This window comes from Shewanella sp. 2_MG-2023, from assembly GCF_030548905.1.
Taxonomy (GTDB): Bacteria; Pseudomonadota; Gammaproteobacteria; order Enterobacterales; family Shewanellaceae; genus Shewanella; species Shewanella electrodiphila.
The window spans coordinates 57,672-108,784 of sequence record NZ_JAUOSO010000017.1; the positions used below are offsets into that span (position 1 = coordinate 57,672).

49 protein-coding genes and 1 pseudogene (1 of these 50 only partly in view) are annotated in these 51,113 nt (G+C 42.5%); 36 read left to right on the forward strand and 14 right to left on the reverse strand.

Annotation, left to right across the window (positions count from 1 at the left end; genetic code table 11):
* On the forward strand, positions 1 to 417 hold the 3' portion of the coding sequence (locus tag Q4600_RS16550; protein ID WP_303517220.1) for a mechanosensitive ion channel family protein. The gene continues 444 nt to the left of window position 1, outside the view; the window shows 417 of its 861 coding nt (coding positions 445–861); its start codon lies off the left edge, out of view; the stop codon is at positions 415 to 417.
* 153 nt (positions 418 to 570) lie between these two features.
* Here the strand turns inward: Q4600_RS16550 and yjjG are convergent, their stop codons facing one another.
* The 3 genes from yjjG to Q4600_RS16565 form a co-directional block, all read right to left on the reverse strand.
* Positions 571 to 1,251, reverse strand: coding sequence for a pyrimidine 5'-nucleotidase (gene yjjG / locus Q4600_RS16555; RefSeq protein ID WP_303517219.1), 681 nt, complete (start codon positions 1,249 to 1,251; stop codon positions 571 to 573).
* A 114-nt stretch (positions 1,252 to 1,365) separates the two neighbouring features.
* Positions 1,366 to 2,433: a phosphotransferase enzyme family protein gene (locus Q4600_RS16560; protein WP_102526871.1), complete on the reverse strand. Its 1,068-nt coding sequence runs from the start codon at positions 2,431 to 2,433 to the stop codon at positions 1,366 to 1,368.
* Between the two features lie 127 nt (positions 2,434 to 2,560).
* Positions 2,561 to 3,799: a hypothetical protein gene (locus tag Q4600_RS16565; RefSeq protein WP_303517218.1), complete on the reverse strand. Its 1,239-nt coding sequence runs from the start codon at positions 3,797 to 3,799 to the stop codon at positions 2,561 to 2,563.
* Between the two features lie 341 nt (positions 3,800 to 4,140).
* Here Q4600_RS16565 and gmk point away from each other — a divergent pair, with 341 nt between their 5' ends.
* The 31 genes from gmk to Q4600_RS16720 all read left to right on the forward strand — a co-directional run bounded on the left by gmk (position 4,141) and on the right by Q4600_RS16720 (position 36,228).
* Entirely contained in the window at positions 4,141 to 4,764 is a 624-nt protein-coding gene (gene gmk / locus Q4600_RS16570) for a guanylate kinase (protein ID WP_153912365.1), read from the forward strand.
* Positions 4,765 to 4,824: 60 nt separating this feature from the next.
* A complete protein-coding gene (gene rpoZ / locus Q4600_RS16575; RefSeq protein ID WP_055025248.1) occupies positions 4,825 to 5,103 on the forward strand; it encodes a DNA-directed RNA polymerase subunit omega in 279 nt (92 codons plus the stop codon).
* Positions 5,104 to 5,116: 13 nt separating this feature from the next.
* Entirely contained in the window at positions 5,117 to 7,231 is a 2,115-nt protein-coding gene (gene spoT, locus Q4600_RS16580) for a bifunctional GTP diphosphokinase/guanosine-3',5'-bis pyrophosphate 3'-pyrophosphohydrolase (RefSeq protein WP_102526808.1), read from the forward strand.
* 93 nt (positions 7,232 to 7,324) lie between these two features.
* Complete coding sequence (locus tag Q4600_RS16585) at positions 7,325 to 7,708, forward strand: RidA family protein (protein WP_102526870.1); 384 nt, start codon at positions 7,325 to 7,327, stop codon at positions 7,706 to 7,708.
* Positions 7,709 to 8,104: 396 nt separating this feature from the next.
* Complete coding sequence (locus Q4600_RS16590; protein ID WP_229370457.1) at positions 8,105 to 9,760, forward strand: AMP-binding protein; 1,656 nt, start codon at positions 8,105 to 8,107, stop codon at positions 9,758 to 9,760.
* A gap of 176 nt (positions 9,761 to 9,936) precedes the next feature.
* The gene (locus Q4600_RS16595) at positions 9,937 to 10,863 is read left to right on the forward strand and encodes a calcium/sodium antiporter (protein ID WP_303517217.1); all 927 of its coding nucleotides are present in this window, start codon (positions 9,937 to 9,939) and stop codon (positions 10,861 to 10,863) included.
* A 244-nt stretch (positions 10,864 to 11,107) separates the two neighbouring features.
* Complete coding sequence (locus Q4600_RS16600; RefSeq protein ID WP_303517216.1) at positions 11,108 to 11,794, forward strand: M48 family metallopeptidase; 687 nt, start codon at positions 11,108 to 11,110, stop codon at positions 11,792 to 11,794.
* Between the two features lie 135 nt (positions 11,795 to 11,929).
* Positions 11,930 to 13,102, forward strand: a complete 1,173-nt coding sequence (locus Q4600_RS16605; protein WP_368501612.1) for a sensor histidine kinase — start codon at positions 11,930 to 11,932, stop codon at positions 13,100 to 13,102.
* Positions 13,099 to 13,722, forward strand: a complete 624-nt coding sequence (locus tag Q4600_RS16610) for a DNA-binding response regulator (protein WP_102526804.1) — start codon at positions 13,099 to 13,101, stop codon at positions 13,720 to 13,722. Before Q4600_RS16605 ends, Q4600_RS16610 begins: the two co-directional genes overlap by 4 nt.
* Positions 13,723 to 13,944: 222 nt before the next feature.
* Positions 13,945 to 16,020: an ATP-dependent DNA helicase RecG gene (gene recG, locus Q4600_RS16615; protein ID WP_303517215.1), complete on the forward strand. Its 2,076-nt coding sequence runs from the start codon at positions 13,945 to 13,947 to the stop codon at positions 16,018 to 16,020.
* A 152-nt stretch (positions 16,021 to 16,172) separates the two neighbouring features.
* Positions 16,173 to 17,039: a DUF3014 domain-containing protein gene (locus Q4600_RS16620; RefSeq protein WP_102526802.1), complete on the forward strand. Its 867-nt coding sequence runs from the start codon at positions 16,173 to 16,175 to the stop codon at positions 17,037 to 17,039.
* Between the two features lie 279 nt (positions 17,040 to 17,318).
* A complete protein-coding gene (locus tag Q4600_RS16625; protein ID WP_303517214.1) occupies positions 17,319 to 18,086 on the forward strand; it encodes a beta-ketoacyl synthase chain length factor in 768 nt (255 codons plus the stop codon).
* A 3-nt stretch (positions 18,087 to 18,089) separates the two neighbouring features.
* Positions 18,090 to 18,941, forward strand: a complete 852-nt coding sequence (locus tag Q4600_RS16630; protein WP_102526800.1) for a 1-acyl-sn-glycerol-3-phosphate acyltransferase — start codon at positions 18,090 to 18,092, stop codon at positions 18,939 to 18,941.
* A 28-nt stretch (positions 18,942 to 18,969) separates the two neighbouring features.
* Positions 18,970 to 19,224: a phosphopantetheine-binding protein gene (locus Q4600_RS16635; RefSeq protein WP_102526799.1), complete on the forward strand. Its 255-nt coding sequence runs from the start codon at positions 18,970 to 18,972 to the stop codon at positions 19,222 to 19,224.
* Positions 19,225 to 19,232: 8 nt separating this feature from the next.
* Positions 19,233 to 19,481, forward strand: coding sequence for an acyl carrier protein (locus Q4600_RS16640; RefSeq protein ID WP_102526798.1), 249 nt, complete (start codon positions 19,233 to 19,235; stop codon positions 19,479 to 19,481).
* Positions 19,481 to 20,032: a hypothetical protein gene (locus Q4600_RS16645; RefSeq protein WP_303517213.1), complete on the forward strand. Its 552-nt coding sequence runs from the start codon at positions 19,481 to 19,483 to the stop codon at positions 20,030 to 20,032. The genes Q4600_RS16640 and Q4600_RS16645 overlap by 1 nt, the downstream gene beginning before the upstream one ends.
* A complete protein-coding gene (locus Q4600_RS16650) occupies positions 20,025 to 21,392 on the forward strand; it encodes an AMP-binding protein (protein ID WP_102526796.1) in 1,368 nt (455 codons plus the stop codon). The genes Q4600_RS16645 and Q4600_RS16650 overlap by 8 nt, the downstream gene beginning before the upstream one ends.
* Positions 21,385 to 21,774 (forward strand): thioester dehydrase, encoded by a 390-nt coding sequence (locus Q4600_RS16655; RefSeq protein WP_102526868.1) that lies wholly within the window; start codon positions 21,385 to 21,387, stop codon positions 21,772 to 21,774. Before Q4600_RS16650 ends, Q4600_RS16655 begins: the two co-directional genes overlap by 8 nt.
* The gene (locus tag Q4600_RS16660; protein WP_303517212.1) at positions 21,771 to 23,579 is read left to right on the forward strand and encodes a glycosyltransferase; all 1,809 of its coding nucleotides are present in this window, start codon (positions 21,771 to 21,773) and stop codon (positions 23,577 to 23,579) included. The genes Q4600_RS16655 and Q4600_RS16660 overlap by 4 nt, the downstream gene beginning before the upstream one ends.
* A 4-nt stretch (positions 23,580 to 23,583) precedes the next feature.
* Entirely contained in the window at positions 23,584 to 25,149 is a 1,566-nt protein-coding gene (gene hutH / locus Q4600_RS16665) for a histidine ammonia-lyase (protein ID WP_303517211.1), read from the forward strand.
* A gap of 1 nt (position 25,150) precedes the next feature.
* Positions 25,151 to 25,675 (forward strand): thioesterase family protein, encoded by a 525-nt coding sequence (locus tag Q4600_RS16670; RefSeq protein WP_303517210.1) that lies wholly within the window; start codon positions 25,151 to 25,153, stop codon positions 25,673 to 25,675.
* The gene (locus tag Q4600_RS16675; protein ID WP_303517209.1) at positions 25,675 to 26,484 is read left to right on the forward strand and encodes an outer membrane lipoprotein carrier protein LolA; all 810 of its coding nucleotides are present in this window, start codon (positions 25,675 to 25,677) and stop codon (positions 26,482 to 26,484) included. The genes Q4600_RS16670 and Q4600_RS16675 overlap by 1 nt, the downstream gene beginning before the upstream one ends.
* A complete protein-coding gene (locus tag Q4600_RS16680; protein ID WP_303517208.1) occupies positions 26,484 to 29,018 on the forward strand; it encodes an MMPL family transporter in 2,535 nt (844 codons plus the stop codon). Before Q4600_RS16675 ends, Q4600_RS16680 begins: the two co-directional genes overlap by 1 nt.
* 16 nt (positions 29,019 to 29,034) lie before the next feature.
* Complete coding sequence (locus tag Q4600_RS16685; protein ID WP_102526790.1) at positions 29,035 to 30,309, forward strand: NAD(P)/FAD-dependent oxidoreductase; 1,275 nt, start codon at positions 29,035 to 29,037, stop codon at positions 30,307 to 30,309.
* A gap of 2 nt (positions 30,310 to 30,311) precedes the next feature.
* Positions 30,312 to 30,893: a DUF3261 domain-containing protein gene (locus Q4600_RS16690; RefSeq protein WP_303517207.1), complete on the forward strand. Its 582-nt coding sequence runs from the start codon at positions 30,312 to 30,314 to the stop codon at positions 30,891 to 30,893.
* A gap of 91 nt (positions 30,894 to 30,984) precedes the next feature.
* Positions 30,985 to 32,259 (forward strand): beta-ketoacyl-[acyl-carrier-protein] synthase family protein, encoded by a 1,275-nt coding sequence (locus Q4600_RS16695; RefSeq protein WP_303517206.1) that lies wholly within the window; start codon positions 30,985 to 30,987, stop codon positions 32,257 to 32,259.
* Positions 32,252 to 32,737 (forward strand): hotdog family protein, encoded by a 486-nt coding sequence (locus Q4600_RS16700; protein ID WP_102526788.1) that lies wholly within the window; start codon positions 32,252 to 32,254, stop codon positions 32,735 to 32,737. Before Q4600_RS16695 ends, Q4600_RS16700 begins: the two co-directional genes overlap by 8 nt.
* A 62-nt stretch (positions 32,738 to 32,799) precedes the next feature.
* A complete protein-coding gene (locus Q4600_RS16705; protein ID WP_102526787.1) occupies positions 32,800 to 33,534 on the forward strand; it encodes a 3-ketoacyl-ACP reductase FabG2 in 735 nt (244 codons plus the stop codon).
* Positions 33,531 to 34,763: a beta-ketoacyl-ACP synthase gene (locus Q4600_RS16710; RefSeq protein WP_303517205.1), complete on the forward strand. Its 1,233-nt coding sequence runs from the start codon at positions 33,531 to 33,533 to the stop codon at positions 34,761 to 34,763. The genes Q4600_RS16705 and Q4600_RS16710 overlap by 4 nt, the downstream gene beginning before the upstream one ends.
* A gap of 40 nt (positions 34,764 to 34,803) precedes the next feature.
* Complete coding sequence (locus Q4600_RS16715; RefSeq protein WP_303517204.1) at positions 34,804 to 35,559, forward strand: hypothetical protein; 756 nt, start codon at positions 34,804 to 34,806, stop codon at positions 35,557 to 35,559.
* 306 nt (positions 35,560 to 35,865) lie between these two features.
* Positions 35,866 to 36,228 carry a rhodanese-like domain-containing protein gene (locus Q4600_RS16720; RefSeq protein ID WP_303517203.1) on the forward strand — a complete coding sequence of 121 codons (363 nt, stop codon included), beginning with the start codon at positions 35,866 to 35,868 and terminating at the stop codon, positions 36,226 to 36,228.
* Here the strand turns inward: Q4600_RS16720 and Q4600_RS16725 are convergent.
* From Q4600_RS16725 to Q4600_RS16740, 4 genes are all read right to left on the reverse strand, one after another.
* Positions 36,218 to 36,670, reverse strand: a complete 453-nt coding sequence (locus tag Q4600_RS16725; protein ID WP_303517202.1) for a thioesterase domain-containing protein — start codon at positions 36,668 to 36,670, stop codon at positions 36,218 to 36,220. The two genes, Q4600_RS16720 and Q4600_RS16725, sit on opposite strands and share 11 nt — an antisense overlap.
* Positions 36,671 to 36,682: 12 nt before the next feature.
* Positions 36,683 to 37,147, reverse strand: coding sequence for a D-aminoacyl-tRNA deacylase (gene dtd, locus Q4600_RS16730; RefSeq protein WP_102526783.1), 465 nt, complete (start codon positions 37,145 to 37,147; stop codon positions 36,683 to 36,685).
* A gap of 44 nt (positions 37,148 to 37,191) precedes the next feature.
* Positions 37,192 to 37,761 (reverse strand): hypothetical protein, encoded by a 570-nt coding sequence (locus Q4600_RS16735; protein WP_102526782.1) that lies wholly within the window; start codon positions 37,759 to 37,761, stop codon positions 37,192 to 37,194.
* A gap of 153 nt (positions 37,762 to 37,914) precedes the next feature.
* Positions 37,915 to 38,919, reverse strand: coding sequence for a virulence factor BrkB family protein (locus Q4600_RS16740; protein ID WP_102526865.1), 1,005 nt, complete (start codon positions 38,917 to 38,919; stop codon positions 37,915 to 37,917).
* An 87-nt stretch (positions 38,920 to 39,006) separates the two neighbouring features.
* On the opposite strand from Q4600_RS16740, the gene Q4600_RS16745 reads away from it, so the two are divergent.
* From Q4600_RS16745 to Q4600_RS16755, 3 genes are all read left to right on the forward strand, one after another.
* Complete coding sequence (locus Q4600_RS16745; protein WP_102526781.1) at positions 39,007 to 39,228, forward strand: hypothetical protein; 222 nt, start codon at positions 39,007 to 39,009, stop codon at positions 39,226 to 39,228.
* 29 nt (positions 39,229 to 39,257) lie between these two features.
* Positions 39,258 to 39,905, forward strand: coding sequence for a DUF2959 domain-containing protein (locus Q4600_RS16750; protein WP_102526780.1), 648 nt, complete (start codon positions 39,258 to 39,260; stop codon positions 39,903 to 39,905).
* Between the two features lie 365 nt (positions 39,906 to 40,270).
* Positions 40,271 to 41,461: a diguanylate cyclase gene (locus Q4600_RS16755; RefSeq protein ID WP_303517201.1), complete on the forward strand. Its 1,191-nt coding sequence runs from the start codon at positions 40,271 to 40,273 to the stop codon at positions 41,459 to 41,461.
* Between the two features lie 145 nt (positions 41,462 to 41,606).
* Here the strand turns inward: Q4600_RS16755 and Q4600_RS16760 are convergent, their stop codons facing one another.
* The 5 genes from Q4600_RS16760 to Q4600_RS16780 form a co-directional block, all read right to left on the reverse strand.
* Positions 41,607 to 42,500 (reverse strand): hypothetical protein, encoded by an 894-nt coding sequence (locus Q4600_RS16760; RefSeq protein WP_102526778.1) that lies wholly within the window; start codon positions 42,498 to 42,500, stop codon positions 41,607 to 41,609.
* Positions 42,501 to 42,727: 227 nt separating this feature from the next.
* Positions 42,728 to 43,249, reverse strand: a complete 522-nt coding sequence (locus tag Q4600_RS16765) for a prepilin-type N-terminal cleavage/methylation domain-containing protein (RefSeq protein ID WP_303517200.1) — start codon at positions 43,247 to 43,249, stop codon at positions 42,728 to 42,730.
* A gap of 51 nt (positions 43,250 to 43,300) precedes the next feature.
* Positions 43,301 to 44,881, reverse strand: a complete 1,581-nt coding sequence (locus tag Q4600_RS16770; protein WP_303517199.1) for a sensor domain-containing diguanylate cyclase — start codon at positions 44,879 to 44,881, stop codon at positions 43,301 to 43,303.
* Between the two features lie 316 nt (positions 44,882 to 45,197).
* Positions 45,198 to 46,415, reverse strand: coding sequence for a dicarboxylate/amino acid:cation symporter (locus tag Q4600_RS16775; RefSeq protein WP_303517198.1), 1,218 nt, complete (start codon positions 46,413 to 46,415; stop codon positions 45,198 to 45,200).
* A 100-nt stretch (positions 46,416 to 46,515) separates the two neighbouring features.
* Entirely contained in the window at positions 46,516 to 48,738 is a 2,223-nt protein-coding gene (locus tag Q4600_RS16780; protein WP_303517197.1) for a carbohydrate-binding family V/XII, read from the reverse strand.
* A 298-nt stretch (positions 48,739 to 49,036) separates the two neighbouring features.
* Between Q4600_RS16780 and Q4600_RS16785 the strand changes: the two genes are divergently transcribed.
* On the forward strand, positions 49,037 to 49,960 hold the full coding sequence (locus Q4600_RS16785) for a LysR family transcriptional regulator (protein ID WP_303517196.1): 924 nt from the start codon (positions 49,037 to 49,039) through the stop codon (positions 49,958 to 49,960).
* A gap of 80 nt (positions 49,961 to 50,040) precedes the next feature.
* Here the strand turns inward: Q4600_RS16785 and Q4600_RS16790 are convergent, their stop codons facing one another.
* A complete protein-coding gene (locus Q4600_RS16790) occupies positions 50,041 to 50,715 on the reverse strand; it encodes a hypothetical protein (RefSeq protein WP_303517195.1) in 675 nt (224 codons plus the stop codon).
* A gap of 66 nt (positions 50,716 to 50,781) precedes the next feature.
* Positions 50,782 to 51,113 (reverse strand): annotated as a pseudogene (locus Q4600_RS16795) (hypothetical protein); the annotation flags it as partial.

The window sequence follows — 51,113 nt, forward strand, 5'->3', positions numbered from 1 at the left end:
TACACGGGTAAAACAGTCACCTTCCCTAACAGCATGTTTTTTAGCTATGCGGTTAAGAACTTAAACTTTATGAAACGCTATGTTTACCATAGCTTTACGATTACTGTAGTTGAGTTTGTAAATCTGTACCCGTTGTTTCCAGCGTTAACCAGCAAGATTGAAGCGCATTGTGAAGACTTTTTAGAAGTGGCAACCCGCTATAACAATATTATCGAAAGACATGCTGGCGTTGACTTACCAGGACCTGAGCCACACATTCATATCCATAGTGGACCTGCGGGTGAACAAATGGTGCATATTATGATTTTTTGCCCAACAGAGCGCGCAACCCATTTAGAACAACACATTAGAGAAGACTTTATGATTGCTTATCATGAAGCATTTCCTAAAGCGGCTGACACTAATGCTACGAGCTGATGCTTGAACTAGTGCATTACACTAATATCTAGGGCTAATGTTCTGGGTCAATGTTCTCGGTTAATGCTCAGGGCTAATGCTTCGAGCTAACGATTTGCCAAAAAGAAGCCACTCAATCGAGTGGCTTCTTTTTATGCTAAACAGACGAGCAGCCTACTTCACAGCATGCAACTCATCATGCAGTTGCTGCAAATCTTTCACTTCAAAAGTAGGAGTAATACCATCAACGGTCTCTTTACCGTGATGATTAAGCCAGCAAGTATCTATACCAGCATTCACGCCACCTAAAATATCGGAATGTAAGTTATCACCCACCATCAAAACGGTATTTTTATCTGGGTTACCCATGAGCTCAAAGGTATGCTCGAAAATGCTCACATCGGGCTTCGCTTTGCCAAATTGCTCTGAAATCACCACATGTTCAAATGAAGATTTAAAGCCTGTGCGCTCTAGGCGTACATTTTGCAATTCAGTCAAACCATTAGTGATAATGCCCAGATTTGCTTTACCTTCTAAGCTTGATACCAGTTTTTTTGCACCTGGTAAGGGCTGACAAATGTCTGCCATGGCAGCTAAAAAGTCACTGTTCAAGCGCTTAGTGGTAACCCCAAGTTTTTCAGACCAATGTAAAAAACGCGTATGTTGTAATTGCGCTGCATCAATCAAGCCTTGTTGATAATCGACCCAGAGCTGTTTGTTTACCGACTGATAAAAAGCAAAATCATTGTTATCAAAGTCGATATCAAAACGGGAAAACATGAGTTTTAAGCCAGCAAAAATATCGAAATCAAACAAGGTTTCGTCTGCGTCAAACAATATCCATTGGTACTTCATTGCTTACTCTTTATGTTTTAAATAAGGAAGATTTAAATAATCGAAATCGCCAATTTAATCAAGATTTTTTGACCAACAAGACCTTTATGAAATCAGGTACTTATTCAAAAAGTCTTATTCAAAAAATGCCTTAAGTGACGACTCTTGTGCGACTAAACTTTTGAATACAGTAAGCTGGTTAGCTGCGCGATCTAGGTTATGACCTTCGCGATGAATACCAAAGTACACGTCACCATTTAAATGGTCGGCTAAAAAGCGAGAACCCAACATGAGTGCCATCACTTTAATGCCTAACCAAAGGCTGCGCTTTTCAAGCGGGGTGAGAATATCTGCCAATTGCTCGGTATAGGCTTCACAAGCCGCTTTGATAATTTCTGGTCGTGCAATGACTTTATCAAGCGCTGTTGAGTCTTCTTCCTCTGGCGAGCAAAACGCGCGCACCATGTCACCAAAGTCATACATTAAGTAGCCTTTCATGCAGGTGTCGATATCGATGACTGCCATGCTCGACATATCACGCTTATCAAACAGCATATTGTTGATTTTGGTGTCGTTATGGCAAATACGAAGTGGCAGCTGACTTTCCACGTGCTTAAGCTCATCAAACAAGCTTTGCTGCGACAAGACAAGCTCTGCCCATTCGCGGCAATCAACCAATCGTGCTGACTTATCATCTGCTATTGCTTGTTTAAGCTGAGTAATACGCTGCGGGAGATTTAAAAAATTAGGAATAACATCATTTAGGCTATTAGCATCTAAATCACTTAATGCATGGGCGAAATGCCCAAAGGCACTAGCGGCCATTTTGGCTTCTGCTTGATTAGTTACGACTTCAATAGTGTGGCTGTTAGCTAAATAGCTGATGGCGCGCCAAAATCCTTTATCGCCTAAATCGGCAGATAAGCGACCGTCTTTTAGCACTACCGGAGAAATCACATCGAGCTGATACTCACCATTGTTGGCTTTTTGAATGAGGTGATGGCTGACTTTAGCGGCATTTTCGATTAACACTTCAGGCTCAGTAAACACTGTAGTATTAATTTTTTGTAGCACTATCTGGCCTGTTGCCCATCTTACTAAGTAAGTTTGGTTAATATGGCCATTGCCTAACGGCGAAATACTCGCATGTTCATCATTAATTCCATACAAAGGCAAAATCGTTTGCCTAATAAACTCAACCACCCAACTCTCCATATCTTTTCATTGCGAGCGAGACAGTTTAATACGATTGATATAAACCACAACACTTACTTACAAAGACATTTACTCGCGAATTAACACCGTTTAGTGTAATTCGCGATGTTTTCTATCATAAACCTTTAATGTATTTCTCAAAGGCAGGTTGACTTGATAGCGTGGCTTGGCTGCCTTTCAAGCTAAAGTTATAGCCACATAATTTAAAGCTGCCGCGCATGGCGACATTATTAATAATGCGGCTATTATCTAATGGTGAGAATCTGGCTTCTGTGCCACTGTCAGCCATTAAATCGACCTGCATTGGTCTAAACTTGCTGCCATCATTAAAGGTCATTTCAGCACAGCGCTTATCACCTTCTGCGGTATCAAGTCGCCAAATAGATTGTGCGTCGCCTTCGTCGCCTAACCAGCGAAGTACTAATACTTCATCTTCAAGAATTAACCAAAAACCATCGGGTAATTTAACCCTTGTGGTGTCGTTAATGGTAACGGGCTCTTCAATCGGGGCTGTTTCTAATGGTGCTTGCTCTACTTCTTCGCCGGTAAATAGCAAACTGATCAAATAGATAATAATGCTTATTGCTAGGACAACGCCTAAGCCTTTAGCGACCATTATCAACATTTTTTGATTGCCCTGTGCCCAAATCAGCCAAGATTTAAGTAATTCAGACAATGAACCAGACTCTAGTGCACCGCGATCAACCCGATAACTTGGTTTGTCATCTGCGCCGTATTGGGATTCACTATCTTCAGGTATCTCACTATGGTTTGCTGCTGTTGGCGTTTCTTTATATACGGTTTCTTGTTGGTAACCAGGCTCATATCCATGCTCTTCATCGTAAAAGCTGGCGTCACTTCCACTGTCAACGTCCTCAGTAGTAAAGCTACTTTGGTTTTGCTCACCAATGGTTGGCTCTCTTCTTCGGCGTGCGTGCCCATGGCCTGCATCATCTTTGTTATGCGGGCCGTTATAGCCTTGCACATAGACTGTTTTACGTTGATTCGTTTTAGAATCAGCAAACCAACCAAACCCAGCAGCCACCGCTACGCCAAGTATAAACAGCACACTGGATACAACTGCGGGAAAACTAAGGCTTAGCGATAAACTAAAGAGTATTAATAAAGTCACAGGCAAAGCGACAAGAGAGCTAGGTTTAGCGGCGTCTCGTAAACGGCGTAAACAGCTTAGGGCACAAACAGGTATCGCAATGACAGCTGCGATTAGGGTCACAACGGTATTGGCAAATAATAGCGAGATGAGTAATACCAACACTAAACAACTTATTTGAATAGCGATAGCTCTTAGGCCGTTGTCTCGACCTTGACGACAAAATAAGGATGCGAATGACACAAGAAATCCTAATATCTAAAAAATGATCTGTTGGCAGACTAAACAATTTCACCGCCAAAGTCAGTGAAACCACCAAAAAATGGCTTAAAAAATTCTAAAAATGTCAATTTGAACTTAAATCGGCTCGAAAGCTTAATCAGTCTGCTTTTTAATTAAGGTTAATTTCAGTCTATCTGGGGGTTAAGCGCATGCCACAAAGGCCTTAGCAAACAATGGCGCTGCATTAAATCTGTTTTTTCAAAGCTCAGATTTGTGCACTTTTATCCTTCACGTATCTCGCAAATTTTATCGCTTTGAGTATAATACTCGCCCTGATAAATAATCTGGTTGGAAATTGCACTATGAGCGCTCGTGGAAATCTATTTATTGTGTCTGCCCCAAGTGGCGCCGGTAAGTCTTCACTTATCTCTGCATTACTAAAAGATAAGCCAAGCGACATGCAAGTGTCTGTGTCTCACACCACCCGTCAACCACGCCCAGGTGAAGTGAATGGTCAACATTATCACTTTGTCTCGGTAGAAGAATTTAAGGCATTAATTGCTGAAGAGGCTTTCTTTGAATGGGCGGAAGTGTTTGGCAACTATTACGGCACATCCCGCACGGTTATTGAACAAACATTAGCGAACGGTATTGATGTATTTTTAGATATTGATTGGCAAGGCGCCGAGCAAGTTAAAAAACTGATGCCTGAAGCAATTGGGGTATTTATTTTACCTCCTTCGAGAGCTGAGCTTGAACGCCGCCTAACTGGTCGTGGTCAAGACAGCCAAGACGTGATTGATGGACGTATGGCTGAGGCCGTATCAGAAATGTCACACTATAAAGATGCAGATTATATTATAGTAAATGATGATTTTGACGTCGCTTTAGGCGATCTTTGCGCGATCATTCGCAGTCAAAGATCAACCTGTGCTAGTCAGATCCATACTCACAATGATATGATAAACGATCTGTTGGCAGATTAATTGTCATAGTGTACAATTTTGCGTCATTTTTTCCCATATATAACACTGGAGTTTCACCACATGGCTCGCGTAACTGTAGAAGACGCCGTAGAACAAATCGGCAACCGTTTTGATATGATCCTGGTTGCAGCGCGTCGTGCACGCCAAATCGCTGTGCAAGGTAAAGACCCAATGGTAGAAGAGATGAATGATAAGCCAACGGTTATCGCTTTACGCGAAATCGAATTAGGCTTAGTCACCTCTAACACTTTAGACGCTGATGAGCGTCAAACTGTTCGCGAACGTGAAGCCGCTGAAATTGCTGCAGTAGCTGCAATTGCTGAAGGCCGTACGCTTTAAGGAGTAGCGCCACTTGTATCTGTTTGAAGGTCTAAAGGAGTCTGCGTCAGGTTATTTAGAACCCGCGCAAGTAGAGTTACTCAAGCAGGCGTACATTGTTGCGCGTGATGCCCATGAAGGGCAAATGCGCACAAGTGGCGAGCCTTATATTACCCATCCCGTTGCGGTTGCCCGCATCGTGGCTGACATGCGTCTTGATCACGAGACATTAATGGCAGCCCTGCTCCATGACACCATCGAAGACACCCCAGTTACCAAAGAAGAACTCACTGAGTTATTCGGCGTTACTGTGGCTGAACTTGTCGAAGGCGTGTCAAAGCTCGACAAAATTAAGTTTCGCGATAAAAAAGAAGCCCAAGCTGAAAACTTCCGCAAAATGATGATGGCAATGACGCAGGATATCCGCGTTATTCTAATCAAACTTGCTGATAGAACGCATAACATGCGCACTTTGGGTGCATTACGTCCTGACAAACGTCGTCGTATTGCCCGCGAAACCTTAGAGATTTATGCACCGATCGCCAACCGTCTTGGTATTCATAATATCAAAAGCGAGTTAGAGGATTTAGGTTTCCAAGCCTATTATCCAATGCGTTATCGTGTGCTTAAAGAAGTCGTCAAAGCAGCCCGTGGTAATAGAAAAGAACTGATTAATAGTATTGAAGGTGCTATTACGACTCGCCTTGAAGATGCCGGCATTAAAGGCACTGTCAAAGGTCGTGAGAAAAACCTTTATTCCATCTATCGTAAGATGAGTAATAAAGAACTGCAGTTTCAAGAAGTCATGGACATCTATGCGTTCAGAGTCATGGTCGATACCATTGACACCTGTTACCGCGTATTAGGTGCCATGCATGGTCTTTATAAGCCACATCCTGGCCGCTTTAAAGATTATATTGCCATACCTAAAGCCAATGGTTACCAATCATTGCATACCTCATTATTTGGCCCTCATGCGGTTCCTGTTGAAGTACAAATTCGTACAGAAGAAATGGATCTCATGGCGGATAAAGGGGTTGCTGCTCACTGGATGTATAAGAGCGGCACCAATAGTTCACAACAAAGTACCACTCAAATTCGCGCCCATAAGTGGATGCAAAGCTTGCTGGAGCTGCAACAAAGTGCCAGCAGTTCGTTTGAGTTTGTGGAAAACGTTAAGACCGAACTATTCCCAGAAGAAATTTACGTCTTCACCCCAGAAGGCCGTATTTTAGAATTACCCGTTAACTCAACAGCAGTCGATTTTGCTTACGAAGTCCACACCGATGTAGGTAATACCTGTGTTGGCGCACGCGTTAACCGTCAAGCATATCCGTTAAGTCAGCCATTAATCTCCGGTCAAACCGTTGAGATTATTACTGCTAAAGGTGCTCGCCCGAATGCGGCGTGGCTAAACTTTGTGGTTACAGGTAAAGCGCGCGGCAAAATACGCCAAGTGTTAAAGAGCTTAACCAGTGACGATGCTGTAGCACTAGGTAAACGCCTATTGAATCACGCTTTGGGTGAAACCAAGCTTGATAGCATTGACCCTGAACAACTCAATAAAGTGATTTCAGAAACCAAGCATGACGATTTAAATTCATTGCTGGCTGATATCGGTTTAGGCAACGCCATGAGTATTGTGATTGCTCAGCGTTTGTTAGGTCAAAAGCTGACGACTACTGATAAAGATGACGACACTGAAGAGCACTTGATGCCAATCCGTGGCGCTGAAGGCATGTTAGTGACCTTTGCTAACTGTTGTCGCCCTATTCCAGGTGATGCGGTTGTTGCTCACGTAAGTCCAGGTAAAGGCTTAGTGGTCCACATGGAAAACTGCGCCAACATTCGTGGTTACCAAGGTGAGCCTGACAAGTATATTCCTGTTCATTGGGATAACGTCGAAGGCGAAACTTACCAAGCAAATCTACGTGTTGAGATTGTGAATCATCAAGGCGCATTAGCAAAAATCACCAATATCATTGCAGCTGCAGGCTCAAATATTCATAACTTGAGCACTGAAGAACGCGATGGACGAGTTTATTTAATTAACCTGCGTATCTCGGTCGACGACCGTGTTCACCTCGCCAATGTAATGCGCCGTATTCGTGTATTACCGGAAGTCTTGCGTACCTCACGTAATCGCTAGTAAGATTAAAGCAACTACCTAAGCTGAATGATTCTTTTATAAGATTCAGGCTTAGGTTTGCTTGCATCTAATTTAAATTACCCAGAGGGCGTCATGGCAGAAAAAATCATTATCGCAACTGATAAAGCTCCACAAGCAATTGGCACATATTCTCAAGCTGTAAAAGTAGGTAGCACTGTTTACCTGTCTGGCCAAATCCCACTTGTACCAAGCACCATGCAAATGGTTAGCGATGACTTTTCAGAACAAGTTGTTCAAGTATTTGAAAACTTAACAGCTGTTACCGAAGCGGCAGGCGGCAGTATGGCAGATATCGTTAAGCTTAATATCTTCCTGACTGACTTATCTCACTTTGCAACTGTGAATGAAATCATGGCACGTTACTTCACTCAACCTTACCCAGCACGTGCTGCTATTGGCGTAAAACAACTGCCAAAAGACTCTTTAGTCGAAATGGATGGAATAATGGAGATCTAGGTCACAAACCGACTTTTCCACTACAGGCGCCTATTGGCGCCTTTTTTATTAGAGTTATTACTCGATATTGGTTCACTTTTCAGCAAAACCTGCTAGTTTATTAGTCGTAATTGCCTAAATTTTATAGGTTATCGTTTGCGCAGGTATCTTTATAAAGCCATACTGATACCGATCGTATTGAATATCTTATCGTTCACTGGGGGCTGATCAAGGTACGCTTTTTAGTTTTAACATTCAGTATTGGCTATTCGCTTTTACTGCATAAAACTAATCTATAGCGAATTGAGACTGGTCTGAACTGATTAGATATTCAATAGGATTACAATAGATTATTGCGTTAATGACATTGAAATATGTACGTCCTACATTAAAACAAAAACGAACACGGAATTGTCGATGGAAAATCTAATGAAAACACCAGTAGAAATGTTATCGCACTGGGTTGAGACTCAAGGCGACGAAGTATACTTACGTCAACCAATTAACGGTCAATACGTTGACTTTACATGGCGTGAAGTACAACAAAAAGTACAGCAAGTCGCAGGTGCACTGCGTCATTTAGGTTTAGAGCCTGGTGACAAAATCGCTGTACTCTCAAAAAACTGCGCAGAGTGGTTTATTACCGATTTAGCCTTAATGCACGGCGGCTATATCAGTGTGCCTATTTACCCTACCGCTAACGCTGAAACGATTCGTTATGTCCTTGAACATAGCGGTGCAAAAGCTATTTTCACCGGTAAGTTAGATTACTGGGCAGATCAAGAAGCCGGTGTCGGCGGTGAAATCCTACGTATTTCGATGCCATATGAAACTATGCCAGCTCAGTACCACTGGGAAAAGTTTGTTCAATTAGGCACGCCATTAGTAGACGCGCCTACTCCGTCAGCTGAAGATATGATGACCCTGATTTACACGTCTGGTTCAACAGGTAAGCCAAAAGGTGCCATGCAAACCTTTGGCAGCTATGGCTGGACTTGCGAAGCTGTAGTACGCGATTTAAAAACCAATACGGCTGATCGATTACTTTCTTACCTACCTTTAGCGCACATTACTGAACGTGTGGCGATTCAAGGTTCTTCTTTCTATTCAGGCTCTTCAGTGGCTTTTGTTGAAAGTTTAGACTCGTTTGTTGCCGATGTTCAGCGATGCAGACCAACGGTATTTTTCTCAGTGCCGCGTTTGTGGACGCTATTTCAGCTCAACATTATTAATAAAGCGGGTGAGTCTAAACTGAATTTCTTACTTAAGCTGCCAATTATTAGCAGCCTAGTAAAACGCAAAATTCAAAAAGGTTTGGGACTCGAGCATTGTCGTTTATTAGGTTCTGGTTCTGCGCCTATTCCGCCAACTCAATTAGAGTGGTACAACAAAATCGGTATGAATATCTCAGAAGCTTGGGGCATGACCGAGAATTGTGCCTATTCCATTATTAACTTCCCATTTGATGCCACTAAAATCGGCACTGTAGGCCGCCCTGTTGAAGGTTGCCAAGTACGTCGTACTGACGATGGTGAATTAATGGTGAAAAGCCCTGGCTTAATGACGGGTTATTACAAACAAGAAGAAGCCACTAAAGCCTGTTTTGATGAAGACGGCTTTTTCCATACGGGTGATTTATGTGAAATCGATGAAGATGGCTACATTTCAATTACTGGCCGCGTTAAAGATAACTTCAAGACGTCTAAAGGTAAGTATGTGGCGCCAGTGCCAATTGAGCGTAAGTTAGCACAGGATTCTCATATTGAATTATTGTGTGTTATTGGTTCAGGTTTACCGCACCCTGTTGCCTTAGTGCAGTTATCAGAAGGTTCAGCTCTTCAGCCTCGCGAAGAAGTGCGCTCGTCACTCAAAGCAACGCTTGATAGCATCAACCCTAATCTTGAGTCACACGAACATGTCGATGCCGTTGTGATAGTCAAAGAGCCATGGACTGTCGAAAACGATGCCCTTACGCCGACATTAAAAATTAAGCGTCATGTGCTTGAAAAGCAGTTTAGTGCCAAAGTTGATGGTGTACGCGGTGCTAAAGTGGTCTGGGAAGATGAACTGTAATTTCCTTGCGTAACCACGCCGATTTATAACACTTAAAAGCACACATCATTGTGTGCTTTTTTATTGGTTAAATTAATGAATTTTAATCACTCGATTGGATAAATTAGATTGCGTATTATTAAAAAATACCTATGCTTGCCATCCTTTTCGATTTAACCCATTTGTGAGCCTTGTTCATGTTAATTCTATTATCGATTATTGGTGGTTTTGTCATCCTAACTATTGGGGCTGAAGCCCTTGTGCGTGGTGCAAGTCAAATTGCCCTAAAGCTAGGACTAACCCCCTTAATTATCGGTTTGACTATTGTAGCCTTTGGTACCAGTGCACCAGAGCTTGCCGTGAGTGTAAAATCTGCACTGGCAGGCAATAGTGGTATAGCTTTAGGCAATGTGATTGGTTCAAACATTGCCAATATTGGCCTTATTTTAGGTATTACGGCATTAATACGCCCGATTAAAATTGAGTCACAAATGGTGCGCCGTGACATTCCTATTATGATTGCCGCATCACTGCTATTTTGGAGCTTGTTACTCGATGGCGGCTTAAGCTTTTGGGATGGAATGCTGCTGACCTGTTTATTAATCGGTTACCTGTCTTTTAGCTATATCACCGCTGATAAACAAAGCAATGAAGATGGTTTAGCAGTTAATGCGCAAAGTAACTGGTTGTCGATAGCCTTAATTATTATTGGTATTTCTATGCTCGTTGGCGGCGGTATTTTGTTTGTAGATGGCGCTGTTGCCATGGCTAAGTCATTTGGTATTAGTGAAGTTATTATTGGTTTAACTATCGTCGCTATTGGTACTAGCATGCCAGAATTAGTCACCTCCATTGTTGCGGCAATGAAAGGTGAAAGTGATATTGCCATTGGTAATGTGATTGGCTCAAACTTATTTAATATTCTAGGTATATTAGGGGTTACCGCCTTGATCCATCCAATATTAAACAGCGAGATAAGCTCGATTGATTGGATAACGATGATCGCACTTGCCGTAGTATTGCTGCCGTTTGCTTACACAGGTTTACGGATTGGTCGCCGTGAGGCTGTTGTATTAGTTCTCAGTTATCTTGCCTATATCAGCTACCTGATCGTACAAGTATAAGCCTGACAGGCTTAGAGATTTATAAGCTTCCCAATACCGTTAATGAACGCCAGCCTATTAACCCGATAGGCTGGCGTTTTTGTTACTCATTGCTACCGCTTTTGCTTATCACTTGATATCGAATGTTTTCACTGATGACATTTGTCACCTCAAACTGATGACGTTTGTGCCTGCACAGTTTACGCCCATTCTTAGATACTAACTCCGAAGCAACAAACCTTTAATTGAATAAACGGAGTTAATCATGAAAACATTATTTATTGCAGTCACCCTTTCATTAGTCAGCCAAAGTAGCATGGCAGATATTAGCGCAATTGATTCAGCAGCAAACGCGATGAACATAAATGAGCTTAAACAAATCAGCGAACAAAGCGTGGATTACGAACATGCTTACGCAGAATATCGCACCGCAATTACCGCGAATATTGTCGGACAGCGTGGCATGTTCAAGCGCTCATTAGATGAAGCTCAAACCACTCTCGAAAATATTCTTGGCCGTGAAGATGATGTTGAGTCAATGGCATTACTCGCATCAGTGTATGGCATGCAAATTTCAAATGATCCAACGAAGGGGCAAACATTGGGCATGAAAGCTGGCACTCTACTCGCACAAGCTGAGCAGATTGACCCCAATAATCCTCGTATTGCATTGGTGAAAGCCATGAGTGCTTATTACACACCAACTCAATATGGCGGCGGTATGGATAAAGCAAAACAATATGCCTCTGTTGCTATCGAGCGCTTCCAAAGCCCATGTGATGACATTTGTTGGGGACACAGCGAAGCTTATACGTGGCGCGGACTTGCTCAGCAAGAGTTAGGTAATCAACAAGATGCCGAGCAAGACTGGCAGCAGGCTATCGATATTGACCCTAACTATAGCTGGGCTAATTTTTTACTTAATCCACCGACTTCAGCGCAGCAGTATTAATAAATCCCAGTATTCACACAATTTGAGTGACTTAAGCGGCTGACGAGTAACGTCAAACTGTTTGATAGTGTAAAACGAGCATACAGTTGCAGGTTTTTAATCTGCTACTGTATGCTAACTCAGCAAGGAGAGGTTATGAATCATCAACGATTAGCCCAGCAAATTGAGCAAGGAAAGGTTCACCAGAAAATGACCAACAGCGACACAATTCAACCTGAACGTGACTATAAGCAAAAAACCGCTTGGGTATACTTACTTAACTTGATTTTTTACTTCATCCCATTGTGGTTTATGCGGGACGACGTATTACGTATCAGCGTGAGTTTGTTGCTCCTAATCCCTTTTGTATACAGTTACTATTGGGCATTTAAAAGCGCCTCAGCTAAAGCCATTTACCCCATTGGATTGATGCTACTTACCGCCAGTGTTGCAGCACCATTTACCAGTGGTGCCATTTCACTTTTCAGTTTTGCCGCCTTTTTTATTGGTTTTTTCTATTCGCTTCGCACCGCAGTATTCTGCTTTTTCATTTTATCTGGATGGTTGTGGACACTGGATTTTCTGATTGGATTTGAAGCCTATTACTTCCCGCTCTATGGCATGCTCATCATGTTTGTCGTGGGATTACTTGGCGTAATTGAACACAACAGCGAGCGAGTGAGACGTCAGCAGCGTCAATCAAGCGATGAAATAGCCAGCCTCGCAACCGCGTTAGAACGAGAACGTATTGCCCGTGATTTACATGACATTATGGGGCACAACTTGTCGTCTATTGCCCTTAAAGCCCAGCTGGCTGAAAAATTAGTTGAAACAGGAAATTTACCTTTAGCCCAACAACACTTGAGTCAACTGGCCGATATTGCTCGTGAAAGCCTAAGCCAAATACGTCAGACGGTATCGGACTATAAACATAAAGGGCTGACCGATACACTGCAGCAGTTAACGGGGTTACTGCGTGAACAAAGTATTGAAGTGCATCTCAAAGGGACATTGCCCAAGATGACTGCATTACATGAATCACAATTAGGGTTAATGTTCACCGAATTGGTCAATAATACAATTAAACATGGCAATGCCACTGAATGTGTATGGCAGTTCGCCCATGAAGATGAACAACTGAGCATTAGCTTTAGCGACAATGCATCGACTAAGGAGATCATTGAAGGCAACGGGCTTAAAGGAATCAGAGAACGGGTCGAGTTGTTATCAGGTGAGTTTAATTACACTACGGAAGAGGGTTATCGATTCATGATTTCTTTACCACTTTCTGCCCAACAAATAGCACAAGACAAGGACGTGGTTGAATGAGAATTTTACTGGCAGAAGATCAAGCTATGGTGCGTGGGGCACTTTCTGCATTGCTAACCCTGACAGACGATGCCGCACTCGGTAAGGTAGAAGTCACCGAAGCCGAAGATGGAGCCCAAGCGATGGCATTATTAAAACAGCAGTCCTTTGATTTACTGCTCAGTGATATTGAGATGCCACAACATACGGGGCTCGAACTCGCACAATGGCTGCAGCAATATCAAGCTGACTCATCCCATAAAACTAAGATTATTATCCTGACAACCTTTGGCCGTGCGGGTTACATAAAGCGCGCACTAACCGCTGGGGTTGAAGGTTTTTTACTTAAAGATGCCCCAACCGAGAGCTTACTGTCAGCCATTAAGCAGGTGATGTCTGGTAAAAAGGTTATTGATCCCGAATTGGCGATCAGCGCAATTGGCGATATCGATCCACTCAATGATAAAGAGCGCAAAGCCTTAAGGCTTGCCAGCGAAGGCTTATCAACCAGTGATATCGCAGCACAATTATTTATTGCCGAAGGCACATTACGTAATTACCTGTCCGAAGCAATCAGTAAGCTAAATGCCACCAATCGCATTGATGCTGCGCGGATTGCTAAACAAAAAGGCTGGTTATAGAGTCGCTTAGCATAGAATCGGGTAATATTATTGCCTTGTTTTAAAACTCTGCTAAGATAAGCCATACATCTGTATATATTTACAGTACTATTGTCCCTAACAGTGATTAACGCTGCAAAGTGAGTTGTATAACTCTTTGGATAACTCTCTTTGCCTGCTAAGCGCAAAATGAGATAAACCGTAAATAAAGTCGTTACCAGACACTATAAAGGCATTGTGGATTTGCAACCATTGGATCAGGTTCCTATAACCGACTTAAAAGGCGTCGCGAAAAAAGTCGCCGAAAAGCTCGAAAAACTGGATATTAAAACAGTGCAAGATGTACTGTTTCATTTGCCTATGCGCTATGAAGACCGCACCCAAATCTATCCTATTGCCAGTCTATATCCTGCCATGTACGGCACTGTTGAAGCTGAAATCGTTTCGACCCAAATCGTACCCGGTCGCAGACGTATGCTGACTTGCACCATAGCTGACGACAGCGGCATGCTGACTCTGCGCTTTTTCAACTTCTCAGTTGCCCAACGTAATGGCATGCAAAACGGCGCCATCATTCGTGCTTATGGCGAAATAAAACGTGGCAAACGTCACTTCGAGATCATTCATCCCGAATATAAAATCATCAAAGAAGGTGAAAACCCAGCTTTGAGTGATTCGCTTACGCCTATTTATCCATCCACTGAAGGCCTGAAGCAAGCCAGCTGGATTAAACTGACCGAACAAGCCTTAAATCAATTAACACAAGGTGGATTAACCGAGTTATTGCCTAGCGAATTGCAGCCCAACAATATGAGCATTGGCCGCGCGCTTCACCTCATTCATCGCCCCCCAAACGACATTGAACAGTCTGATTTAGAGCTGGGTATGCATCCCGCTCAGCAGCGCTTAGTGCAAGAAGAATTACTGGCACATAACTTAAGTATGCTGAAACTACGTCAGCGTAATAACCTTGATAAGGCGGTGACCTTGCCCGCTACAGGTCAGTTGCTAAATCCATTTTTGAAAGCATTGCCATTTAAGCCGACAGGCGCACAACAACGAGTCGGCGCTGATATTAGCCGTGATATCGAACAACCCACCCCAATGATGCGTTTAGTGCAAGGGGATGTTGGCTCCGGAAAAACCTTAGTCGCGGCGCTCGCGGCGCTACAAGCAATAGAAAATGGCTACCAAGTCGCTATGATGGCGCCCACAGAATTGCTGGCAGAACAACACGCGGTTAACTTTGCTGCATGGTTTGAGCCACTGGGGCTAAAAATTGGCTGGCTTGCAGGAAAATTAAAAGGCAAAGCAAGAGCGCAATCGTTAGCGGACATCGCAGATGGCAGCGCGCAAATGGTGATTGGCACTCACGCCATTTTCCAAGAGCAAGTTAGCTTTAATAAACTCGCCTTAATTATCATTGATGAGCAACACCGTTTTGGGGTGCATCAACGTTTAGGCTTGCGCGAAAAAGGCGTCAGCCAAGGTTTTCATCCTCATCAGTTAATTATGACGGCGACACCTATTCCCCGTACTCTCGCTATGACGGCTTACGCCGATTTAGAAACCTCGGTGATTGATGAGTTGCCACCTGGTCGAACGCCAGTATCTACTGTCGCCATCAGTGATAATCGCCGTGATCAAGTGATTGAGCGAGTGAAACAAGCTGCGCTAAATGACAATCGACAAATTTATTGGGTCTGTACCTTAATTGAAGAGTCTGAAGTGCTCGAGTGCCAAGCCGCTGAAGATACAGCCGAAGAACTCAGTCGTTTACTACCAGAGCTTAAAATAGGCCTAGTTCATGGGCGAATGAAAAGCGCTGAGAAGCAACAAATAATGGCCCAATTTAAAGCAGGTGAGCTACATTTATTAGTAGCAACCACAGTGATTGAAGTCGGTGTGGATGTGCCCAATGCCAGCTTAATGATTATCGAAAACCCTGAACGTTTAGGCTTAGCACAATTGCATCAGTTACGTGGCCGTGTGGGACGAGGCTCGATTGCCAGTCACTGTGTATTACTCTATAAAGCGCCTTTATCGCAAACGGCGACCAAACGTTTAGGGGTGTTACGCGAAAGCAGTGATGGCTTTGTGATTGCACAAAAAGATTTAGAAATTCGTGGCCCAGGTGAAGTCCTCGGAACACGTCAAACAGGGCTAGCAGAGATGAAAATTGCTGACTTGGTCAGAGACCAGTATTTAATTGAAAATACGCAAAAGTTAGCCGCACATGTTATGCAACAAGTCCCTGGTAATGTTGATGGCATCATTCACCGTTGGTTAGGTGATCGCCAACAATACGTACAAGCATAAATTATTGTTAACCTAAGCTGTTATCACTAGACAAGTCTTAGGAATATTGCAGAATGAGATTTGAGCTTAAGGCTAAATAGTCTGATTTTAAGTTAGATAGACTTTATCCCGTGTTCAGTTCCACTTTCGACGTTTAAAGCTAAGGAATAGAAATGCAAGTCAATCAAGAAGACAGAGCGACACCACAATCAGATAAATCAAGTGGTAGCAATGCAGGCGTCATTGGGATCACGGTAGCCGTATTATTAGCGGGGGCGGGGTATTTCTATTTCACTTCAGAAAAGGAACCTGAAATCATTGAGCCTATCCCGGTTCAATTACCAGAACCTGTGCCAGAGCAGCCAATCGAGCAAGAGCCAATTGAAGAAGTGATTGTTGAACCTGAAATCATTGAGCCTGAAGTTATTCCTGCAGAACCTGAAGTGGTCGTTGAGCCTTTACCTGCACTGACTGAAAGCGATGATTTTGTGGAACAAAAAACCATTGCTATGGCTGATGGCATGAAAATCGAGTCGATGATCCTTAAAAAGGATATCGCACGCCAATTTGTGGTCTTTGTCGATAACATGGCACAAGGCGAAGTCATTCACAAAGCTAGCCCATTAAAGGGCCCGAAAGACAATTTTAGCGTCAGTGAAATCACTAACAAAACTTACTTAAATCCAGATAGCTACCACCGTTACGATTTATATGCAGACATGATTGCAGGTATGAATGACGAGCAGCTTGTTAGTACCTTTGAAGAGTTATCGCCTTTGTTCAATGAAGCTTTTGAAGAACTAGGCTACAGCGACATGAGCTTTGATGAACGCATGCTTGAAGCTTTCCAGATGATTTTAGCAGCGCCGATTATTGAAGACCCTATTGAGCTGTCATCTATCAGCGTGAATTATCAATTTGTTGACACTAAGCTTGAAGCCTTACCTAATGTGCAAAAGCTGATGGTCAGAATGGGCCCTGAAAACACCCGTAAAATCAAAACTGCCGTCAGAAAACTGCAGCAGCAACTGAGCAAATAACGAATAGCGTAACGCTATATCGTGAATGCTGGTTCCATATTTATTTGGAATTTTTGCATAGCTATGTGAGCTTGATAAAAATAGTGACATTCGTGTCGCTATTTTTATTTCTGCTCATTGCAAAAAGCTTCATTAAGTCGCAATTATTACGGTACAATTATTACGGTACCGTTATTACAGTTCAGCCTGATAGTTGTTTTAGAGCAACGCATTAATAAATCAAAAGCACGGAAAATGTCACCCAGTTAGGGATAACGGGGTCATATCAGAGGCAAAATAGTGCAATTAGTATTTGATATCCTGTCGTGGGGTGCTTGGTCTGTGGACTTTCAAGATAAAGAAAGCTGGACTCATTGGGATAAAAGCACCGCACCGTCATTAGACAAAAAAGATTCTCCTGCATTAGCCCATGTTCCTGCGATGCAGCGTCGCCGTTTTAGTCGTTTAACTAAAATGATGCTCTCTGCTGCCCATGATTGTCAGCCAGCCCAAGATTGCCGTAGTGTATTTTCCTCACGTCATGGTGAACTCACGCGCACCCTTGGCTTACTAGAAGATATTGTTGCTAAAGAAGCCTTATCTCCCCTCGCCTTTAGTCAGTCAGTACATAATACCGCCAGTGGGATATATGGCATCGTAACGGGCAATACTGCGCCTTCAACGTCAATTGCTGCAGGTGAAGAAACGTTATCTCAAGCCGTGATCGAAACTTATGCTCAGTTAGCTGAAAATCCAGCTCCTGTATTATTAGTGTTTGGCGATGATCCGGTGCCTGCGGTTTATAATCAGTATACCCAAGAGAATGAACTACCATTAGCCATGGGCTTGTATTTAGCACCAGCAAATAATGGCCAACAACCCGCTATTGCCCAGCTGACATTAAGCCCTTCAAATGAACAAGCTATGGCAGATAACGTAAGCGGCCAGAAAACATTAAGCTTTGCAGAGTTCATCAATGGCATCGCTTGCCAGAAATCACTATCAGGCCATATAAGTCAGTGGCACTGGCAGTTAACAGCCATTTCTGACTCTGTTGGGCGGTTGTAGTCAATGAGCCTAACTCATCAAGGTCACTTTAAGCATCCAAAGCCATTCCCATATTTAACAGGAATGGCCTATATCCCTCGCTGGATTGGTGGCGTGATGTGTTATGTAGTCTTTGGCATAGGAGGGTTATTAAGTTCATTAACCATTTTGCCTGTGCTGCGTTTTTGGCCTGGCTCAAAACAGCAGCGGATCGCTAGAGTTCAAAAAGCGGTGCACTATATGTTTAAAGGTTTTGTGTGGATGCTAACCTTCACAGGGTTAATTAAAGTCAGCGCCCCAAATACCCAAGCATTAGCAGATGCCAAAGGCATGATTGTTATTGCTAATCACCCAACCTTAATCGATGTCGTGGTGCTAATAAGCCTTATCCCCAATGCGGGGTGCATTGTGAAACAATCGCTTTGGCGCAACCCATTTATGCGCGGTGTCTTATCATCAGCTGGTTATATTCCAAATCGCGGCGCAGAATTACTACTGAAAGATTGCCAACAAGTGCTGAACGATAGCACCAACCTCATCATTTTTCCTGAAGGAACCCGCACTGTGGTTGGCACCCAAATCAACCCATTTGCTCGCGGCGCAGCAAACATTGCAATACGCACCCGCACAGATATCCTTCCTGTTTTACTACATGTCGACGTAGCTGGACTAACTAAGCAACAACCTTGGTACGAACCGCCAAGACAAACAGTAAATATGTCTGTAGAAATTGGCGCAGCTTTTGACCAGCTAAGGTATGATATAAACCAAACTAGTGATGCAAAAATGGCTCGCGTACTGACCAGAGAGTTAGAGCAGCTTTATTCGCAGCAGATAACCGCACTACCGCCCTTATCTGCAACGACTAAGAAATAATTACAATCAAACAAATTAGAATATTAATATGAATCTACATAACGAAATTAAACAACTGATCATCGACTGCCTCGACTTAGAAGATGTCAGTATTGATGATATTGACACCGACGCACCACTTTTTGGTGAGGGACTGGGGTTAGACTCAATTGATGCGCTTGAATTAGGCTTAGCGATTAAAAAGCAATTCGACATCAAAATCGAAGCAAACTCTGATGCCACTAAAGCACACTTTTTCAGTGTGGCGAGTTTAGCTAGCTTTATCGAATCTCAACGTTCTTAGGAGTTATCATGAAAAATCGTGATCAAATCCTAGAGATGCTGACGCAAATATTAGTCGATGAGTTTGAAATCGAAGCTGAAGATATCAGCCTAGATGCTTCACTTTATGAGTCTTTAGATTTAGATAGCATTGATGCTGTTGATTTAGTGATTAAGCTACAGCAAATGACTGGCAAGAAGATTCAACCAGAGCAATTTAAAACTGTGCGCACAGTTGAAGATGTGGTCAATGCCATTGAAGGCTTAATGAAAGATTAATGGTGCTACTACTGCAAATCGTCACAGCCATCGTCATTATCTGTTACCCGTTAGCGGTTTACTTTGGCTTGCAGTACCTTCCACCAGGCACCATTGCCCTATTACTTTGCGCCATATTAATCGCACGCTTAGCGCTAAATAAACAGCAGTTAAAAACCATGGTGTTGCCCATACTGGTTGGTATTGGCTTAACTGCTGCCAGTTTTGTTGCTAAACGTAATGACTGGCTACTGTATTACCCTGTAGTCATTAACATGACTATGCTGGGACTGTTTACTAGCTCGTTAATAAAAGGCCCAAGCATGATCGAACGCTTGGCCAAGTTAAAAGAGCCTGATTTACCAGATTCAGCCATTCCATATTTAAATAATGTTACTCGCCTTTGGTGCGGATTATTTATCATTAATGGATTAGCTGCATTTTATACTGCAGAGTTTGCCACATTGGAATTGTGGACACTTTATAATGGATTAATTGCCTATATCTTCATGGGTTTACTGCTCGGTGGAGAATGGATATATCGCAACTTTTGGTTGAAAAAACATGAATAACTTGCTGATAAATTGGCTTAATACTGGCCCTAAAACGCAACAACTGATTAGTTTCAATCATCATGACATCGTAACAGGCTCACTGTTTACAGCTCATGTTGCCCATCTATTCGAGCAACTCAATGCAAGCCCAATTAAGCGTTGGTTATTGGCCGCTGAAACCAGCGATTTATTTGCTGCTGGCATTTGCGCAGCATTATTAGCAGGTAAACAAGTCATACTGCCGTCAAATACCCAGGGCGGCACATTAAACGAATTAAATCATGCTTTCGATGGCATCATTGCAGATCAGCCACTGTCTGAAGTTAAACACTTTATTCTATTAAAAAAAGAAATGGGCTTAGCCAATAAACCTTGGCCACAATCATCTCAAATCGGTGATTTAGTCCTATTCACCTCAGGCAGTAGTGGTGAACCTAAAGCGATTCAAAAATCCATTGAACAACTAGATGCCGAAGTCAGCGTACTGGAAAGCACTTTTGCGTCAAGATTACCCCAATGTAGTGTGGTATCAACGGTTTCTCACCAACATATATACGGTTTACTGTTTAAAATATTGTGGCCATTAGCTGCCAGCCGTCCCTTTTTAAGTGACTTAATTGAATACCCAGAAACCCTGAGTTATTACATCGCATTAATGCCAAACCTATGTTTAGTCAGCAGTCCTGCGCAATTGTCACGATTACCTGAAGCCCTTGAGTTTGAGCAACAACAGCTTGCACCAAGCCTTATCTTCAGCTCTGGCGGTCCGTTAAGCTATGAAGCGTCGCAGCATATTCATACCTGTTATGGCCAATTTCCAATTGAAGTCTTTGGTAGCACTGAAACTGGCGGCGTTGCTTATCGTCGTCAAATGTCGCCAAACAGAACCTGGCTACCATTCAGTCAAATTGATATTGCCAGCAATCCAGAAGATGGCGCCTTAATGATCAAATCGCCATATTTAGCCTCTGATTCTGAGTGGCTAAAATGTGATGACAAAATTGAGCTTGCAGCCGACGGGCGTTTTACCTTGCTTCACCGTCTCGATCGTATCGTGAAAGTAGAAGAAAAACGCTTATCCTTGGCGCAGATGGAAGGCTTGCTATGCACGCACCCGTTTGTCAAAGAAGCTGCGGTGGTTCAATTAACAGAGCCAAGGATGATGCTAGGTGCAGCCATCACCTTAACAGAACAAGGTCTAGCACAACTGGATGACTCCGGTAAATTGAGTGTTAACAACCACCTTAAAAAACATTTACTTAGCGAGTTCGAACGAGTGACTTTACCTCGTCGTTGGCGCTACCCAGAAGCCTTACCTGTCAATGCACAAGGTAAGCGTATACAAACGGATTTATTGACAGTATTTAATGATGATTAAATCAGCTTTACCCCAAATAATCAGTCAGCAAACCACTGATGATGGCATCAGTTGGCAAATTTTTGTTGCCGCAGAACTGGATTACTTTAAAGGCCATTTTGAAGAGCAAGCAGTTTTACCTGGCGTAACCCAACTCGACTGGGCTATTCAATTAGGTTGTCAGGCATTTGGTTATCAGCCCGATGTTGCCAGCCTTGAAGTGCTTAAATTCCAGCAGCTGATGCTGCCCGACAGCCAAGTGGAATTATTTATCAGCCATAACGCCGCAAAATCAAAACTCACTTTCAGCTACCGTGATGGTGAAAAACGCTATGCTTCTGGCCGTATTGCACTGACAGAAAATGCTGGTTCAAGCACTAGCAGCAAGGAGCGCCAATCATGAAATTGGCACTGATCGTTCCCAATTATAATCATCAACAGGCCATCGCTGAGACCTTAGTGGCGTTAGCGCCATTTGGCTTACCTTGCTATTTGATTAACGACGGTAGTAATGACGAAACTCGTTATTTATTACAATCGTTAGCGGATAAATATGACTGGGTGACGCTGTTAACTCACCCATTTAATCGTGGCAAAGGCGCTGCTGTGACGACTGGACTGCGTGCAGCCTTCGCGGATGGATTCACCCATGCATTGCAAATCGACGCCGATGGTCAGCATTGCTTAGATGATATTCCTACTATGATTGCCGCCAGTGAAGCGGAGCCTCTTGCACTGATTTCTGGTAAACCTCAGTATGATGAATCTGTGCCTAAAGGCCGTTTATATGGTCGCTACATCACTCATTTTTGGGTATGGGTTGAAACCTTAAGTTTTGATATTCAAGATTCTATGTGTGGCTTTAGGGTTTACCCTTTAGCGGCAACTGAGCAACTCTTTCGCGAGCAAGCATTAGGTGAGCGAATGGATTTTGATATTGAAATCATGGTGAAACTGCACTGGCAAGGTGTACCAGTAACACACATTCCAACCAAAGTGATTTACCCAGAAGATGGCATCAGCCACTTTCAGGGAGTTAAAGACAACATCCGTATTTCAGCCATGCACACTGGGTTGTTCTTCGGCATGTTAAAGCGCCTACCGAAAATACTTTCAAAAAAAAACGCTAATAAACATTGGTCTGCCATGGGAGAACGTGGCAGCTACTGGGGTATAAAACTCATCGCCGACAGTTACCGTTTAGGCGGACATTGGCTGTGCAGAGCGATCATGTACCCAGTGATTTGTTACTTCTTCTTGACGGGTGTGACAGCTAGAAATGCTTCAATGGACTTTTTACGTCGAGTTAAACTCAAGCACCCACAACATGAACAGTTATCAGATCCCGTCACGTGGCGAGACAGCCTGAAACACTTTTTTGCCTTTGGTAATGCTGCATTAGACAGAATTGATGCTTGGTGCGATCGGATTAAACTCGCCCAAGTCGACTTTCCTGATAGGCATGTCTTAGCCGACCAAGTTGAATCAGGCCAAGGCGCGGTATTGTTAGTGTCTCACTTAGGTAATCTTGAACTTTGCCGAGCGATTTCTATCCACCAGCAGCAGGTTAAAGTGAATGTCATGGTGCTCACTAGCCATGCTGAAAACTTTAATAATGTCCTGAAGCAACTTAACCCGAATAGTGGATTAAACCTTATTCAGGTTAACGAACTTGGCCCAAGTACAGCCATGTTATTGCAAGATAAAATTGCAGCAGGCGAATTGGTCGTGATAGCCGCAGATCGCACCTCATCAGATACTGCCGGTCGAGTGTTTTATCACGACTTTATTGATCAACAAGCGGCATTTCCTCAAGGTCCATTTATCCTTGCTGGCCTGCTTGATTGTCCTGTTTACACCATGTTTTGTTTACAAGAACAAGGTCGATACCGAGTTCATGTAGAACACTTGTCAGATAGTTTAAAAGGCCCACGAGCCGGACGTACTGAGCGTTTAGATGACGCGGCTTGTGAATATAGCCGCCGTCTTGAACATTTTGCTACCAGCCAACCGCTGCAGTGGTTTAATTTTTATGATTTTTGGCGTCGCGACGAAGACTCACAAAGAGTAAAGGCAGAACAAGCACCAACAACTGCTGAATCTGATTCATCGCATAACAGTTCAACACCGAGCAGTTCAGCACAGAGCAGTTCAGTACAATCGGCTTCGTCACAGCACTCTTCACCTAACAATAAGCAGGAACAGTAATACCATGAGCCAATCGACTTCATTTTCAGCAACCCCAAATTTGGCAACGGTAAACTTCGGTCAACGACCTATTAGCCTTGAGCAAGTCGTCAGTGTCGCTAAAGGGGCACCTGTAAAGTTAAATGAGACACCTGAGTACCAAGAATACATTCAAAAAGGTGCTCGTTTTATCGATAGCTTATTAAACGAAGAAGGTGTGGTTTATGGCGTAACAACAGGTTATGGCGACTCATGTACTGTCACTGTTGGTTTGGATTTAGTCCATGAATTACCGCTACATTTGTCCCGTTTTCATGGCTGCGGATTAGGTGATATTTTCTCGCCGATGCAATCTAGAGCCATTATGGCTTGTCGATTAAACTCACTCGCTGTGGGCAAATCAGGAGTGACTTATGAGTTACTTCAGCGCATTGAATTATTACTTAACCTCGATATTACCCCTGTTATTCCTGAAGAAGGATCGGTAGGCGCAAGCGGTGACTTAACCCCGCTGTCATATTTAGCAGCGGTATTGATTGGCGAGCGAGATGTGGTTTATCAAGGTAAGCGCCGCGCTACAAAAGAGGTGTACGCCGAGCTAAATATTGCGCCATTAACGCTGCGCCCTAAAGAAGGGTTAGCATTAATGAATGGCACCGCAGTGATGACCGCTTTAGCCTGTTTAGCTTTCGATCGCGCTCAGTATTTAGCACGCTTATCCAGTCGCATAACTGCTATGGCATCGCTGACACTTAAAGGTAATTCAAATCACTTTGATGACATCTTATTTGATGCTAAACCGCACCCAGGGCAAAACCAAATTGCAGCTTGGATCCGTGAAGATTTAAACCATCACACCCACCCAAGAAACTCAGACCGATTACAAGATCGTTATTCGATTCGCTGTGCACCGCATATCATTGGTGTACTACAAGATGCATTGCCATTTATGCGTCAATTCATTGAAACCGAATTAAACAGCGCCAATGACAACCCAATTGTCGATGGCGAAGGTGAGCATATTCTTCATGGTGGTCACTTCTATGGTGGTCATATCGCATTTGTGATGGATTCAATGAAAAACACCGTCGCCAATCTTGCCGATTTAATCGATCGTCAAATGGCATTGGTGATGGACACCAAATTTAATAACGGCTTACCCGCTAACTTATCGGCAGCCGTTGGGGCAAGACAAGCGATTAACCACGGCTTTAAAGCGGTGCAAATTGGCGTGTCTGCTTGGACTGCTGAAGCATTAAAGAACACTATGCCAGCCAGTGTGTTTTCTCGCTCCACAGAGTGCCATAACCAAGATAAAGTCAGCATGGGCACTATTGCTGCACGTGACTGTATGCGTGTATTACAACTTACTGAACAAGTGGCTGCTGCCGCATTATTAGCGATGACACAGGGGATACACTTACGTATCGCCCAAAATGAATTAGCACAAGATTCATTAACACCATCGTTAGCTAAAACTGTTGCACAGGTCAGCGAAGACTTTGAGTTACTCACTGAAGATCGCCCACTGGAAGCGGTTTTACGTCAAACCGTCGAGAAAATTCAATTAGGTCAGTGGGAGGTTTGCTGATATGAAAGCCCTTTTCAGCACCGAACTCGCTATGGTGGTGCCCTTTCATGATGTGGACTCAATGGGCATCACTTGGCATGGTAACTATTTACGCTATTTTGAAGTCGCTCGCTGTAAATTACTCGATGAACTCGGTTATAACTACCGTCAAATGATGCACTCAGGTTACGCTTGGCCCATTGTAGATACTCAGCTTAAATATGTAAAAAGCAGTACCTTCGACCAGCACTTAATTGTGCATGCTGCCATTGTTGAGTGGGAAAATCGCCTGAGGATCAACTATCAAATTCGCGATGCTGAAACCGGCCAGCGAATAACAAAAGGCTATACCATCCAAGCAGCGGTAGAAATCGAAACCGAAGAATTGTGCTTTGTCACCCCAGCTGTATTTAGGCAGAAAATTTTACCGTTGTTGGCTGAAGGTGATGTAAAAAATGAATTAGCTGCTGAACTTGCCAGTCATAGCCAAGAAGTAGCGCAAAATGCCACTGCAAATGAAACCCTTATTAATAAGAGTGTCAGTTAATGAGAGCCTTACTTACCGCAATCATTGCTATAACGCTGCTTACTGGTACTGCGATAGCTCAACCAACTGCAGCCATTACAAGTCAAAATGAGTCTGAGTCTGAGTTATCCAACCTGCAGTTAGCTACGCTATTTACGACGCCAGCGACCGCTGCACAACTCAACACCTTAGCGCAGAACCTTCAGTTAGGTGAACAAGCTAAAGGTGAGTTTCAGCAAACGCGTTCTCTTGCGGTACTAAAACGCCCACTTAAAAGCGCCGGTCAGTTTATTTTTAGTCAAAATATCGGCTTACTTTGGCAACAAACCTCTCCTTTCAACAGCACCTTATTACTGAAACAAAATATCCTGATTCAACAAGATAGCTTAGGCAATATCACTCAAAGCAAAGCCAATCAAACCAGCGCTGCAATGGCTGAGCAGTTGCCGCAATTGATGCAAGCATTGTTAACGGGTGATCTTGATGTATTAGCTCAAGACTTTGATTTATTTATGTTTGAAGCGGCTAATGAAACACCAGATAACAACTCGGAAAACACTGACTGGCAACTGGGCTTAGTGGCAAAAGATCCATTAATTCAACAAGCCATTGGCGCGATGGTGTTAGAAGGTGGCAATGTTGATGGTAAGCAGCAAATTAATCGCCTTACTATGCTATCTAGCCTTCCCCAAAAACAAGCCAGTGCCACGACGGATAAAACCCTTATTCATTTTTCAAATGTCGTCCAAGAACTGACTGAAGAGGATGTGCAAAAAATGACACTCTTGCCAGTCGCAGCGACTGAAGATGCCGTTAGTGAAGCCAAGTAATGTCCAAACTGGCTAGTTGGTTTAACTCACCCAAACAAGCTGTTCCACGCTTTATCATCTGGTGCTTATTGATTGCGCTAGTGAGCGCTTATGGCGTTTTGCTATGGCAATCAGGCGCTAAAATTCAGAGTAACATTTTGGCTATGTTGCCAAAGCTTACTGAAACCCCATTAACCCAAAAAGCACTTGATAAGGTTGAGCAGCGCTTAGCAGATCAGGTATATATTGGTCTATTAGCGGACAACAAGCAGCAAGCTATCAATGCTGCAACTCACTTAATCGAGCAGTTACAGCAGTCACCCGATGTATTTACCGATATCCGCAGTGGCGAAAGTCAGCAGATGCAGACATTAAGTCAATATTACTTTGATAAGCGCTTTTTTTTACTGACCGATGAGCAATACGGGTTGCTTGCTGATACTGAACACTCTGCAGACTGGCAGCAATTATTACTCGCAGCTCAGCAGCAACTATACAGTAGCTTTGGCTATGCCAGCAGTGCATTGCTGACTCAGGACCCTTTACTGCTTTTTCCTGACAACCTCATTGCGCTCGCTCCGACACAAAAGCTCACGAGTGAACAACATATTTTATTGGGTAAATCTGAGCAAAAATTTGTGGCTATCGTTATGGCAAAAGGCGTTAAGAGCGCCTTTAACCCTGATGGTCAGCAGCAACAAATGACCGTATTAAATGATGCTTTCAGCTCGCTCAAACCTGTTCATTCACAACACGCTTCCAATTCATACCGCGGTGATAATACCGATATTGAAGTCTTGAAAGCGGGAACCTTATTTCATGCGCAAGCGGCAACCGATTCCGCTAAGTTTGAAGTATCGACCATTGGCTCTTTGTCGTTACTCGGCGTGATGATATTAGTTTGGCTAGGGTTTAGAAGTGTGATGCCATTAGCGCTTGCCGTGCTGACCTTATCTAGTGGTTTCTTGTTTGCAGTGGTTGCCACCCTGTCTATATTTGGTGAATTACACTTGCTGACGTTGGTGTTTGGCACCAGTTTGATTGGCGTTGCCATTGACTATAGTTTTCACTTTTACTGTGAAAAGCTATTGTTAAATAAACCTAACGCCACAGCAGTCATCAATAGAATTTTACCTGCAATGACACTGGCTTTATTAACCAGCGCCATCGCCTTTATTGCGATCGGAATGACACCATTTCCCGGTATGCAACAGGTGGCAATATTCTGCGCGGCAGGTCTGTTGGGCGCATATTTAACGTTAGTCTTTGCCTATCCATTATTAGCTAACTCTCGACTCCCCACCTCATCGTTCTTGCTGGTTTGGGCTGAGCGGTATTTGCAATGGCTCACTAACGTTACGACTCACAGCACACATGCAAATTTGAAAGTATCTGCGGTGGCATGTGTTATTGCTCTCTTCATTATTGGCGGGATAACCACACTCAAAAGTAACGATGATATTCGTAACTTACAACAAAGCCCTGAACGGATTACCACTGAAGAAAATAAACTCAGACAAGTGCTAAGTGGCGGAACGGATAATCAATTTATCTTGGTCACGGCAAATGATGAACAAGCCTTACTCAACGAACTCGACAAAGCGTCAACCTTGCTATCTGATGCGGTTGTTGCCAACGAAATCAGTAGCTTTGTTAGCTTAAGTCGTTACTTACCGAGTGTGCAGAAACAAAAGCAAAACTATCTCGCTTATCAGCAGTTATACCATCATCATTTAGATGAGATTATTGACGTACTTGGTTTAGATGAATCGCTTAAAGCAGAGTTGCTGAACCAGCTTGCCCTGAGCGAAAACCAGTTTATTTCTCCAGATTCTGTGCTCAATATTGCCAGCAATGATTTGGCCAGTTTGTGGTTAAGCCCTAACGCAGAAATGAGTACAACGACTCCTATAACAGCGAATATAACAGCTAATATAAAAACGGATTCTCAAGCCAGTTCGAACAGTGAATCACATCAGTTTGGCAGCATTATTGTATTAGGCGGGATTAATGATTTATCCGCGCTCACCATTCGCGCAGAGCAAAGTGGTTTATCGGTTAACGTTATCGATAAAGTCGGCGAAATATCTAATCTAATGGCACAATTTAAGCAGCTGACCTTACAATTGCTGGTCTTAGTCTGCGTCGTCGCAATATTCATTTTTAGTGTTAAATTTGGCATAAAGCTGGCCATCGGTATTGTATCTGTACCCGCGAGTTCGATACTGCTTACATTAGCTAGCCTTGGCGTCGTCGGCTCACCACTGAGCTTATTTCACGCATTAGCATTGATCCTCGTGTTAGGGATCGGCATTGATTACAGTTTGTTTTTTGCCTCGGTAAAATCAAGTTCTCCAGCTAAGGCAAGTGGCGTGATGATGGCAGTCTTGATGTCCGCCTGTTCAACCTTATTGGCTTTTGGCTTATTGGCCTTTAGCCAAACCAATGCGATACATTATTTTGGCCTCACTTTATTGTTTGGCATTGGATTCACTTTTTTACTCGCCCCCTTGATAAGTATAATAACCAGAGAAGTAGTACATAATGGTAAATAACCCTGTAGGTTCCAGTATGGATGCACCACAAGAGACACCGCGAGACATAAATATCGATGTCGTCATCATCGGCGCAGGGCCTTCAGGTGCAATTGCTGCAAGTTTACTTCATCAACAAGGCAAACAAGTGCTTGTACTTGAAAAGCAGCATTTCCCACGCTTTTCAATTGGCGAAAGTTTATTGCCTTATTGCATGCAGTTTATTGAACAGGCAGGCATGCTTGAGGCCGTTGAACAGGCTGGGTTCCAATTCAAAAACGGCGCGGCATTTCGTCATAATGGCACTTACACCACTTTTGATTTTACCGAAAAATTTACTCAAGGCCCGGGAACGACATTCCAAGTTCAACGAGGACAATTTGATAAACTGCTCGCTGATACCGCAGTTTCACAAGGCGTTGAAATTCGTTATGGGCACCAGGTTAATGATATCGATTTAGGTCAAAATGCTTCATCTACGTCAATTTTAACAGTGACAGATGAGCACGATAGCGTTTATCGCGTCACCGCCAAATATGTTCTGGATGCCAGTGGCTTTGGTCGAGTATTACCAAGGTTATTACACTTAGAAAAACCGTCTAATTTACCTGCTCGCAGTGCCATTTTCACCCATATCGAAGATAACATCACTGATGCTAGTTTTGATCGCGAGAAGATTCTCATCAGTGTTCACCCTAGTCAAAAAGATATCTGGTATTGGCTTATCCCATTTAGTGATGGACGTTGTTCAGTCGGTGTTGTTGCTGAGCCTCATTTAATTGAGCATTGCCAAGGCGATCTTGAAGAACAATTATGGCAACTACTCAACGAAGAACCCGGCTTAAAAGCTCTACTGAGCAATGCCAAAGTATTGCAGCCTTGCGCCAGTTTAAGGGGTTATTCGGCCAATGTATCAACCTTAGCGACATCGCAGTTTGCACTATTAGGTAATGCTGGAGAATTTTTAGACCCAGTATTTTCATCAGGTGTGACGATTGCCATGCAGTCAGCATCAATGGCTGTTGAGACCTTAATAAAACAGCTAGATGGCAAAGAAGTCGATTGGCAGCAAGATTACGCAGAACCATTAATGCAAGGCGTGAATACCTTCCGCACCTATGTTCAAGCTTGGTACGATGGTCGTTTTCAGGATGTCATTTTTTATGACGACCCAAACCCAACCATAAAACAAATGATTTGCTCTATCTTGGCAGGCTATGCTTGGGATACAAACAATCCGTTTGTAAAAGACTCTGAACGTCGACTCAATATGATTGTCGACCTGTGTCGCGACCACAATAAAGCGAGTTAATTATGTCTCGAATCATTGCTTTTTCGATTGTCATTATGGCCATATTTATTTCTGGTTGTAGTCAACAATTACAGCGTCAAACTTGCGTTAAACTGACACCAGAAGTGAATTATTGCCTTGCACCTATGCTGCAATCGCCAACCAATAATGAACAACTGCTCAGCCAAAAAATCAGTTTTACTCATGGTGAAAAACACCACGAATTACTGACTCAATTGGAACTTAACTCAACCCAAATGACTTTGGTGGGTCTTGCGCCAATCGGCCAGGCTTTATTCACAGTGACCTTTGATGGTGATGAGGTCATCAGTCAGCAAAACGTGCTTATGGGTGAGGATTTTAAGGCAGAGTATTTGATGGCGATCATGCAGCTGATATATTGGCCTCATGAGCAAGTTAATCCGTACTTTAATCAAGGTGAAATGCATGATATCGATTGCACTAAGCAGCGCTGTAGTGCACTTATAGTCAATGATCAGCAAGCCATCACTATTGATTACTCTAATACGAATCCTTGGCTTGCTGAGGTAATATTGCATTTCCCAGCCGCAAATATCACCTTATCGATATCGCCCTTATTATGATGAAAATGGTAAAAACGAAACAGGTTATAATCAATATGCTTGTAACCAAAGTGAATATTAACCATCACCAACAAGATAAAAGCCAATGACGATGAGCCGTTCCATAGCAATTACACAAATTGGACTATGTACTCCATTAGGCCAAACTCCTGAATCTGTATTAGCACATTTACTTGCTGGTAATACTGATTTTATGGTGCCGCGTGATGAGTTAATGTTTAATGCAACCACTCGCGTAGGTGCAATCAAAGACACTGACTTGTTGGCGATACCCGAAAGGCTTGCGCAGTATAATTGCCGAAACAACCGATTATTGTTCACAGCTGCAATTCAGTTAAAACAGAACATTGAGCAAGCCAAAAGACGATTTGGTCACGATAGAATAGGCATTGTAATTGGTACCAGTACATCAGGTATTTCAAAAGGCGAAGCGGCACTTGATTATCATCAGCAAAACGGTCATTTCCCATCGAGCTTTCATTACGCCCAACAAGAACTTGGTAGCACCAGTGACTTTTTACGCCAACTCTTTGAGCTAACTGGCCCTTGCTATACCGTTTCAACAGCATGCTCTTCTAGCACCAAAGTATTTGCCAGCGCCCAACGATTACTTAATGCTGATTTATGCGATGTCGTCATTGTCGGTGGCGTTGATAGCTTATGCCAATTAACATTAAATGGATTTAATTCCCTTGAGTCTGTTTCTAAAGGCCTATGTAACCCTTTCAGCCCAAATCGAGATGGGATTAATATTGGCGAAGGTGCAGCGTTATTCCTACTGCAGAAAGCGAATACCCTAGATAGTCAGCCTGAGGTGATGCTTGCTGGTATCGGCGAGTCCTCTGATGCACACCATATTTCAGCGCCGCACCCTCAAGGTTTAGGCGCGATTGCAGCAATGAAGGCTGCACTTAATGATGCCGATATCAATGCAAGCCAAGTGTCATACGTCAATTTACATGGCACAGCGACCCCTAAGAATGATGCGATGGAATCAGTTGCCATGCATCAAGTGTTTGCTGGCGAAATAACAAATACTATTTCTAACACGAGTACTCAAAATACAATCCCTCTATGCAGCTCGACCAAGCCTTTAACGGGTCATTGTTTAGGTGCTGCTGGCGCCATTGAAGCAGCATTTTGCTATTTGTTATTAAGCTCATTCAACCAAGATCAATTACTGCCTCCCCACGTATGGGATAAGCAACAAGATCCAAACGATCCAATATTACCTCTTGTTGAGTCATCACCTTTAAATGGTACGGTTCAGTCAAAGCCACTGAATTATATTATGAGTAACTCATTTGCTTTTGGTGGCAGTAATGCCAGTATCATTTTCGCGAAAGCAGGAAACCAAGATGTCTGAAAATATTGCAGATAACACTTTACTAGCAAAAAACATTGCTGAGTTTGTGCCCCACAGAGCACCGATGATCTTGATAGATAGAGTCATTCAACACCAGCAAGACAGCCTTATTACCGAAGTGGAAATTACCCCACAAAGTGCTTACGTTAATCACGCTATTAATGGCGTTCCCAATTATGTCGGCATTGAATATATGGCGCAAAGTATTGCTGCATTAGCCGGTGTTGAAGCCCACTTAAGAGATGATAAAATTCGAGTCGGTTTTTTATTAGGCACACGTAAATTAGTCATGCATCAGCCACAATTTACACTAGGCGAAAAGTATCGAATTAGCGTGACAAGGTTATATCAAGAAGACTCAGGTTTAGCGGTATTTGATTGCCAAATATTAGCGGGTGCCACGGTTATCGCCTCAGCCAATGTTAACGTATTTCAACCCCAAGATACCCAAGCGTACATACAAGACAATCAAGTGTAGCCAAGCATAGCCGCTTGCGCAGAACAATCACAGCAAGCTGGCGCTGCACTTTTGGAGAAAACATGACAGCAACGAATAACAGAGTTTTAGTCACAGGCTCAAGCCGCGGAATAGGTAAAGCCATCGCGTTAAAATTGGCCTCTCAAGGTTTTGATATCGCAGTTCACTACCACAGTAATGTGAATGCTGCAGAGCAGACCCAAGCTGAAATTCAGGCCCTTGGCGTTAATGCCAGTTTAATTGCTTTTGATGTTGCAGACAGACAAGCCGCTAAAGCACAAATTGAACAAGATATTGCCCAGAATGGAGCTTATTACGGCGTGATCTTAAACGCTGGGATAACCAAAGACACCGCATTTCCTGCAATGACAGAAGATGAATGGGACAGCGTGATCCATACTAACCTCGACGGCTTTTATAACGTTATTCAACCCACTATTATGCCCATGATCCAAGCTAGAAATGGTGGCAGAATTATTACTATGGCTTCTGTTTCAGGGATTGCTGGTAATCGTGGTCAAGTAAACTATAGCGCCTCTAAAGCTGGGCTTATTGGCGCAACAAAAGCACTCTCACTTGAGCTTGCTAAACGTAAAATCACCGTTAACTGTATTGCACCAGGTTTAATTGAAACCGATATGGTAAGTGACTTCCCTAAAGATATGGTTAACCAAATTGTGCCAATGCGCCGTATGGGTAAAGTCAATGAAATTGCAGGGCTGGCTAACTTCTTAATGTCTGATGATGCAGCTTATATTACTCGCCAAGTAATCTCAGTTAATGGAGGCATGATATGAGCAATAGAGTCGTTATTACCGGCATCGGCGGCATTTCAGCACTAGGCCATGATTGGCCAACGATTGCTCAGCGATTACAGCAAAAATATAACTGCGTTGTCACTATGACGGAGTGGGATAAATACCCTTCGCTCAATACTCGCCTTGCTGCACCAGTCACTGATTTTGAACAGCCAAAGCATTATTCACGTAAAAAAATTCGCTCTATGGGGCGAGTGTCCATTATGGCAACACGCGCCAGCGAAATCGCCCTTGAAAATGCAGGTCTGCTAGGTGACCCGGTGGTATCTTCTGGTGACATGGGCATTGCCTACGGTTCATCAACTGGGAGCACTGAGCCCATTATTGGTTTTGGCGATATGCTAAAAAACGGTGATATGTCGGGTATCAATGCCACCAGCTATATTCGTATGATGGCGCATACGACAGCGGTAAATGTCGGGGTATTTTTTGGCCTTAAAGGCCGCGTTCACACCACCAGCAGTGCATGCACATCAGGTAGCCAAGCAATAGGTTATGCCTATGAAGCCATTAAATTTGGTCAACAGACCTTAATGCTAGCAGGTGGTGGTGAAGAGCTTTGTCCCACTGAAGCGGTGGTGTTTGACACCTTATTTGCCACCAGCACTAAGAACGATGAACCTCAATCCACTCCGAGACCCTTTGATAGTCAACGAGACGGTTTAGTGATCGGCGAAGGCGCTTGTACCTTAGTCTTGGAAGAGCTTGAGCACGCAAAATCTCGAGGCGCAACCATCTATGCTGAACTCGTTGGTTTTGGCACTAACTCTGATGGCTTGCACATTACACAGCCTAATGCCGACACCATGGAAGTGGCTATTCGTCTTGCACTAAAAAATGCCGATGTTGATGCAGAAAAAATTGGCTATGTTAACGCTCACGGCACCGCCACCGACCGTGGTGATATTGCAGAGTCAAAAGCCACTTATGCAGTATTTGGTGAACACACACCAATTTCATCACTTAAAAGCTACACAGGACATACCCTCGGCGCATGTGGTGCGCTAGAAGCTTGGGTCAGTATTGAGATGATGAATGCAGGCTGGTTTGCTCCAAGTCTTAACCTTGATCAAGTGGACCCAGAGTGTGCACCGCTTGATTATATTAAGGACGACGTCCGACCGATTAACACCGACTATGTCATGAGCAATAATTTTGCTTTTGGTGGCATAAATACGTCATTAATCTTTAAACGGTGGCAGGCATAAATGCTTGCTATGACTCTACACTCATTCATAAGGATATAGAATGAAACTGCTACTCAATACACTCTTGAATACACTCATCATTAGCTGCTGTTTATTCAGCTCTATGACATTAGCGAAAACCTACACCACAGAAGAGTACCAACAGATTTTTACGGGTGATGATACCTATAAACAACAGCAAGCTGTTGAATCAATGATCTTGGTGGGGCTTGAAGACCCAAGTATCTACAACACCATCCAAGCAAAAATTGTCGCCCAAATGCATACTGCAACAGATAAGCACGCCATTGATAATACTGCTTGGTTAATTAAGGGCTTAGGATATTCAGGCGACCCACAATACCATGATTTCTTATTAACCCTCTCTGAAGGGTATGCCCATAAAAAAATCCGTAAATATGCTAAACGTGCCGTTGACGATTTATCTAAATTTCAAGTGTGGAATGTGATCCTTCAAGATAAAACCCACTATGATAATAAGCAGCCACATCGTCAAAATATCTATGCCGCAGCCTTAAGAGGTGACGATTTAGAGTTAATGCGAATCGCAGCTAAACGAATCGCCAACGAATACCTTTTTGACGATTTTATGCTCGAGCAATTAGCGACACAGCTCAAACCAATGCGCTTAATGGATGACAGTAAGCTTGCTATTGATACTTATGCCTGGGTAACTCGCGCACTAGCAAGCTCAGGCAACGAAAAATATAAACCTGTTGTTGAAGCGGTATCACAAACTGCAGAACAGAAAAAACTGAGAAAGTACGCCACTAAATATTTAAGAAAATATTACTAGCGCCCTTATGACAAATCGCTACAGCATCAATAAATGCTGTAGCGATAAAACTGATCCACCCTACTGCCTGCTGCTTACTCACTACTCACTACTCAACTTTCCCACGATAAACAGCCCCCTTTAAGTCAACTTGCTAATTGTTCTACCGACACCAATAGCTTGAAGCAATTATTTCAGGCTTGATTTACACTCTGCATTAGAATAATCTTATTGAGATAAATCTTATAGAAATGAATTTTATAGAGATAAGTTTTATAGATAGTCAATAAACGATTCGTAGAGTTAACATTAGCAGGTGGGTTCATCATGACAGACGCAACTATAGTTTCAGACCATAGCAATTTATCAACTGCTGCAACAAAACTAGCAGGTAAACAAGAAACAGATATTTGCTGGCAGCTCGTTAAACAAGGCGCGCCGTTAATTGATGTTAGAAACCCTGATGAATTTGCTTTAGGTCACCTGCCTAATGCCATCAATGTTCCATTAACAGAGCTTGCTCAATGGTTGCGCGCACATAAAGCAAAACAACAACAATTTGTTGTATATTGTGGTGCAGGCATTCGGGCACAAAAGGGCTGTGATATTTTTGAAGCTGAAGGGTTTAGCTGCGCTGTAAATGCCGGTGCAATGAAAGACTTACTGTGTTGTGAGTCACTTAATAACTAACATAAAGACCAGTAAAAGTTGCACAGAGTTTATCTGCGCAATGTAGCTGAACCTCTAGTGTCACTTTCACTTTGCCGCCTGTTTTTAATGCATCAAGTGATGTTGATTCAGGCCAAGTGACACTGACTTGAGGCGCTTGAGTAATAGGCGCGATATAGCGGATATGGGCATCGGCTAAGACGATGTTACCTTCAACCCCATGGACTCGTTGCTGCAGCCACAACATTCCCCAACCCGTTAACGTCATCAGAGTATAAATACTGCCAGCAAACATCGTTTGATGTAGGTTAATATTGGGTGCTATCGGTGCTGTGCAGGAAAATTGATCACCATCAAAATGAACGGGGGTCACTTGCATAAACTGACTCACAGGAATGGTTTGGTGCCATGTCTGCTGCAGCTCAAGCAATAATCTTGCTGTCATTGTTGAGTCAGTTTTCATCGATTAAACCTGTTACACCTGCAAGTTAAAAGTCACTGGGCCATCATTAAGTAGTTCAACTTTCATATTGGCGCCAAATGAGCCCGTTTGCGTTGTTACGCCTTGTTCACGGCAAAAGGCGATAAACGCTTGGTATAATTCATTTGCTTGCTCGGGTGTAGCAGCACTGGAGAAACTTGGGCGTAAACCGCGACCGGTATCGGCAGCCAAGGTAAATTGAGAAACGACTAATAACTCTCCGCCAACTTGTTGAAGGTTAAGGTTCATTTTGTCATTTTCATCATTAAAAATGCGGTAGCCGATAACTTTTTTAGCTAACTTGCGCATTTTTTCAAGGTCATCATCTTTCTCGACCCCAAGCAGCACTAATAAGCCTTTATTAATACTACCTGTAACTTGCTCAGCCTGTTCGGGATCTTCGCCTTCAGCGGCAATAGTGACACTGGCATGTGCCACCCTTTGGATTAATCCAATCAATGCTATGTCCTAATTTACGGGATCTATGAACACATTCTACAATATTAAGCGCCTGCGTCAGGCTTAATAACAGGAATTGGCTTAATCAAATCCTCTGAACCTTTTGGCAGTGATTTACCCACTTGCTTAAGGCCTTCATCGGTCCACAACATGAAACGACGTAATTCTTCTAACTCAATTGAATCGACAAATGTAGCTGCACCTTGCACTTGGATCACGCCGCCATTCTCGCGAATAACAAACTTAGCAAAGTTCAGTTTTTGGTTTAATGATCCAATCAATACAAGCAGTTCTTTACTGCCATGTAATTGCGGATGAACAGCAAATAAGCGATTAGTTAAAATTCTATCTACGCCTTGCTCACTCATGCTTGGCTGTAACACAAATTGATTATCACCAAACTGGACAGCCACGCTGGTTGGGCTGAGTTTGGTGGCTAAATAGCTTGATTTCAATAATGCGTTATACAATTCATCAGTGGCTTGCTGATCTGTCATACCTGCCATATTAATCATTGTAGGGGCAGCATTGGTTGCACTTTCTGTTGTTGAATTGTCGGTTGCAGCACAAGCTGTTAAACCTAATACACATGCCGCAATAAGCAATTTTTTCATTTTCGTTCCTTGTAAGTACTTCCGGTATAACCTCATGATGAAGTCATAGCCAATATTTTATTATTATTTACCACTTGGATAGCAATATACCGTGTAGTGCTAGCTTAAGCACAGATAAAATATTCATGTTTTAATGAACACCGACTGTATCGCTTATCGCTCCGTTGATTTTGTGGCGTCATTTTCTGGGTTAGACACTGCCAGCTCAATCACATCAGAGTGAGAATCAACGTCTTCAATTTCAGCGTTATCTTTACTTGTATTTGCTTTAGCCTGTGCGTGAAGCTGGGCTTTTTTCTTAACTGAAAAAATACCCGAGGTGAGATACTCTGGCAACGCTGCGGTAATTTCAGCGCCTAATAGCACGATGACCCAAGACAAATAGACCCAAACAAATAAAATAGGAATGGTTGCTAGCGCACCATAAATCGCTTCATAACTTGGAAACTGAGTCACATAAAATGCAAACCCTTTTTTACCCGCCTCAAAGAGTATTGCTGCCACACTTGCGCCAATAAGAGCATGCCAAAAATGCACTTTTTTATTAGGTACCACCATGTACAGCAGTAAAATTGAAGCCACTGAAAATAGCATCGGCAAACGCTCCACCATCCAAGTCATTAAGGCAGATATTTCGCTGCTATCAAATACCTTGAGTGACACAACATAAGACGTCGCAACAATGCTCGCCCCCATTAAAACGGGTCCGAGTGTCAGTACCATCCAATACATTGAAAATGACACCACATAAGAGCGCTTTTCTGTGGTGCGCCAAATATTATTTAAGGCTTTATCAATCGCCGAGATCAACATTAATGCGACAACAACTAAGGCCAGGACACCGACAAAGGTCGCTTTTGAGGCATTATCGACAAATTCATTAATATAAATTTGTACCGTATCCCCTGATGCGGGCATAAAATTACTGTAAATGAAGTTTTCGATCTGACCGCGAATACCTGAAAAACCAGGAAAAGCAGATAACATCGACATCATCACTGCCACCATTGGCACTAACGATAGCAAAGTCACATAGGCTAAATGTCCGGCTTTGACATTGATTTGGTCTTCCTGCAATCTTTGCTTCAGGTGAACTAAAAACCGCCAAATGCTGACATTCATATTTTTTAGATAAGCTACATCTATCTTATTTGTCACAATATTCTCTGATTTATTAATTTCAATTACGCGTTTAACTTCGTACAATGTTATAACACGATAGTTACACTCCTAGGGAGCAATTTAATGTCTCAACAAGGTTCTGCAGGCAATGTTATTGCCGCAATTGCCAGCTTCTTTTTTCCAGGTTTAGGCCAACTGGTTCAAGGACGCATTATAGCTGCAATTCTATTTTTCTGTATTACAGCAGTAGGTTACTTTTTTTGGGTGTTAATTATCCCAGCGATTATTGGTGCTGTTTTTCATCTTTGGAGCGTTATCGACGCAGCCATATTTAAAGCAGATTAGTGCAACGACAACAATAAAGAGATCAGAAGATGAAGAAATGGATATCACTAGTATTCCTTAGCGTCAGCTTGTTATTAAGTGGCTGCCAAAGTGCCTATTATGGTGCAATGGAAAAAGTAGGCTATCACAAGCGTGACATCATGGTCGATCGCGTTCAAGAAGCGAAAGAATCCCAAGAAGAAGCTCAAGAGCAATTCAGTTCAGCGCTAGAAGAAATGCAGGCTTTGCTGGCGTTTGATGGTGGCGATCTTGAGGATGCTTACAACAAAGCAAAAGATGAATATGAGTCAGCTCAAGCTGCAGCAGATGAAGTTGGCAGCCGTATTGATAAAGTCGAAGATGTCGCCGAAGCTTTATTTGACGAATGGGAAACTGAAATTCAAGAAATCAGTAAAGCGAGCCTTCGTCGTAATAGCACCAATAAACTCAATGAAACTCAGCGCTCATATAATTCATTAGTTAAGGGAATGCGCCGTGCAGAAGCGAAAATGCCGCCAATCTTAACGGCAATGAAAGACAATATGCTGTACTTAAAGCACAACCTAAATGCCCAAGCAATTGGCGCAATTAAAGGTGAATTTAATAGCTTACAATCTGACATTTCAAGCTTGATTACTGAGATGAACAAATCGATTGCTGAATCAAACAAATTCATCGAAGCGATGGAAAAAGGCTAACTCAGGTCATAACCTCGTTAGACTTACTGCAATCTAAATACTAAGGCGTAACATCGTTGTTTACGCCTTTTTTATTACTTGTCTAATCATAAGATAAAACACAACAAACAAAACTGGGATATTCCGACTTACTGACACTGTCCTAACCAGAATGAGTCACAGTCTCAAAAGTGAGACAAATAGCTATAGAAACCAATCTATTTAACTTATATTTCAGTTTAGTTAGTCCAAGGTCGCTTTGTTAGAGCAGATTTTTAATTTAGGTTTAGCTTTTATCTGTCGGTTCAAAACAATTACATCGTTAATGTAGCCGCAGCTTTTTCTTTTCAATTTCGTTTAACGATAGCTTTATTACGGTGGATTTAATGAGCAGCTTAATGCATACCTTGCGCTTTTTTATACTGCCATTCTTTATTACATTTCTGTCATTAGCCTTATTGGCGCACTTTCAGAGTCACTGGATAGATTGGCAAGATACTTTGCATTACGCACCGTATTGGTTACTCGCTGCATCATCATTAATTTGTCTGCAATTCAATCGCAGCCGTCTATTTTATATCGGCTTATTATTACTATGCTTTTATACCCTGCAAAGTCACCGACTCTTTCTTTCCCCTATAATCCATCAGTTTTTACCGCTATTTGGCACTCTGGTCATTTGCATGTTTTGCTTTATTAAAGACCGTGGAGTGATAAGTGTGCATAGCTTTTACCGCATGGGTGGAGTTGTAATATGTGGGATAGTGGCTTACCTCTGGGTTTATCTTATCGGACAATACTCACAGGGATTAAATCAATTTCAGCAAAGTTTTGACCTGAGTGTAGAAAGCTCGCCACTGCATTTATTGCCAATTTATCCGCTAGCCATCGTGCTGATTTTCCGTCTCAGTTGGCACAGTAATCTCGCGCAAACCAGCTTAGGGATCTGCTTACTATTGTGGCTTTGCTATTTTTTAGTCCCGACCAATTTACCCTTATCTATCCTATTTTGCTGCATCGCGATTAGCTTCTTAATTACAGTGCTATTTGACTCGTATTTCTTAGCTTACCGCGATGAGTTAACAGGACTGCCTTCTAGGCGAGCATTATTTAACTTGAGCCTAGCATTAGGACGTAAATATACCGTTGCCATGGTCGATATCGACCACTTTAAAAGCTTTAACGACACTTATGGTCATGATGTTGGTGATGATGTGTTAAAACTGGTCGCAGTAAAACTGTCTAAGGTGACTGGCGGCGGTAAAACTTTCCGTTATGGTGGTGAGGAATTTACTATCGTATTCCCGCGCAAAGACATAGACCAAGTCTATTCACACCTTGATGATGTTAGACAAAGCATTGAAGATTATGACATTGTTCTACGGGACGAAAGCCGTAAAACCAATTCAAAGAAGAGCCGCGGTAAAGCGCCAGTAAAAAAGAAAACCGTGAATGTCACCGTCTCTATTGGCTGCGCTGAACATAAGTCAGACCAAAGTTTTGAACAAAGTATGAAACTTGCTGATAAAGCCCTGTATCGTGCTAAAGACCGCGGACGTAACCAAGTTAGGTTTTAATATCACCACTCATTAAACCTGACTAAATAATTCCCCCATACCAATCTTATTAAAATCCCTGTTACTCGGATTGAATTGATTCTTAGGGAAAACTTGTACCAAAAGAGCAAAAAGAACAACTAGATGTGAGCTGGTCAATAACGACCTAAAAAGCACTATATTGACAAGGGTTATCGCTCGAAGTACATGCCACAATAGTCACGGCAATGCCTGAAAGTGTTGCTTTTGACTCAGTCATAAAACCATAAGCTTCCACAACCTTTTTCATCACCATATAGTCTTCACTTTGTTGCGATTCAAACTGAAACTTATCTCCGAGAGTAAATATTGGATCTTCGGCAATGTCGAGGAAATTATTATGCTCATCTTGCAGGGCGATAAATTTATAATGCAGCTGTTCGTCCATATCAATCATGTCAACTTCAGAATTAAACTGCGACTCATCAGAGAATCTATACACTATTTTCGGGGATAAATTCGTCACAAAAATCCCAGTTTGATAGCTTACCTGCATGCCGTGTTTATAACGATTTACCAGATCTGAATATTCACTTTGTTGACGCCAAGTATCACTCACCTTATTAGGCAAGTATCCACTGCCGATTAACTCCCAAGCAGAGCCTGCAACTTGGTAATCTACTGATATGTTAATGGGTTGAAAGAAATCGATTTGATACAGTTCTTCTGCGAAAAGGATAAATTGTTCACGGGCAATATTAGTTAGCTTAAGCGGCTTTACTATCGAGCCATCTTCCATCCTGCAGAAACCTTTGGTCGCTGATTTACTATAATCACTACACACTTCCACTTGCAGTTTTTTGACATCGAATTTACGAACGTCAAACTCATTAAAATTAACCACATTAACGACTTTTTGTTCTCTGTCTCTCAGGGCTGATATGGCTGCGACACGATAATCATCACTAGAAACGCACTCATTACATTGCACACTCACAACCGTATTGAACACATTTGCCATCACAGGTGGGCAGATCTGCATTAAAAAAGAGAAAACCGATATTGAAATCAAAACTTTCATTGAGTAAAAATCCATTTTTATACGCGGGCTAGGTGATATTTGAAACGACTGCTGATTTATCTTACGCGATGACCTAATTAACTTTAGATAAAACTCAGCCTTAAAACTCAGCCTTAAAATTCAGTCTTAAAATTCAGTCTTAAAATTCAGTCTTAAAAATTAGCTTAAGCCATCATCGCTGTTGAACATAGTGAATGATGAAGTCAGACTTTGAACCTAAAAAAGAACTAGCACCCCTCTAAATCCCTTTCAACTACCGGGGTTTCCTTTGCGGCCTGCGGCTCAGAGTAGCGGATCTCGCAATCATTCACTGAATAATCTGCAGCAGGTCTAATACGTAAACCACTGCGTCCAGAAATGCTATATGAAGTAACTTCGAAATCATCACCATTAACAATATTAATAGCGCGGGCAATACCAGCGTTAGTATGTCTCGGGTAACCATAAGCTAGCGTAATGTTTTGGCCCTCTACAACAATACTATTACTAATACCTGAAGCAGCAGCCGTTTCATCACAATCAGCACTAATTACGCAAGCGGAATACACTAAATCTTTAGCGCTGCTAATCGCACCAGACACCCCTTGCATTTGTCCTGCGTATGCATCTTCTTTTAAACTAATAAACTTTGGCGCAGCAATCACTGCAAGTATCGCTAAAATAATGATAACCACAACAAGCTCGATTAAGGTGAAACCCTTGTGAGCGTTTGATAAGGGGCTGCTGTAACATACAGATTTTATTGACATATGACCTCTAACGACATTATATAAATTCTGGTATATATTGCGCATGCATGATTAACTCGCGATGGTAACTTTGTTTTTGCCTTGGCGTTTTGCGCGGTACATTGCAGTGTCCGCTCTATGGATCAAGCTATCAGTGTCTTTATCAAAGCCACTTGATAAAGCCAAACCAATACACGCACTAATACAAATCACACTGTCTTCAATAATTACCGGTTCAGAAAATAGTTGCAGTAATTTTTCAGCCGCACACTCTGCAGCAATGATCGAATCCATATTCGGCATTAATACGATAAATTCATCACCACCATAACGAGCAAGAATATCGTGAATAAATAGATGGTTATTGACTTTATCTGCTAAGGTTTTTAGTAATTTATCACCCACTCTATGTCCATATTGGTCATTCACCCCTTTAAAACCATCGAGGTCGATAAACAATAATGAGAAATGTTTTTGCTGCTGTAATAACTCAGCAATTTTATCTCTAATGGCGACCCGATTAGCTAGCCCTGTCACCGCATCATGATTGGCGAGTTGTAAGGCTTTTTCTTGAGCTTCGGCTAAATCAGCGGTGCGATCAGCAACTCTCACCTCTAGCTCTTCTCTTCCATTTCTAATTTCTAATGACATTTGTCTAAAGCTATCAAATAACTTTGCAAATTCTGCGGTATGAAAACCTCTAGGGTGTCTCTGCGTATCCGAACGAATATCAGTGATGACGCGAGTTTTAGCCGTTAAAATATCGATAGGTCGAGTAATTAAGCCGACAATCCACCAACTAAACACACTGCATACAATCAGCGATACCAATGCCACTAAAAGAGTAAATTTTATAACGACAAAAGCACGTTGATCGAGCTCAACAAGAGGTTGTGGGATCATGACTCCCCAGCCCGTGGTAGGCACCACATCAAAGCCCGCAATCATGTCCGCTTTTACCGCTGGCGAGTAGAACTGACTTACCCCCGTTTCACCCGCCATCATCTGCTTAACGATGCTCACTTTACTGATATTTTTAGCCTCTGCTTGCCACGTTTTGTTGGGATGAGCCAACACGTTACCTCGCTTATCAACAATTGCCGCATGGCCTTTATCGCCGAACATCACCGCCGATTGTAATTGCTCAATATAAGTGGCATGCATCGTCGCCAACCAAATACGCATATCTGGGGTTTGACGTATCATGTATAAGGTTGGCTGTAGCACACCATTTTTATGAATAGGGGTAAAATGCGCTTCTGATAATTCAGATAAATCAAATGGGTTATTGGTATCGGTTAGGCTTAAAGGTTGAGAGTTTTCAGCACCATATACGACGCTTTCTCGTTGTCCTTGGGGGTTAAAGACACCAATTGAAACCACATCAACGGTGTTTAATAAATCAAACATGATGCTATCAACACCTTGATGGGAGTTGCTGTTGGTTACTGTGGTAAAAATAGCGAGTGCATCAATCGCATAACGATTAAGTGCTTTGGTAATGTTTTGCGCGAGTAATAGATGCTTGTCATGCACCATATTATATTCGTTCTCAAGAGCTGAATTTGCCGACCAAAATGATATTGCAGTAATGGGGATGAGTGACGTTAAAATCATCACCAAAAATAACAAATGGCGAAAAGAAAGTTTCATTGAGATTCCATGCTCAGGTTATTGTATTAATACGCCTTATACCGACGTTTTATTGCCTTACAGTCTAGAAAAGCTAGGACTAATGTAAGCCTGCTCAACCTGTAAAAAAAATGCTACACATTTGGTGCAGCATTGTTACACACGCTCAAAGAGTGTTCAACCATTAGCACGCAAAACTGAATAGTTACTCTAAAGAAGTGAGAGGATCATCAATAAATATTGAGTTGATACTCAAAATAGGCTTAACAATATAGGTGATTTTCGGGTGTTCGAGCCTAAAACAAGGCTCGAATGATAGATGAGTTAATATGAAAGTTTATTCAGCAGTGTTTGTTGTAGCTTGATAATGTTTACCATTAATACGTTGAATAATTTGCGTTGCAGTCAAGTCGTGAACCACATTAATGACTGTTGAAGCCGCATCAGTTATCGCGCCTAATACCACCAAAATAGGGATCACTTCCAAAGGCAAGCCTAAGGTAGTAACAATAAAAATCTCACCTAAAAAAGCGCCACCAGGTACTCCACCAATAACAAACGCTGACAGTACAGATATCAAGATGGTTAACATAAACACATCGGAAGTGAACTCCATACCCAATAGCGAATAAATAAATACGATTTTGAGTGCAGTTATCATCGCTGCGCCGCCTTTATTAAGGTTCACCAATAGCGGTAAACTTATCTCAGCGATTTGCTCATTTAAGTCCATTTTGGCCGCAGCCCTGATATTCACTGGTAAGGTTGCTAATGATGAGCTTGTCCCTAACGCTGTCACCGCTGGTTCAAGCATGTTTTGCCAAAAGCGTTTCACTCCTGCTAAACCGCCACCGACCCATGCATAAAGCGTCGAACCTAAGGTTAAATACACCACTGTTGCAACTAAAAAAAGTCCTACAGCTCTTGCAAATGTTCCCATTAATTCAGCGTCTTGACTGGCCATCGTTGCCGCAAAATAAGCACCTAAGCCAATTGGCGCAACATACATTAATATCGCAATAATTTTCATTATCACGGTATTCAAGCTATCAAGTAATGCCGATACTTTACGGCCATCCTCGCCAGATTGACCGATGGCAATACCACTGATTACTGACATGATAATCAGCGCTAAAATGTTCGATTTTGATAACAACCCAACAAAATCATTGGTGGTCAATAAGCTCACAAAGTCCATACTGCCAGCAACTTCTACGGTTTCCGCAAGTTCTAGTGTGACTCCTTGAGCAGGATCATAGGCGAGTGCCAATAACACAATCCCAATGGCAGGCACCATTGCCATCACCACAGACACGGCCATTATCGAAGCCAAAATAGAACCTAACCTTTTTAAGTCCGTCATCTTCGCAATTGAAGACATCACACTCACGGCCACTAAAGGCACAATAATCATAAACAATAAATTCAGGAAGATTTGCCCAATAGGCTTAAGCTTGATAGCAAATTCTGGCAATGCAGTCCCAAGTAATCCGCCAAGCAATAAAGCTGACAATAAAATAATTGATGACCGATAGGCTTGCAGGGTATTCCACATAAATAATGTCCGTATATTGTTGTGCAGCTAAATATTTCACTTAATAGTCAGAATAATAAAAAAGCCTGCAACTTGCAGGCTTATTTTCTTATTGGCTCAATTAGCGATGCACACGTCCTCGCCCTTCTCTTGCCATACCTGATTGACGAGCTTGACGAGAGCGATTCAAGCTTTGGTGATCAAAGCCGCCACTTGGACGACTGCGGTTTATCGAGTTATTCATATTCGATGGACGTGAAGAAGGCATCGTTGCTGGCATATTTGACGGCCTTGACGAAGGTAACGTCGACGGACGAGTGGATGGCAGCGTGCTAGGCTTATTGACATTAGTGGGCTTGCTCAAGTCCCGAGTAGCAGGAGCCGTATTCCACTTGCCATCACTGCGGTTCTCCCACTTACCTTGATTATCACGAGCCACATTACCGTGTTTATCTGCAAACACATCATTGCTGCGATTCTTATTGTAAGTGGCTTTTTTCAAGTTTTTATTGGCGACAGCAGGGCTCGCTAAACGATCGCGAGTGGCTGGGCGGTTATACAAATTGTTCTGCTTGCCAATTCTATTACCATTAATGTTGGTAGAATTGATTCGATTAGACACCTTAGTTCGATTACCCACACTAATACTGTTACCAATATTAATATTGCCAGTATTAATCACCACAGGGCGGCGGTATCCACCACCATAATAGCCACCGCAGCATCGATAAGGACGGTGATAGCCGTAGCCACCTCCCCACACAACACCTGCACGGTAAAAGCCATTACTCCAGCTCACGCCCACATTCCAGCCAGTCCAAGGGTTATAACCTACATGTAAGCCCCAGGTCGGTGGACGAGGATAATAATATCTTCCCCAATATGGCGGGTAGTACCAACCAGTGCCATAAATAGGCACGCCGTAATATGGATAAGACCACATATAGCCTGGGGTATAACCCACGTAAACCACTTCAGGGGTCGAGTCATAAACTTGTACGTAAGTGGTGTTATAGACAGGTGAACTTGCCGGAATTTTTGCGATTTCTTCATTCGGAATATCATCAGCAACAATCCAAGGGCCTTTAGCTGATGCCGATGTAAACCACACCCCATTGTCGACGGCGTAATAGACTTGGTTGATCAATAAAACTTGGGTTGAAGTGTTAACAGCGTAAGAAACTGAAGTGCCTGTTACCGCCTCGAATTTAGGCTCGCCATCATATTCCACCTCAAGTTTGGCTTCGTCACGTTTAATCGCTGCTGTTTGCGGAATTTGCGCATCTAACATGGCTTGATTTGCTTCATCAGTGCCCGCAACAGAAACCCTTAAACCACCAATATCGGATTCTGGTGGAATATCTTTGAAGCTTTCAGGTAATTTATCCCCGCGCACAAATGCCCAAGGTCCAGCTTGTTTTTTTGATTTAAACCAGCGACCCGAAAGTAACAGATACATATCACCTGATGTTGTTTCACGGATCCAGGCCGTTTCTGTATTACTGACATATAGAAGTTTGCCATCGATTAAACTCTGCCAATTAGGCGAACCATCAGTTGAAATCAATTCTGTCGGGACATCCGAGGTAATAATATGCGGTGCATTGGCAGTGCTTTTAGCTGGTTCATCCTCCTCGGTGTTCACCATGCTGACCAAATCTTCAGGTGGATAAAGTGTGACTTGCCATGGCCCCATAGGATCTTCTGCCACATACCAATATGTGCCACTACTTAAATAGAGTTTCTTTGACTGGGTGTCACGGGCAACAGCGAAAGGAGTATTGAGAATACGTTCATAAGGGCTATTTTCGATTTCCCTAAACTGTGGCTCACCATCGTAAGACAGCAAAACACTCAAGGTTGAACTGAAAATAACCTCAGGTGCATCATTTTTAATATTATCTAAACTGCGTTTTTCTTGCTCCGCGGTTTCTAAACTGGCGGACAATCGCTCCATTGAGATTTCAAAGCGGGTAGAGACTAATGCCTCTGAAACGGTATCGGTAAAGGTTTGCTGATCTTCTTCTGTTGAAGATGGCCAGCGCACTTCAGTCACTTGAATATTACGCACAGTTGTTACATCGTCAGTGGTATCAATTCGGGCACTAAACCAAAATGCACCAAATACAGGGTCTGGTTGATTTTCGACCTCAAATGACATCGCTGCACGACTTTGTAATACATTACCGTTAAGCGACTCTGGTTGCGGTTGATAAACCACTAACGTGCCTAGTTTAGTATCAACTTCTTGTGGCCATTCCAGTGCGATTGCGCCATACGAAAAGCCATACAAGACAACACCAACTATGATCTTATGAAACCAACGAGATATAACTGTAGACATCATGCTTATCCTTTGCGTGCTGTAGTCACTAATTTAACCATGTAAGTGACTCTCAGAGTTAGACAACTTATTGAAACGATGCATTTTAAGATTAACGATATGAAGTCACCTAAACAAACAGGCATTAGTACTAAAAGCAAAAAGACCTAAAAATGATTTTATATTTGAAAGCTTAATAATTGTATAGTTAATATACAGACATAACAGCCACATATGTAAAAATCTTTAAAATGAGATTAAATTGTAAGGTCAAAGAATAAGGAGTAAATTAAACAAAAGTAAAAATATCAGGCGTATCATGGCTAAAAACTTGTTTCAAAACCTTGATTTAAATTTATTGCATGTCTTTTTTATTCTGTATCGAGAACGCAATATGCGCCTTACCGCTGGCCGATTATTTGTAAGTCAGCCAGCTATCAGTAAATCTCTACAAAAATTAAGACACCACTTTGGCGACGAATTGTTTGTTAAGATCCCTTCAGGGCTCGAACCGACTCCTTTTTCTGTCAACTTATTTCAATCGATTAGCCCTGTTTATCAAGACCTTGAACTGGCGGTAAACAGTGTTAATGAATTTGACCCCGCCGCACTAGAAGACACGTTTCACATTGCGCTTTCGCCATTTTTGCTCAACAGCATCGGCAGCAAACTATTTCTAAATATTATGGCATCAGCACCTAAATGTAATGTTCAAATGTATAAATGGTCTACTGATTCATTAGCTCAAATTCAGCAAGACCAACTTCATTTAGGTATCACCTATCAAATGCCTGAATTGCCATCTGAAGTGAGTGAGAAGTATATTTCGACAGAACGTTTTAAATGTTACGTTCGAAAAGATCATCCCTGTAAAAAAACTTCTATCAGTTTATCTGAAGCGGCTCAATATGATTTCGCTACAATTATTGCTGCAGACTGGAATTATCAACGAACGATAGCACAGGAAGTCTTCGCAAAAAACAATCTAAACTATCGGGTTAAATTTCGCTCAGAATTACCATCTGCCATCTTAGATGTTATTAGCGAAACCGACATGATCGCACCTTTATCAGGTTTCTTAGATATAAGTCACTACCCTCAATTAAGGGCAATAAAGGTTAACACCGAAGAGGATGTTTTTGATTACAAAATATCTACTTATTTTCATTATAAAAATCGTCAAAATCCATTAACGCAATGGTTAAATGATTTAGTGCTAAAAACGCTTGAAGAGCAAACGTAAAAAAGCCCATTAATTTAGGTAATGGGCGAGAGCAACCAAATGGTTAAAAGCGGTTATTTTTGATTTTATAATAAATTTTTTTAAAAATTAAAATTAATTCCAAATTCAACTTGGCTTTCTGATGTCACAGGTTCGCCTGGTCTAACTCGGTATTCACCATAGGTGTATTTCACATAAGGTGAAACGTATTTAGGTTTGAACGTCAACATAAAGTCATGACTGGTTATATTGTCATTTTCCACTTCTAAAAATCGGTTACCTGAAAGTAAGCGATCATGATTGAGCGTATAACCCAAATTAACCCATGAAGCAGGACTGTAATTAACACCAATGCTATTACGCCATTCACGTTGGTCAAACAGTCCCATAGAACTACCTATAATACGGTTTGATTCACGCCATTCATGTGCCGTATTAGCAAAAAGCATCCATTTCTGACCTAACATTACACCTGACATTAAACTCACATCATAGATATCAAGTGTATCTGCACGGCCATAACGTCCGCCAATTTCGGTATAGAATTGACCCAACATCATGCCGTAGCCAGCACCGACCTCTAAGTAACCCGTTGAATCAACTTCAGCACTAAAGTTCAACTCTTCAGTCACTTGCACACTACCACTCGCTACAGCAATGACTTCATCATTATATTGAAACACCTGCAGGCCGCCAGTTGACTCTGCATTTGCAGCCGAACTGGCCGCGACACATAAACCTATAATTAAACGTGCCTTGAGAAATTTACTAATCATAATTTATTTCCACAAAAACTTAAGGAGGCGCTTGCCTCCTTAATATATGTTTAATTAGCTTATAACTTAGCGATCAAAACGGGCTTTAACAGCATCACGAATTTGAGCAGCCTTGCGACGAAGGTTTGACTTTTGCTCTGCTGACATAGCCTCAACCGTTTTAGCCATATTTTCAGGAGTACCATCTTCAATTGGATGGCTAGGCGTAACATCTTCAATTGGGTTACTTGGGCCTACTTCAACTGGACGGCTAGGCGTACCATCTTCGATTGGGTTGCTTGGGTCTACTTCTGGACCTTGACCTGGAACACCATCTTCAATTGGACGGCTAGGCGTACCATCTTCGATTGGGTTGCTTGGGTCTACTTCTGGACCTTGACCTGGAACACCATCTTCAA

Bases quoted from the DNA above. Each gene is read 5' to 3' on its own strand.
- Q4600_RS16645 (WP_303517213.1), top strand. From the start codon at position 19,481: ATGGTGCTACTACTGCAAATCGTCACAGCCATCGTCATTATCTGTTAC.
- Q4600_RS16670 (WP_303517210.1), top strand. From the start codon at position 25,151: ATGAAAGCCCTTTTCAGCACCGAACTCGCTATGGTGGTGCCCTTTCAT.
- Q4600_RS16595 (WP_303517217.1), top strand. From the start codon at position 9,937: ATGTTAATTCTATTATCGATTATTGGTGGTTTTGTCATCCTAACTATT.
- Q4600_RS16720 (WP_303517203.1), top strand. From the start codon at position 35,866: ATGACAGACGCAACTATAGTTTCAGACCATAGCAATTTATCAACTGCT.
- Q4600_RS16600 (WP_303517216.1), top strand. From the start codon at position 11,108: ATGAAAACATTATTTATTGCAGTCACCCTTTCATTAGTCAGCCAAAGT.
- Q4600_RS16700 (WP_102526788.1), top strand. From the start codon at position 32,252: ATGTCTGAAAATATTGCAGATAACACTTTACTAGCAAAAAACATTGCT.
- Q4600_RS16695 (WP_303517206.1), top strand. From the start codon at position 30,985: ATGAGCCGTTCCATAGCAATTACACAAATTGGACTATGTACTCCATTA.
- Q4600_RS16630 (WP_102526800.1), top strand. From the start codon at position 18,090: ATGAGCCTAACTCATCAAGGTCACTTTAAGCATCCAAAGCCATTCCCA.
- Q4600_RS16790 (WP_303517195.1), bottom strand. From the start codon at position 50,715: ATGATTAGTAAATTTCTCAAGGCACGTTTAATTATAGGTTTATGTGTC.
- gmk (WP_153912365.1), top strand. From the start codon at position 4,141: ATGAGCGCTCGTGGAAATCTATTTATTGTGTCTGCCCCAAGTGGCGCC.
- Q4600_RS16750 (WP_102526780.1), top strand. From the start codon at position 39,258: ATGAAGAAATGGATATCACTAGTATTCCTTAGCGTCAGCTTGTTATTA.
- Q4600_RS16770 (WP_303517199.1), bottom strand. From the start codon at position 44,881: ATGAAACTTTCTTTTCGCCATTTGTTATTTTTGGTGATGATTTTAACG.
- Q4600_RS16760 (WP_102526778.1), bottom strand. From the start codon at position 42,500: ATGAAAGTTTTGATTTCAATATCGGTTTTCTCTTTTTTAATGCAGATC.
- Q4600_RS16610 (WP_102526804.1), top strand. From the start codon at position 13,099: ATGAGAATTTTACTGGCAGAAGATCAAGCTATGGTGCGTGGGGCACTT.
- Q4600_RS16775 (WP_303517198.1), bottom strand. From the start codon at position 46,415: ATGTGGAATACCCTGCAAGCCTATCGGTCATCAATTATTTTATTGTCA.
- Q4600_RS16620 (WP_102526802.1), top strand. From the start codon at position 16,173: ATGCAAGTCAATCAAGAAGACAGAGCGACACCACAATCAGATAAATCA.
- Q4600_RS16680 (WP_303517208.1), top strand. From the start codon at position 26,484: ATGTCCAAACTGGCTAGTTGGTTTAACTCACCCAAACAAGCTGTTCCA.
- Q4600_RS16605 (WP_368501612.1), top strand. From the start codon at position 11,930: ATGAATCATCAACGATTAGCCCAGCAAATTGAGCAAGGAAAGGTTCAC.
- Q4600_RS16675 (WP_303517209.1), top strand. From the start codon at position 25,675: ATGAGAGCCTTACTTACCGCAATCATTGCTATAACGCTGCTTACTGGT.
- Q4600_RS16585 (WP_102526870.1), top strand. From the start codon at position 7,325: ATGGCAGAAAAAATCATTATCGCAACTGATAAAGCTCCACAAGCAATT.
- Q4600_RS16725 (WP_303517202.1), bottom strand. From the start codon at position 36,670: ATGAAAACTGACTCAACAATGACAGCAAGATTATTGCTTGAGCTGCAG.
- Q4600_RS16640 (WP_102526798.1), top strand. From the start codon at position 19,233: ATGAAAAATCGTGATCAAATCCTAGAGATGCTGACGCAAATATTAGTC.
- Q4600_RS16765 (WP_303517200.1), bottom strand. From the start codon at position 43,249: ATGTCAATAAAATCTGTATGTTACAGCAGCCCCTTATCAAACGCTCAC.
- Q4600_RS16590 (WP_229370457.1), top strand. From the start codon at position 8,105: ATGGAAAATCTAATGAAAACACCAGTAGAAATGTTATCGCACTGGGTT.
- Q4600_RS16650 (WP_102526796.1), top strand. From the start codon at position 20,025: ATGAATAACTTGCTGATAAATTGGCTTAATACTGGCCCTAAAACGCAA.
- Q4600_RS16785 (WP_303517196.1), top strand. From the start codon at position 49,037: ATGGCTAAAAACTTGTTTCAAAACCTTGATTTAAATTTATTGCATGTC.
- Q4600_RS16685 (WP_102526790.1), top strand. From the start codon at position 29,035: ATGGATGCACCACAAGAGACACCGCGAGACATAAATATCGATGTCGTC.
- Q4600_RS16780 (WP_303517197.1), bottom strand. From the start codon at position 48,738: ATGTCTACAGTTATATCTCGTTGGTTTCATAAGATCATAGTTGGTGTT.
- Q4600_RS16715 (WP_303517204.1), top strand. From the start codon at position 34,804: ATGAAACTGCTACTCAATACACTCTTGAATACACTCATCATTAGCTGC.
- Q4600_RS16660 (WP_303517212.1), top strand. From the start codon at position 21,771: ATGAAATTGGCACTGATCGTTCCCAATTATAATCATCAACAGGCCATC.
- yjjG (WP_303517219.1), bottom strand. From the start codon at position 1,251: ATGAAGTACCAATGGATATTGTTTGACGCAGACGAAACCTTGTTTGAT.
- Q4600_RS16710 (WP_303517205.1), top strand. From the start codon at position 33,531: ATGAGCAATAGAGTCGTTATTACCGGCATCGGCGGCATTTCAGCACTA.
- Q4600_RS16755 (WP_303517201.1), top strand. From the start codon at position 40,271: ATGAGCAGCTTAATGCATACCTTGCGCTTTTTTATACTGCCATTCTTT.
- rpoZ (WP_055025248.1), top strand. From the start codon at position 4,825: ATGGCTCGCGTAACTGTAGAAGACGCCGTAGAACAAATCGGCAACCGT.
- Q4600_RS16635 (WP_102526799.1), top strand. From the start codon at position 18,970: ATGAATCTACATAACGAAATTAAACAACTGATCATCGACTGCCTCGAC.
- hutH (WP_303517211.1), top strand. From the start codon at position 23,584: ATGAGCCAATCGACTTCATTTTCAGCAACCCCAAATTTGGCAACGGTA.
- Q4600_RS16690 (WP_303517207.1), top strand. From the start codon at position 30,312: ATGTCTCGAATCATTGCTTTTTCGATTGTCATTATGGCCATATTTATT.
- Q4600_RS16735 (WP_102526782.1), bottom strand. From the start codon at position 37,761: ATGAAAAAATTGCTTATTGCGGCATGTGTATTAGGTTTAACAGCTTGT.
- Q4600_RS16745 (WP_102526781.1), top strand. From the start codon at position 39,007: ATGTCTCAACAAGGTTCTGCAGGCAATGTTATTGCCGCAATTGCCAGC.
- Q4600_RS16705 (WP_102526787.1), top strand. From the start codon at position 32,800: ATGACAGCAACGAATAACAGAGTTTTAGTCACAGGCTCAAGCCGCGGA.
- Q4600_RS16655 (WP_102526868.1), top strand. From the start codon at position 21,385: ATGATTAAATCAGCTTTACCCCAAATAATCAGTCAGCAAACCACTGAT.